General features: G+C 65.5%; 46 protein-coding genes (1 of these 46 running past the window's edge). 30 read left to right on the top strand and 16 right to left on the bottom strand.

Annotated elements, in window-relative coordinates; genetic code table 11:
- Both metH and GTZ97_RS07120 read right to left on the bottom strand, forming a co-directional pair.
- Nucleotides 1-2,719, bottom strand: partial view of a methionine synthase gene (metH, locus tag GTZ97_RS07115; protein WP_161649900.1) — the 5' portion only. Its footprint begins 77 nt before the window's first position; only the first 2,719 of its 2,796 coding nucleotides appear in the window; the start codon lies at nt 2,717-2,719; its stop codon lies beyond the left edge, outside the window.
- Between the two features lie 141 nt (nt 2,720-2,860).
- The gene (locus GTZ97_RS07120) at nt 2,861-3,094 is read right to left on the bottom strand and encodes an HP1242/YdcH family protein (RefSeq protein ID WP_161649901.1); all 234 of its coding nucleotides are present in this window, start codon (nt 3,092-3,094) and stop codon (nt 2,861-2,863) included.
- Nucleotides 3,095-3,304: 210 nt separating this feature from the next.
- On the opposite strand from GTZ97_RS07120, the gene recA reads away from it, so the two are divergent.
- The 14 genes from recA to GTZ97_RS07190 all read left to right on the top strand — a co-directional run bounded on the left by recA (nt 3,305) and on the right by GTZ97_RS07190 (nt 20,104).
- The gene (recA, locus tag GTZ97_RS07125) at nt 3,305-4,369 is read left to right on the top strand and encodes a recombinase RecA (protein ID WP_161649902.1); all 1,065 of its coding nucleotides are present in this window, start codon (nt 3,305-3,307) and stop codon (nt 4,367-4,369) included.
- Nucleotides 4,370-4,390: 21 nt separating this feature from the next.
- Nucleotides 4,391-4,852, top strand: a complete 462-nt coding sequence (recX, locus tag GTZ97_RS07130) for a recombination regulator RecX (protein ID WP_161649903.1) — start codon at nt 4,391-4,393, stop codon at nt 4,850-4,852.
- A gap of 132 nt (nt 4,853-4,984) precedes the next feature.
- A complete protein-coding gene (gene sucC, locus GTZ97_RS07135) occupies nt 4,985-6,145 on the top strand; it encodes an ADP-forming succinate--CoA ligase subunit beta (RefSeq protein WP_161649904.1) in 1,161 nt (386 codons plus the stop codon).
- Between the two features lie 20 nt (nt 6,146-6,165).
- Nucleotides 6,166-7,059 (top strand): succinate--CoA ligase subunit alpha, encoded by an 894-nt coding sequence (gene sucD / locus GTZ97_RS07140; RefSeq protein ID WP_161649905.1) that lies wholly within the window; start codon nt 6,166-6,168, stop codon nt 7,057-7,059.
- 100 nt (nt 7,060-7,159) lie between these two features.
- Entirely contained in the window at nt 7,160-8,620 is a 1,461-nt protein-coding gene (locus GTZ97_RS07145; RefSeq protein WP_236651070.1) for a serine/threonine-protein kinase, read from the top strand.
- Nucleotides 8,621-8,632: 12 nt separating this feature from the next.
- The gene (locus GTZ97_RS07150) at nt 8,633-9,427 is read left to right on the top strand and encodes a Stp1/IreP family PP2C-type Ser/Thr phosphatase (protein WP_161649906.1); all 795 of its coding nucleotides are present in this window, start codon (nt 8,633-8,635) and stop codon (nt 9,425-9,427) included.
- 40 nt (nt 9,428-9,467) lie between these two features.
- Nucleotides 9,468-10,190 carry an FHA domain-containing protein gene (locus GTZ97_RS07155; protein WP_161649907.1) on the top strand — a complete coding sequence of 241 codons (723 nt, stop codon included), beginning with the start codon at nt 9,468-9,470 and terminating at the stop codon, nt 10,188-10,190.
- A gap of 53 nt (nt 10,191-10,243) precedes the next feature.
- Entirely contained in the window at nt 10,244-11,059 is an 816-nt protein-coding gene (locus tag GTZ97_RS07160) for an MBL fold metallo-hydrolase (protein ID WP_161649908.1), read from the top strand.
- Nucleotides 11,060-11,306: 247 nt separating this feature from the next.
- Nucleotides 11,307-11,759 carry a pilin gene (locus tag GTZ97_RS16875; RefSeq protein WP_330863570.1) on the top strand — a complete coding sequence of 151 codons (453 nt, stop codon included), beginning with the start codon at nt 11,307-11,309 and terminating at the stop codon, nt 11,757-11,759.
- A gap of 5 nt (nt 11,760-11,764) precedes the next feature.
- The gene (locus GTZ97_RS07170; protein ID WP_161649909.1) at nt 11,765-13,615 is read left to right on the top strand and encodes a tetratricopeptide repeat protein; all 1,851 of its coding nucleotides are present in this window, start codon (nt 11,765-11,767) and stop codon (nt 13,613-13,615) included.
- A gap of 4 nt (nt 13,616-13,619) precedes the next feature.
- On the top strand, nt 13,620-15,002 hold the full coding sequence (locus tag GTZ97_RS07175; protein WP_161649910.1) for an O-antigen ligase family protein: 1,383 nt from the start codon (nt 13,620-13,622) through the stop codon (nt 15,000-15,002).
- A gap of 91 nt (nt 15,003-15,093) precedes the next feature.
- Entirely contained in the window at nt 15,094-17,139 is a 2,046-nt protein-coding gene (tkt, locus tag GTZ97_RS07180) for a transketolase (protein ID WP_161649911.1), read from the top strand.
- 51 nt (nt 17,140-17,190) lie between these two features.
- Nucleotides 17,191-18,192: a type I glyceraldehyde-3-phosphate dehydrogenase gene (gene gap, locus GTZ97_RS07185; RefSeq protein WP_161649912.1), complete on the top strand. Its 1,002-nt coding sequence runs from the start codon at nt 17,191-17,193 to the stop codon at nt 18,190-18,192.
- Between the two features lie 94 nt (nt 18,193-18,286).
- Nucleotides 18,287-20,104, top strand: coding sequence for a S8 family serine peptidase (locus tag GTZ97_RS07190; RefSeq protein WP_161649913.1), 1,818 nt, complete (start codon nt 18,287-18,289; stop codon nt 20,102-20,104).
- Here GTZ97_RS07190 and GTZ97_RS07195 read toward each other — a convergent pair.
- Genes GTZ97_RS07195 through GTZ97_RS07205 form a run of 3 tightly spaced genes read right to left on the bottom strand, consistent with a single transcriptional unit; the run spans nt 20,085 to nt 22,180 of the window.
- Nucleotides 20,085-20,756: a hypothetical protein gene (locus tag GTZ97_RS07195; protein WP_161649914.1), complete on the bottom strand. Its 672-nt coding sequence runs from the start codon at nt 20,754-20,756 to the stop codon at nt 20,085-20,087. The genes GTZ97_RS07190 and GTZ97_RS07195 overlap by 20 nt on opposite strands.
- 5 nt (nt 20,757-20,761) lie before the next feature.
- On the bottom strand, nt 20,762-21,658 hold the full coding sequence (locus GTZ97_RS07200) for a biotin--[acetyl-CoA-carboxylase] ligase (protein WP_236651071.1): 897 nt from the start codon (nt 21,656-21,658) through the stop codon (nt 20,762-20,764).
- Between the two features lie 3 nt (nt 21,659-21,661).
- The gene (locus GTZ97_RS07205) at nt 21,662-22,180 is read right to left on the bottom strand and encodes an SET domain-containing protein (protein ID WP_161649915.1); all 519 of its coding nucleotides are present in this window, start codon (nt 22,178-22,180) and stop codon (nt 21,662-21,664) included.
- Nucleotides 22,181-22,291: 111 nt separating this feature from the next.
- Here GTZ97_RS07205 and GTZ97_RS07210 point away from each other — a divergent pair, with 111 nt between their 5' ends.
- From GTZ97_RS07210 to GTZ97_RS07235, 6 genes are all read left to right on the top strand, one after another.
- Nucleotides 22,292-24,934: a DNA topoisomerase III gene (locus tag GTZ97_RS07210; RefSeq protein WP_161649916.1), complete on the top strand. Its 2,643-nt coding sequence runs from the start codon at nt 22,292-22,294 to the stop codon at nt 24,932-24,934.
- Between the two features lie 31 nt (nt 24,935-24,965).
- On the top strand, nt 24,966-25,994 hold the full coding sequence (msrP, locus tag GTZ97_RS07215; RefSeq protein ID WP_161649917.1) for a protein-methionine-sulfoxide reductase catalytic subunit MsrP: 1,029 nt from the start codon (nt 24,966-24,968) through the stop codon (nt 25,992-25,994).
- A 12-nt stretch (nt 25,995-26,006) separates the two neighbouring features.
- Entirely contained in the window at nt 26,007-26,648 is a 642-nt protein-coding gene (gene msrQ, locus GTZ97_RS07220; protein ID WP_161649918.1) for a protein-methionine-sulfoxide reductase heme-binding subunit MsrQ, read from the top strand.
- A 165-nt stretch (nt 26,649-26,813) separates the two neighbouring features.
- Nucleotides 26,814-28,124 (top strand): pectin acetylesterase-family hydrolase, encoded by a 1,311-nt coding sequence (locus GTZ97_RS07225; RefSeq protein WP_161649919.1) that lies wholly within the window; start codon nt 26,814-26,816, stop codon nt 28,122-28,124.
- 138 nt (nt 28,125-28,262) lie between these two features.
- Nucleotides 28,263-29,267 carry an AraC family transcriptional regulator gene (locus GTZ97_RS07230; protein ID WP_161649920.1) on the top strand — a complete coding sequence of 335 codons (1,005 nt, stop codon included), beginning with the start codon at nt 28,263-28,265 and terminating at the stop codon, nt 29,265-29,267.
- A gap of 41 nt (nt 29,268-29,308) precedes the next feature.
- Nucleotides 29,309-30,274: an AEC family transporter gene (locus GTZ97_RS07235; RefSeq protein ID WP_161649921.1), complete on the top strand. Its 966-nt coding sequence runs from the start codon at nt 29,309-29,311 to the stop codon at nt 30,272-30,274.
- Here the strand turns inward: GTZ97_RS07235 and uvrA are convergent.
- Nucleotides 30,271-36,174 carry an excinuclease ABC subunit UvrA gene (gene uvrA / locus GTZ97_RS07240; RefSeq protein WP_161649922.1) on the bottom strand — a complete coding sequence of 1,968 codons (5,904 nt, stop codon included), beginning with the start codon at nt 36,172-36,174 and terminating at the stop codon, nt 30,271-30,273. The genes GTZ97_RS07235 and uvrA overlap by 4 nt on opposite strands.
- Nucleotides 36,175-36,240: 66 nt before the next feature.
- On the opposite strand from uvrA, the gene GTZ97_RS16470 reads away from it, so the two are divergent.
- Both GTZ97_RS16470 and GTZ97_RS07250 read left to right on the top strand, forming a co-directional pair.
- The gene (locus tag GTZ97_RS16470) at nt 36,241-36,822 is read left to right on the top strand and encodes a hypothetical protein (protein WP_201748197.1); all 582 of its coding nucleotides are present in this window, start codon (nt 36,241-36,243) and stop codon (nt 36,820-36,822) included.
- A 211-nt stretch (nt 36,823-37,033) separates the two neighbouring features.
- On the top strand, nt 37,034-38,965 hold the full coding sequence (locus GTZ97_RS07250; protein WP_161649923.1) for a methyl-accepting chemotaxis protein: 1,932 nt from the start codon (nt 37,034-37,036) through the stop codon (nt 38,963-38,965).
- Between the two features lie 55 nt (nt 38,966-39,020).
- Here GTZ97_RS07250 and GTZ97_RS07255 read toward each other — a convergent pair whose 3' ends face one another.
- The 4 genes from GTZ97_RS07255 to GTZ97_RS07270 all read right to left on the bottom strand — a co-directional run bounded on the left by GTZ97_RS07255 (nt 39,021) and on the right by GTZ97_RS07270 (nt 41,954).
- Entirely contained in the window at nt 39,021-39,443 is a 423-nt protein-coding gene (locus GTZ97_RS07255; protein ID WP_161649924.1) for a universal stress protein, read from the bottom strand.
- 68 nt (nt 39,444-39,511) lie between these two features.
- Nucleotides 39,512-40,375 (bottom strand): metallophosphoesterase, encoded by an 864-nt coding sequence (locus tag GTZ97_RS07260; protein WP_161649925.1) that lies wholly within the window; start codon nt 40,373-40,375, stop codon nt 39,512-39,514.
- A gap of 14 nt (nt 40,376-40,389) precedes the next feature.
- On the bottom strand, nt 40,390-41,109 hold the full coding sequence (locus tag GTZ97_RS07265; protein ID WP_161649926.1) for a UPF0149 family protein: 720 nt from the start codon (nt 41,107-41,109) through the stop codon (nt 40,390-40,392).
- A 107-nt stretch (nt 41,110-41,216) separates the two neighbouring features.
- The gene (locus tag GTZ97_RS07270) at nt 41,217-41,954 is read right to left on the bottom strand and encodes a glutathione S-transferase family protein (RefSeq protein WP_161649927.1); all 738 of its coding nucleotides are present in this window, start codon (nt 41,952-41,954) and stop codon (nt 41,217-41,219) included.
- A gap of 131 nt (nt 41,955-42,085) precedes the next feature.
- Here GTZ97_RS07270 and GTZ97_RS07275 point away from each other — a divergent pair, with 131 nt between their 5' ends.
- Nucleotides 42,086-43,336 (top strand): polyhydroxyalkanoate depolymerase, encoded by a 1,251-nt coding sequence (locus GTZ97_RS07275; protein ID WP_161649928.1) that lies wholly within the window; start codon nt 42,086-42,088, stop codon nt 43,334-43,336.
- A 71-nt stretch (nt 43,337-43,407) separates the two neighbouring features.
- Here the strand turns inward: GTZ97_RS07275 and GTZ97_RS07280 are convergent, their stop codons facing one another.
- The 4 genes from GTZ97_RS07280 to GTZ97_RS07295 form a co-directional block, all read right to left on the bottom strand.
- Nucleotides 43,408-45,303 carry a propionate--CoA ligase gene (locus GTZ97_RS07280; protein WP_161649929.1) on the bottom strand — a complete coding sequence of 632 codons (1,896 nt, stop codon included), beginning with the start codon at nt 45,301-45,303 and terminating at the stop codon, nt 43,408-43,410.
- A 131-nt stretch (nt 45,304-45,434) separates the two neighbouring features.
- Nucleotides 45,435-45,617, bottom strand: coding sequence for a hypothetical protein (locus tag GTZ97_RS07285; RefSeq protein ID WP_161649930.1), 183 nt, complete (start codon nt 45,615-45,617; stop codon nt 45,435-45,437).
- Between the two features lie 7 nt (nt 45,618-45,624).
- The gene (gene lpxC / locus GTZ97_RS07290; RefSeq protein ID WP_161649931.1) at nt 45,625-46,560 is read right to left on the bottom strand and encodes a UDP-3-O-acyl-N-acetylglucosamine deacetylase; all 936 of its coding nucleotides are present in this window, start codon (nt 46,558-46,560) and stop codon (nt 45,625-45,627) included.
- A 62-nt stretch (nt 46,561-46,622) separates the two neighbouring features.
- Nucleotides 46,623-47,822, bottom strand: coding sequence for a class I SAM-dependent methyltransferase (locus GTZ97_RS07295; protein ID WP_161649932.1), 1,200 nt, complete (start codon nt 47,820-47,822; stop codon nt 46,623-46,625).
- Nucleotides 47,823-47,848: 26 nt separating this feature from the next.
- Between GTZ97_RS07295 and GTZ97_RS07300 the strand changes: the two genes are divergently transcribed.
- The 7 genes from GTZ97_RS07300 (at nt 47,849) to glmS (ending at nt 55,231) form a co-directional block, all read left to right on the top strand.
- Nucleotides 47,849-48,646 carry an SDR family oxidoreductase gene (locus GTZ97_RS07300; protein WP_161649933.1) on the top strand — a complete coding sequence of 266 codons (798 nt, stop codon included), beginning with the start codon at nt 47,849-47,851 and terminating at the stop codon, nt 48,644-48,646.
- A 13-nt stretch (nt 48,647-48,659) separates the two neighbouring features.
- Nucleotides 48,660-49,031 (top strand): dihydroneopterin aldolase, encoded by a 372-nt coding sequence (locus GTZ97_RS07305; RefSeq protein ID WP_161649934.1) that lies wholly within the window; start codon nt 48,660-48,662, stop codon nt 49,029-49,031.
- A gap of 317 nt (nt 49,032-49,348) precedes the next feature.
- Entirely contained in the window at nt 49,349-50,323 is a 975-nt protein-coding gene (ttcA, locus tag GTZ97_RS07310; protein WP_161649935.1) for a tRNA 2-thiocytidine(32) synthetase TtcA, read from the top strand.
- A gap of 1 nt (nt 50,324) precedes the next feature.
- Complete coding sequence (locus GTZ97_RS07315; RefSeq protein WP_161649936.1) at nt 50,325-50,927, top strand: DUF4136 domain-containing protein; 603 nt, start codon at nt 50,325-50,327, stop codon at nt 50,925-50,927.
- 9 nt (nt 50,928-50,936) lie between these two features.
- A complete protein-coding gene (glmU, locus tag GTZ97_RS07320; RefSeq protein WP_161649937.1) occupies nt 50,937-52,331 on the top strand; it encodes a bifunctional UDP-N-acetylglucosamine diphosphorylase/glucosamine-1-phosphate N-acetyltransferase GlmU in 1,395 nt (464 codons plus the stop codon).
- Nucleotides 52,332-52,435: 104 nt separating this feature from the next.
- Nucleotides 52,436-53,314 carry a J domain-containing protein gene (locus GTZ97_RS16475; RefSeq protein ID WP_201748198.1) on the top strand — a complete coding sequence of 293 codons (879 nt, stop codon included), beginning with the start codon at nt 52,436-52,438 and terminating at the stop codon, nt 53,312-53,314.
- A gap of 48 nt (nt 53,315-53,362) precedes the next feature.
- Nucleotides 53,363-55,231, top strand: coding sequence for a glutamine--fructose-6-phosphate transaminase (isomerizing) (gene glmS / locus GTZ97_RS07330; RefSeq protein ID WP_161649938.1), 1,869 nt, complete (start codon nt 53,363-53,365; stop codon nt 55,229-55,231).
- 117 nt (nt 55,232-55,348) lie between these two features.
- On the opposite strand, the gene GTZ97_RS07335 is transcribed toward glmS, so the two are convergent.
- Together GTZ97_RS07335 and GTZ97_RS07340 are read right to left on the bottom strand one after the other, a co-directional pair.
- Nucleotides 55,349-57,244, bottom strand: coding sequence for an AAA family ATPase (locus GTZ97_RS07335; protein ID WP_161649939.1), 1,896 nt, complete (start codon nt 57,242-57,244; stop codon nt 55,349-55,351).
- Nucleotides 57,237-57,419: a hypothetical protein gene (locus GTZ97_RS07340; protein WP_236651072.1), complete on the bottom strand. Its 183-nt coding sequence runs from the start codon at nt 57,417-57,419 to the stop codon at nt 57,237-57,239. The genes GTZ97_RS07335 and GTZ97_RS07340 overlap by 8 nt, the downstream gene beginning before the upstream one ends.
- Nucleotides 57,420-57,671: the final 252 nt, after the last annotated feature.

Consider the following 57,671-nt stretch of genomic DNA (forward strand, 5'->3'; position numbering starts at 1 on the left):
CCCCACCGATTTTGCCGACGTTGAAGTAGGCCGCCTCGGGGTGTGAGAGATAGAAGCCGCTGACGCTGGCCGCTGGCATCATGGCCAGGCTCTCGGTCAGATGCATGTGGATCTCATGCGCGTCCAGCACCCTGAACATGTCGCGCTTGACCGTGTGGTCGGGGCACGCCGGGTAGCCGGGCGCCGGACGGATACCGCGGTACTGCTCCTTGATGAGCTGCGTGTTGTCCAGGGCCTCGCCATGGGCGTAACCCCAGAACTCCTTGCGCACGCGCTCATGCATGCGCTCGGCGAAGGCCTCTGCCAGGCGATCGGCCAGGGCCTTGAGCATGATGGCCGAGTAGTCGTCATGGTGGGCCATGAACTCGGCTTCCTTCTTCTCGATGTTCAGGCCGGCGGTCACGGCGAACATGCCGACGTAATCGGGCTTGGTCCCCTTGGGAGCCACGAAGTCTGCCAATGAGCGGTTGGGGCGCTTGACCCCATCCACCACCGGGCGTTCGGTCTGCATGCGCAGCGGGTGCCAGCGCATCAGTTCGCCGGTGCGCGCTTCGTCGGTATACAGCACGATGGCGTCGTCATCCACCGTGTTGGCGGGGTACAGGCCGATCACGCCGTGCGCTGTCAACCAGCGGCCTTCGATGATCTTCTTGAGCATGGCCTGTGCGTCGGCATAGACCTTTCGGGCCTGCTCCCCCACCACCGCGTCGTCCAGGATGGCCGGGAAGGGGCCATGCAGATCCCAGGTCTGGAAGAAGGGCGTCCAGTCGATGTAGGCGGCCAGTTCGCCCAGATCGTAGTTCTTGAACACGCGGCGGCCGATGAACTTCGGTGCTTCGGGCGTGTGGCCGTCAAAATCGACCATTGCCTTGTTGGCGCGGGCCTCGGCCAGGGACACCATGGGCGTCGCCTTCTTGTTGGCGTGAAGCTGGCGCACCTTCTCGTAATCGGCGTTCAACTCGGCGATGTAGGCCGCCTGACGTTCTTCACTCAGCAGGTCAGAGCACACCCCCACTGCGCGTGAGGCGTCGGGCACGTACACCACCGGGCCTGAGTAGTTGGGCGCGATCTTCACGGCCGTGTGCACGCGCGAGCAGGTGGCGCCGCCAATCAGCAACGGCGTCTGGCGCTCACGGAAGTACGGGTCGCGCTCCATCTCGGCCGCCACGTACTGCATCTCTTCCAGACTCGGTGTGATCAGGCCTGAGAGGCCGATGATGTCGGCGCCCACTTCCTTGGCTTTGTCGAGGATGTCCTTACACGGGACCATCACGCCCATGTTGACCACCTCGAAGTTGTTGCACTGCAGGACCACCGTGACGATGTTCTTGCCGATGTCGTGCACATCGCCCTTGACCGTGGCGATCACGATCTTGCCCTTGGCCTTGACGTCGCCGCCGGCCAGCTCCAGCTGGCGCTTTTCTTCTTCGATGTAGGGCACCAGGTGGGCCACGGCCTGCTTCATGACGCGGGCGCTCTTGACCACCTGCGGCAGGAACATCTTGCCCGCACCGAAGAGGTCGCCCACGGTGTTCATGCCGGCCATCAGCGGGCCTTCGATCACGTGAAGCGGCCGGCCGCCGCCGGCCTTGATCTTCTGATAGCACTCCTCGGTGTCCACCGTGATGAACTCGGTGATGCCGTGGATCAAGGCGTGGCTCAGGCGGTCTTCCACCGACGCGGGCGCGTCGGCCGTACCGCGCCAGGCCAGCTTGGCCGTGTCGTCTTTGGCTGCGCCCTTGACCTGTTCGGCAATGCCCAGCAGGCGTTCGGTGGGCGTCAGCGAGGTGTCTTCGCCGTCCTTGTAGACGGGCTTGCGGTTGAGCACCACGTCTTCCACCAGTTCACGCAGGTGCGCATCGAGCTGGTCGTACACGCCGACCATGCCGGCGTTGACGATGCCCATGTCCATGCCCGCCTGGATGGCGTGGTACAGGAACACAGTGTGGATGGCCTCGCGCACCGGCTCGTTGCCGCGGAAGCTGAACGACACATTCGACACGCCGCCCGAGACCTTGGCACCCGGCAGGTTCTGCTTGATCCAACGTGTGGCCTCGATGAAATCGACGGCGTAGTTGTCGTGCTCTTCAATGCCGGTGGCAATGGCGAAGATGTTCGGGTCGAAGATGATGTCTTCGGGTGGAAAGCCCACCTCATCGACCAGCATGCGGTAGGCGCGCTCGCAGATCTCGATCTTGCGCTGATAGGTGTCGGCCTGGCCCACCTCGTCAAACGCCATCACCACGGTGGCGGCGCCATAGCGCCTGATCAGCGTGGCCTGGCGCTTGAACTCGTCGACGCCTTCCTTCAGCGAGATCGAGTTGACGATGCCCTTGCCCTGGATGCACTTCAGGCCTGCCTCGATCACCTCCCACTTCGAGGAGTCGATCATGATGGGCACGCGGGCGATCTCCGGCTCGCCTGCGATCAGGTTCAGGAAGCGCACCATGGCGGCCTTGCTGTCGAGCATGGCCTCGTCCATGTTGATGTCGATGACCTGGGCGCCGTTTTCCACCTGCTGGCGGGCCACCGACAGGGCGTCTTCAAACCGCCCCTCCAGAATCATCCGCGCAAACGCCTTCGAGCCCGTGACGTTGGTCCGCTCGCCCACGTTGACGAACAGCGTGCCCTGTCCGATGAGCACCGGCTCCAGGCCGGACAGGCGCATGGGCGGGACGGAGGGTTGTGGGGTGTGCTGAGCGGAGGCGGGGGACGTCATCTCGCCATTTTAAGTGGCCGCCTCTGCGCAGTCGAAAAGGAAAAGGGCCCGGCGCTTGTGGCGCGGGGCCCCGAGGCGCGGACGCCTTGCCCCGATCCGGGGCGAGTGCCGCAATGCCTTGCTCGGTGTGCTGAGGCCGGGTCAAGCCTTCAGCATGGCGTACAGCTCATCCTTCAAAGCCACACGGCGGAGCTTCTTTTGCTCCAATTCGGCCGAGGAGCTGTGCTCAATGCCGTTCTCGAGGCGAACCACCTCCTTGTCCACCTCTTCGTATTCACGCTCTAGCTTGACGAAATGGGCGCTGGACAACTTCAGTTCGTGGATCTTGTCGCGCAGTTCGGGGAAATCTTTGATCAGCGGATGGTGTTCTTGCATGAGCTCCTCTCAGGTTCGGGCCGTATCGCCGTTGAAACCATCTTCGCGCCGGTCAGCCTCACGGGTCTTGCGGCAAATCAATTTCGACGGCGATACCGTGTGGCGATGTCACCCCACAGAGGGAATCACAGGGTACTGTACAAACATCCAGCTTTTGTCATAATGGCGTCCAGTTTCAACGAACCCAACGCCGACATTCCGGAGCCACGCATGGACGCCAACGCCAAATCCGCCCTCAGTACCGAAAAAGCCAAGGCCCTGCAGGCCGCGCTGGCGCAGATCGAAAAGCAGTTCGGCAAGGGCTCGATCATGCGCCTCGGTGAAGGCGAGGTCGCGGAAGACATCCAGGTCGTGTCCACCGGTTCGCTGGGGCTGGACATTGCGCTGGGCGTCGGCGGTCTGCCCCGCGGTCGCGTGATCGAAATCTACGGTCCCGAATCCTCCGGCAAGACCACGCTGACCCTGCAGGTGGTGGCCGAGATGCAGAAGCTGAGCGGCGTGTGTGCTTTCATCGACGCAGAACACGCGCTCGACGTGCAGTACGCCCAGAAGCTGGGCGTCAACCTGCACGACCTGCTGATTTCCCAACCCGACACCGGTGAACAGGCGCTTGAGATCGTGGATGCCCTGGTGCGTTCCGGCTCGGTCGACCTGATCATCGTCGACTCGGTGGCCGCGCTGACCCCCAAAGCCGAACTCGAAGGCGAGATGGGTGACGCCCTGCCTGGCCTGCAGGCCCGCCTGATGAGCCAGGCGCTGCGCAAGCTGACCGCCACCATCAAGAAGACCAACTGCACCGTCATCTTCATCAACCAGATCCGCATGAAGATCGGTGTGATGTTCGGCTCGCCTGAGACCACCACCGGTGGCAATGCGCTGAAGTTCTACGCCTCGGTGCGCCTGGATATTCGCCGCACCGGCTCGATCAAGAAGGGCGATGACGTCATCGGCAACGAGACCAAGGTCAAGGTGGTCAAGAACAAGGTGTCGCCCCCGTTCAAGACGGCCGAGTTCGACATCCTGTACGGCGAAGGCATCAGTCGCGAAGGCGAGATCATCGATCTGGGCGTCAACGCCAAGATCGTCGACAAGTCGGGGGCCTGGTATGCCTACAACGGCGAGAAGATCGGCCAGGGTAAGGACAACGCGCGTGAGTTCCTGCGCGAGAACCCCGATCTGGCCCACGAGATCGAGAACAAGATCCGTGAATCACTTGGTATCACCTTGCTGCCGGCTGTTGTGGGCGGTGGCGCGGCGGCCGACGCCGACGAGTGAGGTGCTGGAGGGCTTTGAGGCGTGGCCCAGCTGTCCCTGAAAGGGCGCGCCCTCAAATACCTGGCGGCGCGCGAGCATTCCCGGGTGGAGTTGCGCCGCAAATTGGGCCCCCATGCCGAGTCGGCCGAGCAGGTCGACGCCCTGCTCGACGAACTGGAGTCGCTGGGCTTTCTGTCTGCCCAGCGCTTTGCCGATTCGGTTGTCCACCGCAAGGCTGCGCGCTTTGGCGCGGCACGGGTTCAAGCCGAGCTGGCGCAACACCGCTTGCCTGACGACATCGCCCGTGAGGCCATTCAGGCCTTGCGGGATACCGAATTCGCGCGGGCGCACGCCGTGTGGCTTCGGCGCTTCGGCGAGCCGGCGTCCGAGCCGACAGAGCGCGTACGCCAGAGCCGGTTTCTTGCGGGGCGCGGGTTTTCCCCAGAAGTGATCCGCCGCGTGGTGCGCGGTGACGGATTGCGTGACGAATCGGCCTCGTCGTAGGGGCCCGGCAGTGCTATGCTGCATGACGCAGCGCAACAAGCGACCCTTGTTGTCCGATGCGCCCGGCGCAGCCCGATCGGCCGCGTCGCGCTTTGTCATGTTCGATGAGAACGCTCACACTGCGAGACCCCAATGAAGATCCACGAGTACCAAGGCAAAGAGATCCTGAGCCGATTCGGTGTGCCGGTCCCAAGAGGAATCCCGGCATTTTCTGTAGACGAAGCTGTCGCGGCAGCTGAGAAGCTCGGCGGCCCCGTCTGGGTCGTCAAGGCCCAGATCCACGCCGGTGGCCGTGGCAAGGGCGGCGGCGTCAAGGTGGCCAAGAGCCTGGAAGACGTCAAGCGTCTGGCCGGCGACATCCTGGGCATGCAGCTCAAGACCCACCAGACCGGGCCCGAGGGCCAGAAGGTCAACCGCCTCTACATCGAAGATGGCGCAGACATCCAGAAGGAATACTACGTGTCCGTGGTCACCGACCGCGGCACCCAGAAGGTCGCCCTGATCGCGTCCAGCGAAGGCGGAATGGACATCGAGGAAGTCGCCCACAGCACGCCCGAGAAGATCATCAAGGTCTTCATTGATCCGCTGACCGGCCTGACGGATGCCCAGGCCAAGGAAGTCGCCGACGGCATCGGCATGCCAGCTGACTCCACTGCCCAGACCGTCGACATCCTCAAGAAGCTCTACCAGTGCTACATGGAGACCGATGCCTCCCTGGTCGAGATCAACCCCCTGAACCGAGACTCCAAGGGCAACGTCGTCGCCCTGGACGCCAAGTTCAACTTCGACAGCAACGCGCTGTTCCGCCACCCTGAAATCGTGGCATTGCGTGACCTTGACGAAGAAGACCCAGCCGAGGTCGAGGCCTCGAAGTTCGACCTCGCCTACATCCAGCTCGACGGCAACATCGGCTGCCTGGTCAACGGTGCCGGCCTGGCCATGGCCACCATGGACACCATCAAGCTGTTCGGCGGCGAGCCGGCCAACTTCCTGGACGTGGGCGGTGGCGCGACTGCCGAGAAGGTCACCGAGGCCTTCAAGATCATGCTGAAGAACCCGGACGTCAAGGGCATCCTGGTCAACATCTTCGGCGGCATCATGAAGTGCGACACCATCGCCGATGGCGTCATCACGGCCTGCAAGGCGGTGAACCTCAACGTGCCGCTGGTGGTGCGCATGAAGGGCACCAACGAAGACCTGGGCAAGAAGATGCTGGCGGATTCCGGTCTGCCCATCATCAGCGTGGACACGATGGCCGAAGCGGCCACCAAGATCGTTGCCGCCGTCAAGTAATCGCCTGGGAAAGTACCATCATGAGCATCCTCATCAACAAGGACACCAAGGTCATTACCCAGGGCATCACGGGCAAGACCGGTCAGTTCCACACCCTCGGTTGCCAGGCGTATGCCAATGGCAAGAACGCGTTCGTCGCTGGCGTGAACCCGAAGAAGGCGGGCGAGAAGTTCTCCGACATCCCCATTTTTGCTTCCGTCAAGGACGCCGCCAAGGAAACGGGCGCCACTGTCTCCGTCATCTATGTGCCGCCAGCCGGCGCCGCTGACGCCATCTGGGAAGCCGTCGAGGCTGACCTCGACCTGGTCATTGCCATCACCGAAGGCATCCCCGTGCGCGACATGCTGATGGTGCGCAACAAGATGAAGGCCAAGGAAGCCGCTGGGGGCAAGAAGACCCTGCTGCTGGGCCCCAACTGCCCGGGCCTCATCACGCCTGAAGAAATCAAGATCGGCATCATGCCCGGCCACATCCATCGCAAGGGCCGCATCGGCGTGGTCAGCCGCTCTGGCACGCTGACCTATGAAGCCGTGGCGCAACTCACCGAACTCGGCCTGGGCCAGTCCAGCGCCGTGGGCATTGGTGGCGACCCGATCAACGGCCTCAAGCACATCGACGTCATGAAGATGTTCAACGACGACCCGGAGACGGATGCCGTCATCATGATTGGCGAGATTGGTGGCCCCGATGAGGCCGAAGCCGCGCAGTGGTGCAAGGCCAACATGAAGAAGCCCATCGTCGGCTTCATCGCCGGTGTCACCGCGCCCCCGGGCAAGCGCATGGGCCACGCGGGCGCACTCATCTCCGGCGGCGCCGACACGGCAGACGCCAAACTCGCCATCATGGAAGAGTGTGGTTTCAAGGTCACCCGTAACCCCTCGGAAATGGGCAAGCTGCTCAAAGCCCTGCTGTGATGCGGGACGAAAAGTAACAGCCTGTTTCTAGGCGCATTTCCGAAGTGCGCGTTCACAGTCAGCCCCTACACTCAGGGGCTGATTTGCTTTTAAATCGGACATGCCTGCTTACCTGGTCCTGTCGCTGATCGTGCTGCTGATGGCTGCCGGCCTGGTCCTGTGGTGGGCGCGCCGGCCTGTCCCGCGCCCGCCCGTGGCGCGCAGCACCAGTTTCCGGACCTCCTTCGGGGGTGACAACCCCGATACCGTGCCCATGGACCGCGGGGATGACGAGGAGGACAACGGCCCGGCCACGGTGTTGTCCTATATGGATGTGCCGCAGAACAGCCGTCCCGCCACGACAGCCTCCCGTCCCATGCCCCTGTCAGAGCCGCCAGCGTTATCGGGAGACGATCCCGGATGGCAGCGTATCCGCCAGGCGCTCTCGAGCCTGGGTGACGGGCCTGTGGACCGAGCCTGGGACACGCTGAACGGTTTTCTGCCGGAGCCGGCCCAGCGCGAGGTGGCGCTCGATACCCTGGAGCGCATTGCCATGGCCTTCGAGCGCGAGCAGCGCTACGACCGTGCCCGGGATGTATACGAACACATGGCCGACATCGACCCGGAATGGCGCCAGGTCAAACTGCGCCTGATGCGCGCCCGCGGTCTCGCGCAGGCTGCCACGGTCAACACCTGGGGCACGGTGCCGCCGCGGCCCATGCCCCAGGTCACCATGGGTCAGCTCGGCAAGTATGTGCTGGTCAAGCAGATCGGGCGTGGCGCCATGGGGGCGGTGTACCTGGGGCATGACCCGGCCACCGACCAGCACGTCGCGCTCAAGACCATGGCGCTGGCTCAAGAGTTTTCTGGTGATGACCTGGCCGATGCGCGTGCCCGCTTTCTGCGTGAAGCCGAGATGGCCGGGCGGCTGCAACATCCAGACATCGTCAGCATCCTCGATGCGGGTGAGACCGGCGGTCTGGCCTACATTGCCATGGAGTTGGTCGAGGGCATCGATCTTTCCCGGCATGCGCACCCGAGTAACCTGCTGCCGTTGAGCCGGCTGCTGCCCATCATGGCCCGTGTGGCCGACGCCCTGGCGTACGCGCACACGCGAGGCGTCACCCACCGCGACATCAAGCCGGCGAACATCATGGTCGACTTCTCCGGCGGCGGGGTCAAGGTCATGGATTTTGGCGTGGCCCGGGTGGCCGATGCCGCCCGCACGCGCACGGGCGTGGTGCTCGGCACGCCCACCTTCATGTCGCCCGAGCAGTTGTCCGGCCAGCCGATTGACGGGCGCAGCGACCTGTACTCCCTGGGCGTCACCCTGTTTCTGCTGCTCACCGGGCAACTGCCTTACCGCAGCGACAACATGGCCGTGCTCATGCGTGCCATTGGCCAGGACACGCCGCCCAATGTGTGCACCTTGCGCGCCGATCTGCCGCCCGCGCTGGGCGACATCGTGGCACTGGCGCTGCAGAAGCACCCCAACACCCGCTACCAGGATGGGCGCCACATGGCCGAAGACCTGCGCGGCGTGGCGCAGGCTCTTCAGGAACTGGATATCCCGGTCGGGTGAGACAATCCACAGATGGACTTTGAGTTCTACAGCCAGACCGACACCGGTCGCGTGCGTAACAACAACGAAGACTCCGTGGCCCTCGATGAGGAACACGGGGTGGCGGTGCTCGCCGATGGCATGGGCGGCTACGCTGCGGGTGAAGTGGCCAGCGGCATGGCTTGCGATTTCATCCGCGCGGAGCTCGGGCGCTGGCTGGGTGAAGCCGGCGGGATGGCCACCGACAGCGATGTGCGGCGCGCCATGGACATTTGCGTCGACAACGCCAACCGGGCCATTTTCGGTGCCGCCCATTCCAACCCCACCTATGCGGGCATGGGCACCACGCTGGTGGTGGGCGTGTTTCGTTCGGGACGTCTGCTGCTGGGGCACATCGGCGACTCACGGGGTTACCGCTGGCGTCAGGGGGTGTTGCAGCAACTCACGAAAGACCATTCGTTACTGCAGGAACAGATTGATGCTGGCATCCTGACGCCCGAGCAAGCGCAGTACTCCGCCAACAAGAATCTGGTGACGCGCGCCCTGGGCGTGGAAGACCTCGTGCTGCTGGAAAGCCACCAGCACGACATCCATTCCGGCGACGTTTACCTCATGTGTTCCGACGGTCTGTCCGACATGCTGTCCGATCCGGAAATCGCCGGCATCATCGCCGCCTATCCCAGCCTGCCCGAGATGGGCGCGGCGCTGGTGCAGGCTGCCAATGAGGCCGGTGGCCGAGATAACATTGCAGTCGTGCTGGTGCGGGCGCAGGGAGAAGCCGAACCGGCGCCCAGATCCTGGTGGCCATTCAAACGCCTGGGCGGCTGACTACAACACAACTAACCGAGCCAATTCCAAGAGGTTCCGCATGGGAAAACTGGTCGTCTCACTCGATGGGGTCGTCATCAAGGAAGTGCAGGTCACGAAGGACCGCACGTCCCTCGGTCGACGGCCATATAACGACATCGTGATCGACAACCTGGCGGTCAGTGGAGAACACGCAGTCCTGCAGATGGTGGGTAACGACCTTTTCATCGAGGATCTCAACAGCACCAACGGCACCTACATCAACGGCAAGGCCGTCAAGAAGCAGCTGCTGCAGCACAACGACACGATCGAGATCGGTAAGTACAAGGTCAAGTACCTGGTCGACGACGCGCCCGATTACGAGAAGACCATGATCATGCGTCCGGGCGCGTCGGGCATGGGCATGCCTGGTGCTGCCGGAATGAGCACCTCGCCCAAGCCCGCTGCCACGCCGCCGGCCAGCGGCTTCGGCGCGACCTTGGGTGGCAACCTCAACACCAACTTCGGCGGCTTGGGCAGCCAGTCTGCCGCCTCGATCAAGGTGCTCAACGGTGCTGCAGCCGGCCGCGAGGTCATGCTCACCAAAGTGGTCACCACGGTGGGCAAGCCTGGCGTGCAGGTGGCCTCGATCACCAAGCGCCCCGGCGGCTACGTGTTCGCCCACGTGGAGGGCGCCTCGCGCCCCATGGTCAACGGCCAGGCCGTGGCGGGCGAGCCCGTTCAGCTCAAGAGCGGCGACGTGATCGAGCTGGCCGGCACGCAGATGCAGTTCGTCCAGGCCTGATGGCCCAGGTGTCAGGCTGAGCCCTTGCGGCGCGCGCAGCAAAGGAGGCCCCGGTGATCCGAGTGCTTGGATGTTCCGGGTCGATCGCGGCCCGATGCCACACCACGGCCTTTCTGCTGGATGACGACATCCTGATCGATGCTGGTAGCGGCGTGGGCGAATTGCGGCTCGACGAGCTCGCGCGCATCGACCACATCCTGATCAGCCACAGCCACCTCGACCACATCCTCAGCATTCCGCTGCTGGCTGACAGCGTCATCAAACTGCGCATGGGTGGCGCCGGCCCGCAGGCCCTGCGGCCCATCCACGTGCATGCGCTGCCTGAGACCATCGAGGCCATGCGGGCGCACATCTTCAACGGCGTCATCTGGCCAGATTTCACCCGACTGCCCAGCGCGGCCCATCCGGTGCTGGTGCTGCACGAGATCGAGGTTGGACAGGTGTTGCGCTTTCCGGCGCGCGGCCAGCAGGACGACCGCCTCGTCCACGTGCTGCCAGCGGCGCATACGGTGCCGGCGGTGGGGTATGCCGTGGACACGCCACAAGGCTGGTGGGTGTTCACCGGCGACACCGGCCCCAACCCCGCGCTGTGGCAGGCACTGAACGGCCAGCGCATCGCGCAGCTCGTGATCGAGACCGCCTTCGGCAACGAAGAAGCCCATCTGGCCCACATCAGCGGCCACCTCGCGCCACAGACCCTGGCCCAGGAACTCGCCCAGCTCGATGGCGAGGTGAGCGTCTACATTACTCACCCCAAGCCAGGCGAGGTGCCTGCCGTGCTGTCGCAGATCCGCGCGCTGGACAGCCGCCACCAGATCGAGCCTCTGCGCGAGGGGCAGCGGTTTCATGTGCCGGCTGAGCCGATCTGACTCAGTCCGGGCCGGCTGACAGAATTGGTCGGCCTGCCACTCGGGTGACAAGTTTTGTCAGGTGTTTGGTCGCAAGTCTGACGGGAACGGTCTGTCGATGCGGCCCGATTGCTGGAAAACGTGAACGAAAGCACGGTTTTTTTGTCCGTCTAGACTGGCACGCCGCCTGCACCATCTTTCGCGCAAGGCCCGGATGACCCGGGCTGACCTTCCGCAGCAACAGGCCGTGAGCCTTGAGGAGTTGAAGATGATGAAGCAAGTGCAAAAGGGTTTCACCCTGATCGAACTGATGATCGTCGTGGCGATCATCGGCATTCTGGCGGCTGTGGCGCTGCCGGCTTACCAGGACTACACCATCCGTGCTCGCGTCACGGAAGGTCTGTCATTGGCTGCATCCGCCAAGACTACCGTGTCTGAGAATGCCGCCGCAGGTGTGAGCCCGCTGGATCTGGGTTGGACTTCTCCTAACACTACTGCCAACGTGTCCAGCGTTGGTGTGAACGCCTCGACCGGCGTGATCACCATTACCTACACTTCGACCGCTGGTGCAAACGCTTCTGGCAGCACGCTCACACTGTCTCCGACCACCACCGGCGGCTCTGCGCTGACAGCCGGCCAGCCTGCAACGGGTAGCATCAACTGGGTGTGCCGGGGTAGCCTGCAAGACAAGTATCGTCCTGCATCGTGTCGCGGTTCCTGATTCACATGCAGCACATGCAAGGGGCGCTTGAGCGCCCTTTTTTCGTTCGAGCACTCATCCCCTTGGGTGCGCTGCTTTTGATAGCTGTTTTGCTTCTGGCCTACAGCGACGTGCGTTTGAATGGCTATGCGTGGGACGATTGGGAGATCGTCAACCGTGCCGCCGGGATGCCGGGGCAGGGTGTCGTTGACATAGTGCTGAGCCCACTATTGCCTGGCGCCCCCTATTTCCGGCCGCTGGCCATGGCGACTTTTGTGGCCGAGATGCGTGTGACGGAGCCACGGCCCGCTGTGTCTCATTGGATCAGTGTGTCCATTCACGCTACCAATGTTGTTGTGCTCTATTCCATCCTAATTGTCTTGGCCAGACGGCTGGGATCGAGGATCAATGTGCTTTCGGTTGGCTGGTGTATCGCGGCAACTGCTTTATACGCCCTTCATCCTGCATTGATTGAGTCCGTGGCATGGGCCTCGGCGCGTTTTGATTTGCTGGCAACCCTGTTGTCCCTCTTGTATATATGGGTGGGGTTGGTTGTTGCGGGTTTGGTGCGCATTCCACTGATGTTCTTTATATTCCTTGCTGCGTTGATGTGCAAAGAGGTGGTGGTGGGGGTCCCGTTGTTTTTCGCGCTGATGCAGTTTTGGCTGAAGGGTGATGGGGGCGGCACGTTCAATGCTTTCGTGAGGCAGATGCGGGAAGGTATTTTAATCTGTCTGGTCGGCGTTGGTTTGTATTTTTATGCAAAAGGCTACCTCATTGACCGGGCAGTTTTTACAGATCAATTCGTGTCTTCCCATTGGTCCGGATGGAAAAGGCTGTCGCTGGTTGGTGAGACGATCGTTCAGTATTTGATGTTGGTCTTTCTGCCATTTTCTTCCATTGGTCCGCATCATCCAATTCCGTGGGAAAACTTGAGCGGACCGCGCCCTTTTGTTATGGCGGTGGGCGTCGCTGCCGTATTCGTCTCGTTGTTGGCTTTCGTTGTGCGCGGGCACGGTTTATTGATCGCTGGTTTCGTGCTCATCATGCTGCCTGTGCTCAACGTGCTCCCGCTGAGTGTGGCGGGTAGTATTGCCGCAGACCGGTATTTGACGTTGCCGCTCGCCGCGCTTGTTATTCTGTCCATGTGTTACGCTGGGCGCCGTCTGACCAATATGAAGTATCTGCCGCGGCCATGGTGGTTGCTTGTTCCCGTCGGGGTAAGCTTCGTGTGCATCATGAATGTGATGGTTACGGTGCCGTTATGGAAAAATGACTTGACCCTTTGGGCTTGGGCGGCTGAAAAGCACCTTGACCAGCCTTATGTTAGAAAGAATCATGTGTCATCGCTGATCGCCTACGGAATGCCAGATAAGGCAGAGGCGGTATTGGCGAAACCCATGACGTTGCCGGTGGATAGGCCTGATATCCGCTTGCAGGAGGGTTTGCTGAAGGCTCAGATGCACCTCAAGAGAGGCGAGTGGTTGCAGTCACTGGACGCGCTTGATGGTGTTGAAACGCTCACAGAGGTTTTCTGGCGCAAGGCGACGGCAGCTGGGGATGACCCTGCCGACATGTGGTTGCCGTCAGACAGCCCGGTCGCCAACTCTGACGAGATCCGGGTGTTTTTGACAAGAACTGAGGCTCTGCTGGCGCTGAGGCGTTTTGAAGAGGCCAAGGTCGAAGCCCAGAAGGCGCTGTTCATCAACCGGCGTAGCCATACTGCCCGAGCGCTGAAGTCGTTTGCGCTCTACGGGCTGAGGGACGTAGAGAACGCGGAGCGTGAGTACAAGTTGGCGTTGGAAAGCATGCTGCCTCAGCAGCGCGAGGTGGCCGAGCTTGCGAAGCAGAACCTCTTGAAGCGACTCGACAACTGAGCTCATGCCAATTGCCTTCGCTGCGATTTTGTGTGGCCTCGCCAGCCTGACCTTCTGGTCTTTCGGCAGCCAGCTGGATTGGTATGACCTTCAACGGGTCGGTCAGATCTTTTTGTGCGCGATGGCGGCGGCTTACTGGGCGGTGTGCAAGCCGCCGGTTCCGCTTCTTTCCGCTGGTGTTTGGCGTGTGCTGGCCATCGTGGGTTTACTGGGCCTGACATCGGCCACGTTGGCCAAGCAACCTGCATGGGCGTTCACGGAGGTGGCGCTATGGGCGGGCAATCTGTGCTTCGCGTTGTTCGTGGCCGCGCTTGTTCGCGCGCGTCCCGTACACGCGCAGTGCATCTTTGGCCGCGCGGTTTCGTGGTTTGCCGCGATGTTGTTGTTTCGTGTCCTGCTCTTTTATGTGCTGGGTGTCATGAACCGAGAGCAGTTGGATCCCAGTCTCATTAGCATGGGGTTTTCTCACCCGCGTTTCTTCGGGCAGGTTTGCACGCTGCTGATACCCCTTCTTGGCATCGTCGCCATCTTGCAGGTCGTTTCGCGGCGTCGGAGATATGCAGCTTGGTGCCTGACTGTCGGGTTGTGGGCGGCCGTCATGGCCTCCGGAACACGTGGCAGCGCCGCCGCTTTGGTACTCGGCATCGCCTTGGTGCTCCCTCTGGGCCATGTGTGGAGAGCGTGGGCGGGGTTCCAGTTGCGGGCTGCAGTGATAGGTGCGCTGCTCTATCTGTTGTTGTTCAAGGGTGTGGCGTATCTCCTCGATTTGCCTGCAGCGGACGACGAAACGGATATGTTGCGTGGAGGTCTGACTGGGCGGATGCAGTTGTGGCTCGACGCGCTTGGAATGGCGTTGGCCAACCCTTTGCTGGGGGCGGGGCCCATGCACTTTGCTGATCAGGTAAATCGCCTCGGAAGCCATCCGCATCAAGCGGTTTTGCAAGTGGCGGCCGAGTGGGGGATACCTGCTGCCGCCCTTGTGTTGCTTCTGCTCTCACGCGGACTTGTTGCAGCGATCCGGCGGACCAACGTGGAGGCCGATCGCTCATCGATCACCGCTTTGAGAGTGTCGTTGATCGCTGCGCTGTTGTGCGCAGGCATCCAGTCTTTGGTGGACGGTGTGCTGGTGGTGCCCTACACGCAGCTGTGGCTGGCCACCGTGACTGGCTGTCTGTTGGGATCGATGCCGCGCGAGCACGCTGTGCCGACGTACAGCAGGGCCTGGATCAAGTTCCAGGCTGTGTGCTTTCTGGTTGCTGCAGCCTGGCTCGTTGCAGTGGCGATCCGCGACGTGCCTGCGCTGCAGGAGCGCTCAGACGCTTTTCTCGAAAAACACGGGGACCGCTTGCGTCCGCGCTTCTGGCTTCAGGGCGTGATCGCCGCGTAGCGATGCTGCATGAGGTTGCCCCACCGCGCATGTTGCTCGGGTAACCGGCCAAGTTAGAATCTAGGGTTACTCCCGCTCGTAGCCGACCACCATGTCCCACCCCACCAAGAACATCACCGCCATGGCCAACGCCATCCGTGCGCTGGCCATGGACGCCGTCCAGCAAGCCAATTCCGGTCACCCCGGGGCGCCGATGGGGATGGCCGACATGGCGGTGGCCCTCTGGAGCCGCCACCTGCGTCACCATCCGGCGCAGCCGAACTGGTTCGACCGCGATCGCTTCGTGCTGTCCAACGGTCACGCGTCGATGCTGATCTACGCCCTGCTGCACCTGACGGGCTACGACCTGCCGATCGAGGAGGTCAAGGCCTTCCGGCAGATGCACAGCAAGACCCCCGGTCACCCCGAGGTGGGCATCACTCCGGGCGTCGAGACCACGACGGGCCCCCTGGGGCAGGGGATCACCAACGCGGTGGGCTTCGCGCTGGCCGAGAAGCTGCTGGCGGCCGAGTTCAACCGCCCCGGCCACGACATCGTCAACCACCATACCTATGTCTTCCTGGGCGATGGCTGCCTGATGGAAGGCATCAGCCACGAGGCGGTCGCCCTGGCTGGCGCCTGGAAGCTCAACAAGCTGATTGCGCTGTACGACGACAACGGCATCTCGATCGACGGGCAGGTCACCCCCTGGTTCATCGACAACACGCCTCAGCGTTTCCAGGCCTCCGGCTGGAACGTCATCGGCCCGGTGGATGGTCATGATGTGGACGCCGTGGACGGCGCCATCTCCAAAGCCAAGCTGAGCGCTGACAAGCCCACGCTGATCGTCTGCAAGACCCACATCGGCAAGGGCTCGCCCAACCGCGCCAACACGGCCAAGGCCCATGGCGAGCCGCTGGGTGGGGACGAGATCAAGCTGACGCGCGACGCGATCGGCTGGGCGCACGAGGCCTTCGTGATCCCCGACGAGGTGTATGGCGATTGGGATGCCAAGGCCGATGGCGAGCTGTTGGTCAACGACTGGAACCAGCGCTTCGAGGCCTACAAGGCCTTGTTCCCGGCCGAGGCCGCTGAGTTCGAGCGCCGCATGAAGGGCGACCTGCCAGCCAACTTCGCCGAGGTGGCCGTGCAGGCTGTTTCGTCGGCGCATGACAAGGCCGAGACCGTGGCCAGCCGCAAGGCCAGCCAGATCGCGCTGGAGTTCTTCACCGCCGCGTTGCCCGAGATGCTGGGCGGCTCGGCTGACCTCACCGGCTCGAACCTGACCAACACCAAGAGCACCCCCGCCTTCCGCGTGGGCGACGATGGCAAGGTCGTCACCACCGACGGCAAGCCCGGTCGCCACATCAACTACGGTGTGCGCGAGTTCGGCATGGCCGCCATCATGAATGGCGTGGCCCTGCACGGTGGCTACATCCCCTACGCTGGCACCTTCCTGACCTTCTCCGACTACAGCCGCAACGCCATCCGCATGGCCGCGCTGATGAAGCAGCGCGTGATCCACGTGTTCACGCACGACTCCATCGGCCTGGGCGAAGACGGCCCGACCCACCAATCCATCGAGCATGCGGCCAGCCTGCGGCTGATCCCCGGCCTGGATGTCTGGCGCCCGGCCGACACGGCCGAAACCGCCGTGGCCTGGACCATGGCCCTGGCCAACAAGCATCGCCCCACCGCACTGCTGCTGTCGCGCCAGAACCTGCCGTACGCGCCCAAGACCGATGCCGATGTGATGACGCAGGGCGCCTACGTGCTGGCCGAACCCGAAGAGGTCGGGCTCAAGAAGAAGCCCGTGGCCGTGATCATTGCCACCGGATCTGAAGTGCAACTGGCGCTGCACGCCCAGCAGAAGCTGGCCGAGATGAAGGTGCCGGTGCGTGTGGTCTCGATGCCCTCGACCACCGTGTTCGACCGCCAGGACGTGGCCTACAAGAAGGCCGTGCTGCCGCCCAAGCTGCCCCGCGTGGCCGTCGAGGCCGGTGTGACCGACTTCTGGTGGAAGTACGGTGTGGACGCCGTGGTTGGCATCGACACCTACGGCGAATCCGCTCCCGCGGGCGTGCTGTTCAAGCATTTTGGCTTTACCCCCGAGAACGTGGTGGCCACCGTGCTCAAGGTGCTCAAGAACCGCGCTTAAAGTTTCACCCTTTCCGTTTCCCATCCATCCTTCACGAGAGGTCTTCCCATCATGGCGATCAAGATCGGTATCAACGGCTTCGGCCGCATCGGCCGCATGGTGTTCCGTGCCGCAGTCCAGAATTTTGCCAACGACATCGAAATCGTCGGCATCAACGACCTGCTGGAGCCCGACTACCTGGCTTACATGCTGAAGTACGACAGCGTGCACGGTCGCTTCAAGGGCGATGTGGCTGTGGACGGCAACAATCTGATCGTCAACGGCAAGAAGATCCGCCTGACCGCCGTGAAAAACCCGGCTGAACTGAAGTGGGACGAAGTCGGCGCCGATGTCGTGATCGAGTCCACCGGCCTGTTCCTGACCAAGGAAACCGCCGAAGCCCACATCAAGGCGGGCGCCAAGAAGGTGATCATGTCGGCCCCCTCGAAGGACGACACCCCGATGTTCGTCTACGGCGTGAACGACAAGACCTACGCCGGCCAGACCATCATCTCCAACGCCTCGTGCACCACCAACTGCCTGGCCCCCGTTGCCAAGGTGCTGAACGACACCTGGGGCATCAAGCGCGGCCTGATGACCACCGTGCACGCCGCCACCGCCACGCAAAAGACCGTGGACGGCCCGTCGAACAAGGACTGGCGCGGTGGCCGCGGCATCCTCGAGAACATCATCCCCTCGAGCACGGGCGCGGCCAAGGCCGTGGGCGTGGTGATCCCCGAACTGAACAAGAAGCTGACCGGCATGGCCTTCCGCGTGCCCACCTCTGACGTGTCGGTGGTGGACCTGACGGTCGAGCTGAACAAGGAAGCCACGTACGAAGAGATCTGTGCCGCCATGAAGGCCGCCTCCGAAGGCGCCATGAAGGGCGTGCTGGGTTACACCGAAGACAAGGTCGTGGCCACCGACTTCCGCGGCGAGCCCTGCACCTCGGTGTTCGACGCCGAAGCGGGTATCGCCCTGGACAAGACCTTCGTGAAGGTCGTGTCCTGGTATGACAACGAGTGGGGCTACTCGAACAAGTGCCTGGAAATGGCCCGCGTGATCGCCAAGTAATAGCCTGGTGATCTGGCCTTGTCCAGCGTAGGGGCTCCTTCGGGAGCCCTTTTTTGTTACAACGCCGACAAAGCCTGGCCCGATAATGCGCCGGATGACATCGAAGTTGAGGGTTTGGGGCATGCGAAAGCGCGCAATGGCCAGGTGGACGACCGGCCTGCTGGGCGGACTGGCGATCCTGGGGGCCCAGGCGCAAACAACGGCGTCCGGTGTTGCTGACGCGTCTCCCCAGCTGGCACGCGGCTGGATCGTCAAGCTCAAGGACAGCAAGCCACAGCCTGTGATTCGGCTGGCGGCCGCCGCGGTGCCCTCGGACGGGGCGGTGAGCCAGCGCAACCGGCTGTGGCAGGCTGCCCTTCGGCAGCGTGTGGGCATGACAGCGCATCGACCCACCGCCTTTGGTGCGCAGGTCATGCATGCAGGCCGGTTGATGTCCATTCAGGAAGCGGAGGCCGAAGCGCTACGGCTGCGTCAGGACCCTGACGTTGAGTGGGTGGCGGTGAATGCAATTGAGCGTCTGGCATCGACCACGCCAGTGCTGCCGGTCATGGATCCCAGTTATGGCGCTCAGACCTGGCTTGGCGCGCGGGCCAGCACCCGGTCAGGTGTGGCGGACTTTCCCGCGGCGTGGCAGATGGTTCAGAGCCCGCGCGCTACCGTGCCGGTGAACGTGGCGGTGCTGGACACGGGCATTTTGTATCCGGGGGACGAGTTGACTAGCCGTATCCTGCCCGGATACGACTTCATTGCCGAAGTGGCCTATGCGCGCGATGGCACGGGGCGCGACGACAACCCTCGGGACGAGGGCGACTGGATGGATGACGCTACCCGTGCGGCAGATCCCCTTCTGATCCCGTCGACGTGTGAGAACGCGCCCAGCTCATGGCACGGAACTGCCATCGCGTCGATGCTGGTGGCCAACACGAACAATGGTGCGTTCGGCGCAGGCATGTTAGCGCCGTTCCCGGATGTGAAGGTGCTGCCTGTCCGTGTGGGAGGCGTGTGTGGAGCAGACCGTGCCGACATCATCGACGGGATGCTGTGGGCCGCAGGTATCGACTTTCAAGGTAGCCCTCCACGTAACCCTGTGGCCAATCGGGCCAAGGTGATCACGCTCAGTTTCGGCGGTGATTCCGCGTGCACAGAAAGCTCAGGTTACCCGCGCGTCATCCGCCAGTTGCAGGATGCCGGGGTTCTACTCGTGGCGTCGGCTGGCAATGGTGACAGTGGTGGAAGGGGCTTGGCGACCCCGACGATTCCGGCGAACTGCCCCGGCGTGCTGGCTGTGACTGCATTGAACGAGCGGGGTTCCAAGGCGACCTACGCCAACTTTGTCAGAACGGGAGACGGACGTTGGGGCCTGGCTGTTGCTGCCGGCGACGTCGGCACCAACGGAGCGGCCTTGGACGGCGGTGTCCTCACGGTGCTCAACGCGAGTGACACGTCGCCGTCCAGCACGTTCCAGATGGGGGCCGTTTATGGGACGAGCTTCGCGGCCCCTCAGGTGGCCGCTGTGGCGGCCATGATCTGGTCGCTTGACCCCAGTCTGAATCTCCAGCAAGTGCTCTCGATTCTCGTTCGGTCTGCGCTCCCGTGGGCCGACGTTGATGCCGATCTCGGCGGTTCAGGGCTTCCGCAATGTTCGACGTCGCCCGTCCAGCGCGGTGCGTGTCGCTGCACGGAGTTCACGTGTGGATCGGGTGTATTGGACGCCAGCATGGCGGTCGCCGCTGCGCTGAACGCAAGCTCGGAGTTGCGCGAGCCCTTGAGCAATCCTGCCAGGGGGAGCGGTGGCGGCGGCGGTGGCAGCATCTCCCTCGCTTGGGCCGCCGCGCTGCTTGCGTTGGTGGCGTGGCAGGCCTGGGCAGTTCGCTGCCAGACGGCTGTGAGCCTCAGAACCGGCAGGCGGTGAAGGTTTGCCCTCGAGGCAGATCCAGGCCAGACAGTGCGAGCTGGGCCTTGCTGTCGGCTTCAGCAACACGCATCAGTCGGCGCTCTATGGCCGTGCGCAGTTGAACGACGCGCGCGGTGCGGATGCCGCGCTGGCGGAACTGGGTCAGCGCAGCCTGGGCGGCCGCTTCTTGTTCATGGCGGCCCAGACTGATGCCGGGTGACAGACTGGCGGGGCTGCGAAGCACTTCGAATTGCACGTCGGCCATGCGGCGCAATTCGTCCTGTTTGCGGTCGAGCAGTTCTTCGCTGGTGAACGGGCCCATGTAGACCGCCCACTGGGCCGGGCTGGCGCGCGTGACGGTGGCCCAGGCCAGGGTGGGCAGCGCCGCGCGCACGCGGCGCTCGACCTCGGCAAACTCGTCGTCGTTGAAGGGGCCTGCCTCGATGCAGATGGCAGCGGCTTGGTCGGTTCGGTCCGCGGGCTCGGATGGGGCCGTGGCTGCCGCCTCCAGCGCTGCGATGGGATGGCGCGGCAACACGACCACCCTCTCAGCCTCGACTTCACCCCGGGGTGATGGGGCGACCGCCGCGTCGCCGCCCAGCCAGCCTTGCATCCAGGCAAAGAAGGCCAGGTTGGCCACTAGCAGCAGCAAGACCAGAAGACGCAGCATGTCGCTCAGTGAACAGGATGGGGGGCAGGGCGCACGCTGACCTCACCGGTCTGCCAGCGCTGCAACCCAGCGGGAGTATGCACGAGCAAGGCGCCGTCGCTGTCGACGCCCTGGCACAGGCCGGTGGCGAGGGCGGGCTGCGGTGCGCCGCCAGCGGTGCCGAGGCCGGCCGTCAACTGCACCGTGCGACCTTGCAACACGTCGCGGCGCGCGTAGGCGGCCTGCCATGGCGCGAAGCCGGTGTTGACGAACTGGCGCACACGTGCCAGCAACGCGGGCACCACCCAGGCCCATACCGCGCCCACAGTGAGCGCGCGCTGTGTAGCCTGGGGCAGGCAGGCCGCCTCGGGCATCGGCGGCGGGGGCAGCACGTTGAGGCCCAGGCCGATCACCACCCAGCGCTCGGTGGGCGAGAGCCCGGGGGCAGGGCAGGCTTCGATCAGGATGCCACCCAGCTTGCGCTCGCCCAGCCACAGGTCGTTGGGCCATTTGAGGCCGATTGGCTGCATGTTGGGCGCCGTCGCGTCGGTCTGCGCGCCCTGCAGCCCGGCGTCGAGCGCTTCGGCCACAGCCAGGCCCACGGCCAGCGACAAGGCTGTGCCGCCGCCGGGGATGCGGTCCAGATCCACCACCAACCCGACCGAACAGGTCAGCGTGGCTCCGGGTTGGGCCTGCCAGTTGCGGCCCATTCGTCCCCGGCCGGCGGTCTGGGTCACGGCCGTCAATATCGACGGATGGCAGGTGCCTTGGCGGCCTTGCTGGACCAGACGGGTGTTGGTCGAGTCGACCTCCGGCAGCACTTCGACGGTCAGACCTGGCCAGTCGGCCTCGCACCGCATCCAGATGCGCTCGGCCGCGCCATGAAGGTCGGCCATCACGGCCGCCAGGTCGGTCGCTGTCATGGTTCAGCGGCGGCGGGTGGCCAGCATGGTGCCACGGCAGTCGGGCGTGCCGCACCAGCAGGCATACTCTTTCTTGAGCTTGGGCGTGATGCGCTCGTCGATCACCAGGCCGTAGTCGAAGAACAGCTCTTCGCCAGGCGCGATGTCGCGCAGCGCCCGCAGAAAGACTCGAAAACCTTGTTGCTCGGCTTCCAGATTGGGTGAGCACGAGTGGTTGATCCACTTGGCCGAGTTGCCTTCGTGCTTGCCATCGATCACGTGGCCGTCGTCCAGGTGGAAATAAAAGGTATGGTTGGGTTGGGCCGGATCATGGGGATGGCGCTCCAGCGCTTCTTCCCAGGTGATGATCTCGCCTTTGTATTCGAGCACCATTTCGCCCGCCGTGATGGGCTGGATGGCGAAGACGCCTTTGCCATGCACACCCGAGCGGCGCACCTGCGTGCGGCGGCCACCGGGCGCATTGCTGGCGCGGCTGGCGGCAGTGCGGGCGGCCGGGTGGGGTTTTTTCGTGGCTTGCGTCATCGGCCAGATTCGGTAAATTGAAATTGTGGGCGCGCGCGTGCCCGCGTGTACACGTGTGTGTGCAGGCGCGCGCGAGAAGCCCGATTGTATGGATCAAAGAACACAACACGCATGAGCAAAGCGCTGGTCATCGCCGAAAAACCCTCTGTGGCCCAGGACATCGTCCGGGCCCTCACGCCGGTGGACGGCAAGTTCGAGAAGCACGATGAGTACTTCGAATCGGAGCACTACGTCGTCAGCTCGGCCGTCGGCCACCTGGTCGAGATCAAGGCCCCGGACGAATTCGATGTGAAGCGCGGCAAGTGGAGCTTCGCCAACTTGCCCGTCATCCCGCCGCATTTCGACCTCAACCCGATCGACAAGAGCAAAGGCCGGCTCAACGCCCTGGTCAAGCTCATCAAGCGCAAGGACGTCGACACCCTGATCAACGCGTGTGACGCGGGGCGCGAGGGTGAGCTCATCTTCCGCCTGATCGTGCAGTACGCGGCCGACAGCACGGCCACGACGCGCGCCAAGGGCTTGGGCAAGGACGTCAAGCGTCTGTGGCTGCAGAGCATGACGCCGGCGGCCATCCGCGACGGCTTCGAGCAACTGCGTTCTGATGAGCAGATGACGCCGCTGGCTTCGGCGGCACGTTGCCGCTCCGAAGCCGACTGGCTGGTGGGCATCAACGGCACGCGCGCCATGACGGCGTTCAACTCGCGCGATGGCGGGTTCTTTTTGACCACCGTGGGCCGGGTCCAGACGCCGACGCTGTCCATCGTGGTCGAGCGCGAAGAAAAGATCCGCAAGCACGTGTTCCGTGATTACTGGGAGGTGCGTGGCACCTTCGGTGCACAGGCCGGCTCGTATGAAGGCAAGTGGTTCGATCCGAACTTCAAGAAGGACAAGAACGCCGCGGAAGGCTCGGCCGAGGCCGAGTTCAAGGCCGACCGCGTCTGGTCCGCCGCCGAGGCCCAGGCCATCGCCGACGCCGTGCGAGGCAAGCAGGGCACCGTCACCGAAGAATCCAAGCCCAGCACACAGGCCAGCCCGCTGCTGTACGACCTGACCACGCTGCAGCGCGAGGCCAACTCGCGCTTCGGCTTCAGCGCCAAGACGACTCTGGGCCTGGCGCAGGCCCTGTACGAAAAGCACAAGGTCCTTACCTACCCCCGGACCGACTCGCGCGCGCTGCCCGAGGACTACATCGGCGTGGTCAAGCAGACCATGGAGATGATTGCTGACGACGACTTGCCCGGGCCGCTGCGCGAGCTGTCGCAGCACGCGCGCAAGGCGGTCAACGACGGCTACGTCAAGCCCACCAAGCGTGTCTTCGACAACACCAAGGTGTCGGATCACTTCGCCATCATCCCGACGCTGCAGGCGCCGCGCAGCCTGACCGAGGCCGAGGCCAAGCTCTACGACATGGTGGTCAAGCGCTTCATCGCGGTGTTCTACCCCTCGGCCGAGTTCCAGGTCACCACGCGCATCACCAAGGTGGCTGCCGCGGGCAAGGAGCACTGCTTCCAGACCAACGGCAAGGTGCTGGTCAAGCCGGGCTGGCTGGCTGTGTATGGCAAGGAAGCCGCCGAAGAGGGCGATGACGCGCATCTGGTGCCCGTGCAACCGAACGAGGCTGTGGCCAACGAAGACATCGCCGTCTCGGCGCACAAGACCAAGCCGCCCGCGCGCTACACCGAAGCCACGCTGCTGAGCGCCATGGAAGGCGCGGGCAAGCTCATTGACGACGAAGAGCTCAAGGCCGCGATGCAGGAGAAGGGCCTGGGCACGCCGGCCACGCGTGCGGCCATCATCGAAGGCCTGCTGACCGAGAAGTACATGCTGCGCGAAGGCCGTGAGCTCATCCCCACGGCCAAGGCCTTCCAGCTGGTGACGCTGTTGCGCGGCCTGGGCGTGGAAGAGCTGACCAAGCCCGAGCTGACGGGCAACTGGGAGCACAAGCTGGCCGAGATGGAAAAGGGCCGCCTGAGCCGCGAGGCTTTCATGAGCGAGATCGCCGCCATGACGCAGCGCGTGGTGCAGAAGGCCAAAGAGTACGACCGAGACACCATTCCGGGCGACTACGCGACCCTGAAGACCCCCTGCCCGAACTGCGGCGGCGTGGTCAAGGAGAACTACCGCCGCTTCACTTGCACGGGCGCCGATGGGCAGGGCGAGGGCTGCGGCTTCAGCATGGGCAAGATCCCGGCCGGGCGCAGCTTCGAGCTCGACGAGGTCGAGACGCTGCTGAGCACGCACAAGCTGGGCCCGCTGGAGGGCTTCCGTTCGAAGGCAGGCTGGCCTTTCACGGCCGAGCTCAAGATGGTCAAGGACCCCGAGACGAACAACTGGAAGATGGAGTTCGACTTCGGCGAAGACGCCAAGAAGGAAGAAGAATCCGGCGAGCCGGTGGACTTCAGCAACGCCACCACGCTGGGCGCCTGCCCGAAGTGCGGCGGCAGCGTGTATGAGCACGGCACCAACTACGTGTGCGAGCACACGCTGGGCGGGGGCAAGGCCAAGTGCGATTTCAAGAGCGGCAAGGTCATCCTGCAGCAGCCCATCACGCCGGAGCAGTTTGGCAAGCTGCTGGAGACGGGCAAGACCGATCTGCTGGAGAATTTCGTGTCCAACAAGACGCGGCGTAAGTTCAAGGCCTTCCTGAGTTGGGACGCCAAGGCCGGCAAGGTGGGCTTCGAGTTCGAGCCGCGCGCGCCCAAGGCGCCTGCCAAGAAGGCTGCGCGCAAGGTGGCGGCCAAGAACAGCACCTGATTGAGCCGAGACATCGCGCCAGGAGTCCCCCATGAGCTTCATCCGCACCTCGCGCCACCTGCTGCACCCGGACAGCGGCTGCACGCTGCCTGAGCACGAGGTCACGCCGCAGGCGGTGTACCTCGAGCGCCGGCGGTTCGTGGAGGGCCTGGCCGGTGCGGGCGCCCTCGTGGGAGCGGGTGGCCTGGTCGGCGCGCCTGCGTGGGCCCAAGGTCAGCCTGCGGCCGTCAAAGGGCCGGGCAAACTGCCTGCGCTGGCTGCGCAGCGCACGGCCTTGGCCGGCGGGGTGGTGACGGACAAGCTCACGCCTTATCAGGACGTGACCACCTACAACAACTTCTACGAATTCGGCACCGACAAGTCGGATCCGGCCGAGCGGGCCCACACTCTCAAGTCGCGACCCTGGACGCTGGTGATCGATGGCGAGGTCAACAAGCCCCAGCGCCTCGGCCTGGATGACCTGTTGAAGCTCGCGCCCATGGAGGAGCGCATCTACCGACTTCGCTGTGTCGAGGGCTGGTCGATGGTCATCCCGTGGGTAGGCTACAGCCTGTCACACCTGATCCGACGGGCCGAGCCGACCGGCAAGGCGCGGTATGTCGAGTTCGTCACCCTGGCTGATCCCAAGCAGATGCCCGGGTTGAGGTCGCCGGTGCTGGACTGGCCGTATGTGGAGGGCCTGCGACTGAATGAGGCGATGCACCCGCTGACGCTGATGGCCTTTGGCCTGTATGGCGAGATCCTGCCCAACCAGAATGGCGCGCCGCTGCGCCTGGTCGTGCCGTGGAAGTACGGCTTCAAGAGCGCCAAGTCGATTGTTCGCATCCGTCTGCTCGACAAGCCCAATACCCCGAGCTGGGTCAAAGCGGCGCCACAGGAATACGGTTATTTTTCAAACGTGAACCCGAAGGTGGACCATCCTCGCTGGAGCCAGGCGACCGAGCGCCGCATTGGCGAAGGGGGCCTGTTCACGCCCCGCCGGCCGACCTTGATGTTCAATGGCTATGAGGCCCAGGTCGGTCAGTTGTACGCAGGGATGGACCTGAAGCGTCATTTTTGAGCCCTGATCCCGATGTCGACCGCTGTTCAAAGCCGGCTCAACGCCTGGCTGTTGCACCCCTGGGCCAAGCCCGCATGCTGGGTGCTGTGTGCCATCCCCGCGCTCGCCCTGCTGGCGGCGGCGTTCGGAGACGCGCTGGGCGCCAATCCTGCCGAGCGTCTGATCCGCGAGACCGGCGAGTGGGCTTTGCGCTTTCTGTGGCTGACCTTGTTGATCTCGCCGTTGCGAGAACTGGCCGGGCTGCCCGGCGTATTGCGGCTGCGCCGGCCCCTGGGCGTCACGGCGTTTGTCTATGCCGCGCTGCATTTTCTGGCCTACGCATGGCTGGACAAGGGGCTGATCCTGCCGGACATCTTCGCCGATGTCTTCAAGCGCAACTTCATTCTCGTGGGCATGCTGGCGTTGTTGTTGATGCTGCCATTGGCGCTGACCTCGTTCAACGCGGCCATCCGCGCACTGGGTGGGCGGCGCTGGCAGATGCTGCACAAGCTCGTCTACGCGGTGGCGCTGCTGGGCCTGCTGCACTTCTACTGGAAAAAATCGGCCAAGAACGATGTGGACGAGGTCATGGTGTATGCCGTGCTGCTGGCGCTGCTGCTTGGCTGGCGCGTGATGCGGCGCGGCGGCATCCTGGCGGCGCTCAGGGTGCATTGAACGACGGCCTCGTGTTATCCCGGGGGTGATGTCGGCGCCGCGCTTGCGCGCTTTCCCGGGGGTGGGGCGCGCTGGCAAATGAATGGCCGGCGTGGCGAATCAAGGGGTAGGGCGGGCTGCCTAGCATCAGGGCAGTTCCATACACGCACCCTCCAGGAGCCTCCCATGACCGTCCGTCCCCGTCTGAGCGCGTTGGCGCTCATGGCCATGCTGCCGCTGGCCTCGCATGCAGCTTATTTCCAGTGGGAAGCCGTTGATCTGCCCGCCAGCACCGGCGCGGCCTGCGGCGATGGCTCGCCTTATCGCTTCTTCGTCAACCGCACGCCCTTCAGCAGCAAGACCGTCGTGGTCTTTGAAGGCGGCGGCGCCTGTTGGGATCAGAACGCCTGCGCGGGCAAGAGCGACGGTCCGCTGGGCATTGCCATTCTGTCGGCGTCGAACCCGAATGGCATCCCCAAGGACTACATGACCAATGTGTTCAACGTCCTCAATGGGGGGATGTCGGGCCTGGCGCTGGGCGGTCTGATCACCCCGTTCTCGATGCGCCTGCATCCGCTGCAGCGCGTGCAGACCCAGAACTGGAACATCGTCTACGCACCTTACTGCACGGGCGACGTGCACACCGGGAACAAGATCACGGCCTACACCGACGCCGACCCGGCCAAGCCCCGCGTGCAGTACCACAAGGGCAGCATCAATGGCTATGCCATGGCCCAGTGGCTGGGCGCCAACATGAAGCGCCCCGATCACCTGCTGGTCACCGGCTTCTCGGCCGGCGGCGCCGGCTCGACGGCCAATTACGGCTGGATCCGCCTGGCCATGAACCCCAAGAAGTCGGCCCTGCTGGCCGATTCGGGCCCGCTGTTCCAGGTCAACCGCACGGACAGCCCGACGGTCTCGCCCTCGGTCAAGCTGCACAACAAGATCCGCGACGTCTGGGGGCTGGACGGCGCCGATGGTCTGGTGACCAAGCTGCTGACGATGTACCCCGATGCCGGCACGGCCGAAAACCTCGGCTCGCTGACCACCGGCCTGGCCAAGATCTTCCCTCGGGACCGCATGAACTTCAGCGTCTTCCAGCAGGACGCCATTTATTCGGCCTTCTCGTACACGCCCTTCTACCCGGAGATCGCGGCCGCCGAGTCGGGTGTGCCGCGTGACACACTGCTCAACCAGAAGTGGGCGCCCGAGGTGAGCAAGTGGGTCAATGCGATGAAGCCGTATCCCAACGTGGGCTACTACGTGCCGTACTACCGCGATTTCCTGAAGTCGCACACGCTCACCACACTGACCTTCTCGGGTACCGCCATCAAGGAGGCCAACATCGACAACCTGAACGTTGTGTTGGACAACCTGCTCGATGGCTCGGGCACCCCGATTCGTGCGTTTGAAACCCAACGCAATCTGCAGAACACCAAGGTCCCGGGCACGCTGGATTCGTTCCTGGCCTCGGTGTACAAGGCCCTCGGCTTGTAAGCGAGCGGCTCTCTCTCCTCCTCGTGTTTGGGCGCCGCACCCTCGGGTGTGGCGCTTTTTTGTCGGGAAAGCCTGAGCGTGGCGCAGCGCAGCCTCGCGCTATGCTGTGGGCCGTGTACCAGAGGACATTGAACGGAGATGCACATCTCGCCCATGCACCTGAAGATCCTGGCCTACACCCTGGAGGTGGAAGGCCATGGTGCGTCGGCCGTGCTGCAGCGTTGCGGCTACCGGGTGCTGGATGACATCGACGAAGAGGGCGATTGGGTGCCCTTGGCGCGATTCGACGAGATGATGGCCGCCGCGCTGGAACACACGGGCGACCCGGCCTTCGCGCTGGTGGCGGGCAAGAGCCTGGCGCTGATGCGCTACGGGCACATGGTGCCGCTGGTGCTGTCTGCCCCCACCCTGCGCGCCGTGATTCAGGATCTGGATCGGTATGCCGCGCTGGTGCAGGACCGCTCCGAGCTGCAACTGGAAGACGCGCCACCGCATGCGCGCATCCATGTGCAGCCGCTGGTATCCGGGGGCGCCAGCGGGCACTTCCGGGCGGAGTTTGCCGTCACCAGCGCCATCCAGATGCTGCGTTTCGCCGGGGCCGATTCGGTCGACATCCTGCGGATTGACCTCGGGCTGCCCGAGCCTTCCGGCCTGCGCGCGCGCTACGAAGCCGCGCTGGGCAACCGCCTGCACTTCGGACAGGCCGAGTGGGGCGTTGTGTTCAATCGGGCATTGCTGGATCGGCCCTTGCCGGCGCACGATCCGGTGGCCTATTCTGCGGCGCGCACGCGGGCCGAGGCGGCCTTGCAGGCCGTGCAGAGTCGCTCGGACGTGGCCGAGCGCGTGCGCCAGTGGCTGGTGGCCGAGTTCCCCCGTGTGGCGGCCATTGGTGAGGCCGCCCGCCACGTCGGCGTGTCAGAGCGCACGCTGCGGCGCCAGCTCTCGGCGCTGGGCACGTCTTACATGGAACTGGTGCAACAGAGCCAGCGGCTCATGGCCGAACAGTTGCTAGCCGAGCGGCGCCTGTCGATCAAGCAGGTGGCCGATGAGCTCGGGTTTGCGTCGGTGAGCACCTTCCACCGGGCTTTTCGGCGCTGGACGGGCCATACGCCGGCCACCTGGCAGGCCGATCAAGGCGCCTGAGCCCGGGCGGCTTGGGCGCGTCTGGCCGACAATCTCGGCCCATGTGGGCCCTGATCCAACAGTTTCTGCCGTTTTTCCTGCTGGTCGCCCTGGGCTGGGCGGCCACGCGCCGTGGGCTGGTGCCGGTCGATGGCATTGCCGCGCTCAACGTCTTCGTGCTGTATTTCGGCCTGCCCGCGATGCTGTTCAGGCTGGGGTTGGGCGGCGCGCTGTTGCAGCCGGGCCTGTCGGGGCTGGTGCTGGCTTATGCGCTGGCCGGCGGGGTTGTGCTCGCGCTGGGCTTCAGGTGGGCGGCTAGGCAAAGGCTCGGCCGCATGGATGCCGGCATGGCGGCGCTTGTGACGGCTTTCCCGAACACCGGCTTCCTGGGGCTTCCGCTGCTCACTGGCTTGCTGGGCCCACAGGCAGCCGGGCCCGTGGCGGCCACCATTGCGGTCGACGTGCTGCTCTTCAGCACCTTCTGTCTGGCCTGGGGGCATGCCGGCGTGGGGCGGTGGGCGCTGTGGCCGCCGCTCGGGGGGGCGCTGCGCAATCCCTTGCTGCTGTCCATGGGGGCGGGCATGGTTTTCCAAGCGTGCGATTGGACCTTGCCGGGGCCGCTGGATGCCACGGTGATGCTGCTTGGGCAGGCTGCTTCGCCTGCCGCGCTGTTCACGCTGGGTGCCATCCTGGCGCGCGCTGGCGTGCGCGCGCGCATGACGCATCACGTGGGGGCAGCGACTGGTTTCGCCCTGGCCTGGCCAGTCGGCGTCAAGTTGCTGGTGCATCCGGTCTTGGTCTGGGGCGCCGGCCTGGCATTGCAGGCCCTGGGGCTGCCGGTGTCCGACGCAGGGCTGTTGGCGCTGACCCTCGCGGCCGCCCTGCCTGCGGCCAGTAATGTGTCCATGCTGGCCGAGCGCGTGGGTGCCGACACACAGGTCGTGGCCCGCATCATCCTGTGGACCACCGCGCTGGCGCTGTTGAGCCTCAGTGTGTGGGCGCCGTTGCTGGGCTTGAGCGTCGGTTAGTTGCGTGTCGGTGCGTGGCGCGCCAGCACCGGCGCCAGCGCCACGCCCGTGTGCGTCCCCTTGGCCACGAGCTTCTCAGGCGCGCCTTCGGCCACCACCTTGCCGCCGCCTGCGCCCCCTTCCGGCCCCATGTCGATGACCCAGTCGGCCTCGGCGATAAGGTCCAGATCGTGCTCGATGACGACGACGCTGTGGCCGCCGTCGACCAGGCGGTGCAGCACGCGGATCAGCCGCTCGACGTCGGCCATGTGCAGGCCCACGGTCGGCTCGTCCAGCACATACAGGGTATGGGGCGCCTTCTGCCCACGCCGTCCGATGTCGTCGCGCACCTTGCTCAACTCGGTCACCAGCTTGATGCGCTGCGCCTCGCCGCCCGACAGCGTCGGCGAGGGCTGGCCCAGTGTCAGGTAACCCAGTCCGACGTCCTGCAGCAGTTGCAGCGGGTGGGCAATAGAGGGCATCGAGGCGAAGAACTCGACGGCTTCGTCCACCTCCATCTTGAGCACGTCGCCAATGTGTTTGCCGCGCCAGGTGGCGGCCAGCGTCTCGCGGTTGAAGCGCATGCCGTTGCAGGCGTCGCAGTGCACCTTCACATCCGGCAGGAAGGCCATCTCGATGGTGCGGATGCCCTGGCCTTCGCATTCGGGACAGCGGCCCTCGCCGGTGTTGAAGCTGAAACGGCCCGCACCCCAACCGCGCGCGCGGGCTTCGAGCGCGTCGGCGAACAGCTTGCGGATGGTGTCCCAGAAGCCAATGTAGGTGGCTGGGCAGGAGCGCGGCGTCTTGCCGATGGGTGTCTGGTCGACTTCGAGCACGCGGTCGATGGCCCCCCAGCCGTCCAGGCCGTCGCAGCCGAGCCAGGCCGGTTTGGTGCTGCCGCGCTCCTTGAACGGGATGGCCACAGCGGTTTGCACGTTGGCCAGCAGCACGTCGCGCGCGAGCGTCGACTTGCCGGAGCCCGACACGCCGGTGACGGCGACCAGCCGTTGCAGCGGCACCTTGATGTTCACGCCCTGCAGGTTATGCAGCCGTGCGCCCTTGAGCTGCAGCTGCGGCGTCGTCTTGTCGACGGGGCGGCGGCCGATCGGCGCGCCGGTGTCGTCCACGCGCAGCGGGTGCACCATGGGCGCGCGCAGGCAGCGGCCGGTGACCGAATCGGCGCTGGCCATCACGTCGGCCACTGTGCCCTCGGCCACGACCGTGCCGCCGCGCACCCCCGCGCCGGGGCCGATGTCGATGACGTGTTCGGCGCGGCGGATGGTGTCTTCGTCGTGCTCCACCACCACCAGCGTGTTGCCGGACTGGCCCAGCGTATGCAACGCATCCAGCAGCAACTGGTTGTCGCGCGGGTGCAGGCCGATGGTGGGCTCATCGAGCACGTAGCACACGCCCTGTAGGTTGCTGCCGAGCTGCGCGGCCAGCCGGATGCGCTGGGCCTCGCCACCCGACAGGGTGGGTGCAGCCCGGTCGAGGCTGAGGTAGCCCAGGCCCACCTGTTCCATGAAGGCCAGGCGCGACTTGATCTCGCTGACGATGTCGCGTGCGATCGTGGCCTCACGGCCATCCAGCTTGAGCTTTTCGCTCCACTTGCGGGCGTCCTTGACCGCCAGGGCGGAGACCTGTGCGATCGAGTGCCCACGCAGCAGCACGGCCTGTGCGACGGGGTTGAGCCGTGCGCCGTGGCAGGTGCCGCAAGCCTGCTCGTCCACATCCTCGACGTCGGGCTCGGCGAATGTCTGCTCGCGCCCCTTGTTGTCGTCGGCCGCCTGCGAATCGTCCAGCGCCTTGCGCTGGTCACGCGTGAGTGCCAGGCCCGTGCCCACGCAATCGGGACACCAGCCATGCTTGCTGTTGTAGCTGAACAGGCGCGGGTCGAGCTCGGGGAAGCTCGTGCCGCAGCTCGGGCAGGCGCGCTGGGTCGAGAACACCTTGACGCGGCCCATGTGCAGGGTGGACTTGCCGGTGGCCAGGGCGTCGGCCAGACCTTCGAGCCCTGTGATGAGGTGGACCACACCCTTGCCGTGTTCGAGGGCCGAGGCCAGCAGCTCGCGCAGGCGGGATTCGTTGTCGGGCGACACGACCACGTCGCCGACAGGCAGCTCGATGGTGTGTTCGCGGTAGCGGTCGAGCTTCGGGCCCTTGGCGGTGCCCCAGCCCGCCACGGCCAGGAACTCGCCGTCCACCCGCAGGTAGTCGAAGCCCCGCGCCGACGCCCACTTGGCCAGCTCGGTGTAGACGCCCTTGCGGTTGACCACCAGCGGCGCCATCAGGCCGATGTGCTGGCCGCGGTACTCGCGCAACCACTGCGCGGCGATCGCCTCGGGCGTTTGTGGCAGCACGGGGATGGGGTGGCCTTCGCCGTCCCGACAGTGCGGGCAGTGCTGCACGCCGAGCTTCACATACAACAGGCGCAGGAAGTGGTGGACCTCGGTGGTGGTGCCCACGGTGGACTTGCGCCCGCCACGCGACAGCCGCTGCTCGATGGCCACCGTGGGCGGGATGCCGTACACCGCGTCGACCTCGGGCCGGCCGGCGGGCTGCACCAGCGAGCGCGCATAGGCATTGAGCGATTCGAGGTAGCGGCGTTGGCCCTCGTTGAACAGGATGTCGAAGGCCAGCGTCGATTTGCCCGAGCCCGATACGCCGGTGATCACGTTGAACTTGCCACGCGGGATGTGCACGGTCATGCCCTTGAGGTTGTTCTCGTGGGCGTTGATGACCTCAATGGCATGGGCGCCGGGGGCGTGTGCAGCGGCGTCACGGCGTTGCTTGCGGCGTTGGGCAATGAGCGACTGAAGCGGGCGACCGCTTTCTTCTGCTCGCACCACGGTGGCCTCGGTGGCCTCTTCCAGGCCCAGCGCCTGTTCATACTCGCGCAGGGCCAGCGCCGTGTGCGTGGCGCCATGCCGGAGGTCCTCTGGCGCGCCCTGGGCGACGATCTGGCCGCCTGCGTCGCCGCCTTCGGGGCCGAGTTCGATCAACCAGTCGCAGGCCCGGACCACATCGAGGTTGTGCTCGATCAGGATGATGCTGTTGCCGGCGTCGAGCAGCTTGGCGAACGCCCGCATCAGCTTGGCGATGTCGTCGAAGTGCAGGCCGGTGGTGGGCTCGTCGAACAGGAAGAGCGTGCCCTTGCGCGCGGTGCGCTGGCCGCTTTTGGCCATCTGCGTGGCGGCTTCGACCAGGTGCCCCGCGAGCTTCAGGCGCTGCGCTTCGCCACCTGACAAGGTGGGCACCGGCTGGCCCAGCTTCACGTAATCCAGTCCCACGTCGGAGAGCGGTTGCAGCGCGCGCACCACGTCCACATCCTGCGCAAACAGCTTGATGGCTTCCGCGACCGTGAGCTCCAGCACGTCCGAGATGCTGAGCTTGCGGTTGCCACGCTCGATCACCACCTCGCGCACCTCGGCGCGGAAGCGCGTGCCGTCGCAATCGGGGCAACGCAGGTACACGTCGCTCAAGAACTGCATCTCGACGTGCTCGAAGCCCGAGCCGCCGCAGGTCGGGCAGCGCCCGTTGCCCGCGTTGAAGCTGAAGGTGCCGGCCGTGTAGCCGCGCTCGCGCGACAGCGGCGTCACCGCGAACAGCGTGCGCACGGCATCAAACGCGCCCACATAGCTGGCCGGGTTCGAGCGCGCCGTCTTGCCGATGGGCGACTGGTCGACAAAGCTGACCGCGCTCAGCCAGTCGGCGCCCAGCAGCTCGTCGTGCTCACCCGGGCTCTCGGTGGCCTCGCCGAAGTGACGCAACAGGGCGGGGTGCAGGATGTCCTGGATCAGGGTCGATTTGCCTGAGCCGCTCACGCCCGTGACACCCACCAGGCGCTGGAGCGGAAAGGCCACGTCCAGGTTCTTCAGATTGTGCTCGCGCGCGCCTTGCAGAATCAGCTTGGGGGTGCTCTCTGCGACAGGGCGGCGCTGCCCGATGCCGATGCGGCGTCGCGCGCCCAGGTAGGCGCCGGTCAGCGTCTCGGCCTGCTTGAGTTCGTCGGGCGTGCCATCGAACACGATGCGTCCGCCTTGCGAGCCGGGGCCGGGGCCCATGTCGATGACGCGGTCGGCAGCCAGCATCACGGCCGGGTCGTGCTCGACCACCACCAGCGTGTTGCCCGCGTCGACCAGGCGCTGCATGGCCAGGTTGATGCGGTCCATGTCGCGCGGGTGCAGGCCGATGGAGGGTTCATCCAGCACGAACAGCGTGTTGACCAACGAGGTGCCCAGGGCGGTGGTCAGGTTGATGCGCTGCACCTCGCCGCCCGAGAGCGTACGGCTCTGGCGATCAAGCGTGAGGTAGCCCAGACCCACATCGACCAGGTACTTCAGCCGCGTGCGGATCTCATCCAGCAGCAGTTGCAGGGCCTCCTGGTCGCCCTGCTTGGGCAGGCTGACGAAGCTGAAGAAGCGCTGCAGCTGCGAGATGGGCAACAGCATCAAGTCATGCAGGTTCAGGCCCGGCAACGCCGCAAAGGCCTCGGCATCCAGCGCGACCCCCTTGGGCTTGAAGCGCCGCGTGGGGGCCAGCACCGCATCGGCATCGGCCTGCGAGCCCAGGCGCCACAGCAGCGACTCGGTTTGCAGCCGCGCGCCTTCGCAGTCGGGACAGGGCGTGTAGCTGCGGTACTTTGACAAGAGCACACGGATGTGCATCTTGTAGGCCTTGCTCTCCAGGTATTCGAAGAAGCGGCGAATGCCGTACCACTGCTTGTTCCAGTTGCCTTTCCAGTCGGGATCGCCTTCGAGCACCCAGTGCTTTTGATCGGCCGTCAGTTGCGACCAGGGCGTGTCGCGCGGAATGGCCGCGTCGCCCGCGTACTTGATCAGATCGGCCTGGCACTCGGCCCAGGCGGGTGTCTGCAAGGGCTTGATGGCGCCGCCGCGCAGCGTTTTCTTGGCATCGGGGATGACCAGACCCCAGTCCACGCCGATCACGCGGCCAAAGCCCCGGCAGGTGGGGCAGGCGCCCGCAGCCGAGTTGAACGAGAACATGCCCGGCGTGGGCGTGCTGTAGCGGCGGTGACTCTCGGGGCAATGCAGGCCGCTGGAGAAACGCCAGAGTTCGGGCTCGCCGTCGTCCGGGCTCAGCGCGTAGACGGTGATGTGGCCATTGCCGCGTTTGAAGGCGACCTCCAACGCCTCCATCACGCGCGGGCGGTCGAGGTCGGCACCGGTGGCGTCGGCGCCCACACGGAAGCGGTCCACCACCACATCGAGCACCAGGCGCTCGTCGTCGCCCAGGTCCGTGCCGACGGCATGGGCGGCCTTCTTGGTGGTCTTCTTGGCGGCGACTTTCTTCGCGGCTTTCTTGGCCACAGGTGCCGCACCGGCATCCACGGCCACCTTCACCACCCGCTGCGCCTGGATGCGCGAAAAGCCGCTCGCCGAGAGCCACTCTTCCATCTGTTCGGGTGAGGTGTTGGCGGGCAACTCCGCGCCAAACGTGACGACCAGGCGCCGACCACCTTGCGTGGCCACGCAGCGGCGCAGCAGCTCTTCGAAGACCGACTGCGGCGTGTCCTCTCGCACCGGCAGGCCGGTGCTCTGATCGAACAACTGCGCGGCGCGTGCGAACAACAGTTTGAGGTGGTCGTTGAGTTCCGTCATCGTCCCGACCGTCGAGCGCGAGGTGCGCACCGGGTTGGTCTGGTCAATGGCAATGGCCGGCGGCACGCCTTCCACGCGGTCCACCGCCGGGCGGTCCATGCGGTCCAGGAACTGGCGGGCGTAGGCGCTGAAGGTCTCCACATACCGGCGCTGGCCCTCGGCGTAGAGGGTGTCGAACACCAGCGACGACTTGCCCGAGCCGCTGGGCCCCGTCACCACGGTCAGCTCCCCGGTGCGGATGTCCAGGTCGAGGTTCTTCAGGTTGTGCTGGCGGGCGCCGCGGATGCGGATGTCGGACATGGTCGGCCTTGTGGGAGACAGAACGGGGCGGTGACCCCGAAGCCCGAACATTCTAGGGACCCCGCGGTGACCCTGTTTGCAGCCCACCTGTTCGAGGGCGGGGTCGCTCGCGACAAGCGCGATTCATGTCAGGATGGCGTCTGGACGGCGGGGGAGGGCTCGGTCGTCCAGCATCTGTTTGACGACATCGACATGAACAAGCGCGTTGTGATCCTGGTGGTGGCACCCGTGGTGGTGCTGGCTGTGCTGGCGGCTTATCTGACGGCCGCATGGAGCTGGAGTTATTCGTCCGGCGAGCGGGCCGGGTGGGTGCAGAAATTCTCCAAAAAAGGCTGGATCTGCAAGACCTGGGAGGGCGAACTGGCCCTGGTCTCGATGCCAGGCGCCCCGCTGGAGAAATTCACCTTCACCGTCGTGGATGACGCCGTCGCCGAAAGCATCAACCGTGTCGTAGGCCGCCGGGTGGCGCTGCATTACGAGCAGAAGGTAGGCCTGCCGACCTCCTGCTTCGGCGACACCCGCTACTACGTCACCAAGGTGACGGTGGCCGATGACATTTCCTTGTCGCCCGGCGTGGTCATCCACCCGAACCAGGGCGTTCCGCCCGCGCCTGCCTCGTCTCCCTCTGCACCGATCGACCGGCCTTGATTCGGGGTAATCGGTCACGCTGCAGCGTGCCGATGCCCCTCAAGCTGCGCCTCGGGTGGCCGATATCCCGGCCGCAATCGCCGCGCTGCACAACGGCGCGGTCATGCGGCACCCTGCGTCCGGTGATCCCCAGGACGCATGCGGTCACGCGGAACGACCCATGCAAACATGTGTTCCGTCACGCACGCCTGTGCGAGCCCGGAACTGATCGATGTCTGCCTGGATTGCCAATCTGCCCATTCGCCACAAGTTTCTCCTGCTGTGTCTGATTGCCCTCTTCATGGTGGCCACGCCGGTCGCCCTGGTGTTGCGTGCCATGGTGCACAACCTTCAGACCATCGAAGCCGAACGGCTCGGGCTGCCGCCCACGCGTGATGTGCTCACCGCGGTCAAGCTGTTGCAGGAGCACCGCGGCCTGTCGAACGCCTATCTGAACGGCGATGATTCCCGCCTCGCTGTGCTGCAGGCCCGTCGTCGCGACGTGACAGCTGCGCTCACGCATGCTGGCGAGAGCCTGACACCGCTTCGCGACCCGGGGCCTGGCCGAGCCCTGCAGGCGCTGGCTGCAGACTGGGAGACACTGGCGCAAGAGGTGGCTCAGGGCCAGCTGGCTGCGCCCTTGAGCGTTCAGCGGCACACCGAACTGGTCATGCGGGCCATCCACCTGGTCGAGGATGTGGCGGCCGTGAGCGGCCTGTCGCTCGACCCGGAAGCAGAAAGCTACTTCCTGATCCAGGCGCTGACGCGCGACATACCACGCCTGACCGAGCAACTCGGACTGGCCCGGGCGCGTGGCACGGCCATGCTGGTGCGTGAGGATTTTGCCCCTGAGCAGCGCCAGGCCCTTCGCGACCTGCGTCGCTGGGCGGTGACCTACGCGGACGATGCCAAACGCAATCTGGCGCGTGCGGCTGCACGCCGAGACCAGGGGGGCGATGTCTCTGAGCTTGACGCCAGGGTCCAGGCCGCGCAGTCGGCGGTGACGCGTGGCGTGGGCATCATCGATCACCTGCTCGATCCCAAGGTCGAACCGGACATGGCTTCCACAGCCTACTTTGATGCCCTGACCGAGGTCATCGCCGACCAGTTCGCGCTCAGCGAGGTGGCCATGAAGCGGCTGGGTGCGCTGCTCGACCAGCGGGCCCTCGCTCACCGCGCCGAACTGTCCGCGATGGGCGTCGTCGTGGCGCTGGCGCTCGCGCTCGGTGGCGCGGTGGCCGTTGTGGTGACCCGCACGACGACGCGGGCCATGCGCGACGCGATGCAGGCAGCGCAAGCTCTGGCCGAGGGCGACCTGACGGTGCACTTGCGCAGCAAAAGCCGTGATGAGGTGGGTCACATGGTGGATGCGCTGGGTCGGGCCGTGTACCAAATGCGCGGCACCATCGAAGGCATCAAGTCCGCCAGCGATTCGGTGGCGACGGCATCCAGCCAGATTGCGCAAGGCAACCTGGACCTCAGCGCCCGCACCGAGAGCCAGGCATCGTCCGTGCAGCAGACAGCCTCTTCCATGGAGCAGATGGCGGGCGCGGTCGATCAGAATGCCGGCACGGCGCGCGAGGCCAACGCGCTGGCCGATGCCGCGGCCCAGGACGCGGCGCGCAGTGGCGAGGCCTTCAGCCAGGTGCTGGCCAAGATGGCCGAGATCAAGCAGACGAGCGCGCGCATTGCTGAGATCAACGGCGTGATCGATGGCATCGCATTCCAGACCAATATTCTGGCGCTGAACGCGGCCGTGGAGGCGGCGCGAGCCGGTGAGCAGGGACGTGGTTTCGCCGTGGTGGCAGGCGAGGTGCGGACGCTGGCTCAGCGCAGCGCCCAGGCCGCACGCGAGATCAAAGGGCTGATCCACAGCAGCGTCGACAGCGTTGAGCAAGGCTACGAACTGGCCACGCACAGCAGCGCGTCGGTCGAACGCCTGATCGAGCAGGTGCAGCGCGTCAGTCAGCTGATGTCGGAAATCGCGGGTGCCAGCGTCGAGCAAAGCCATGGCATCGCGCAGGTCAACCAGGCGGTCACGATGCTGGACCAGACCACGCAACAGAACGCCGCGCTGGTCGAGGAGTCGAGCGCTGCTGCAGCCAGTCTGCATGACCAGGCTGCCCGGCTTCAATCCGCGGTGGGCCGGTTCCGCTTGGCGTGAGCGCCCCCGCGTGACATGGCAAGGGGCCACGCGAGGCCCCTTGCCTGGCGCTGCATCAGCGCACCAGCAACACGGGCGCCTTGCAGCGCGCCAGCACCTGGTTGGTCACAGAGCCCATCACCAGGTTCATCAGGTTGCCGTGTCCGTGTGAGCCCATGATGACCATGTCGAACTTGCCTTTGTCGGCCATCTTGGCAATCACATCGGGCGCATGACCCGTCTTGCCCACATAGGCGGTGGCCATGTCGTGCTTGGCCATGAACTTGCGGATGGGCTTGAAGACCGACTCGGCCGTGTCTTCGTAGTAGCTCTTGAGTTGGTCGGCCGGGAACATGGCCGCCGCATGGGGCGGAATCAGCGGCACCACCGTCAGCACGGTGAAATGGTGATCGCCCTTGACCCACTCGTCGTGCGTGGCCAGCCAGGCCAGCATGCGCTTGGTGTAGGGGCTGCCGTCAACGGGAAGCAGGATCTTCATCAGCGGTTCCTTCGTCAGGTAGATGAGCCAGTGTACGCAGCCGGCGGGGCTGGGTGCTTGATCAAGGTTCAGTAATGGCGTGCGGGCCGGCGAGGCACCTCCACGACCATGCATTCCTGGTACGCCTCCTGCTCGCCCTTGACCGCATAGCCTCGCGGGTTGGAGACGATGCGGCACTCCCAGGGTCGGGCCTGCTCGATGCCGCGCACGATGTGGTCGTTCGGGCAGTGCAGGTGACCATGAATCCACAGGTCGGCCAGGTGCAGCAGGTCGTCCAGCCCGTTGCAAAAACCCGCCGTGCCGGGGTTGAGACCATACCGCGGGTCATTGCTGTGCAATGTGGGCGCGAAGTGCGTGACGACCACCGTCGGGCCGTGGTGCGGCGTTTCCAGCGCGCGGCGCAGCCAGCGCTGGCAGTCGCGCGCCAGCGGCTGAATGTCTTCAGCCAGCATATGCTGCCCATTGCGCAAGGTGCTGTTCTTGCGGAGGTAGAAGTTGGCTGCGCGCAGCGCCTTGTCGAGCGCCGCCACCCGTTTGGCAGGTTGGGCTTCGCGGTCGGCCAGCGATTCGAAATCGCTCCACAGCGTGGTGCCCACGAACCGCACGTCCTCGATGACCACCGCTTCGCGCTCGAGCCAGATCAGGCCCAGCCGGGCGCAGACTTCGCGCAGGCGCTGATCGACCTCGTCGTATTCCAGCCCGTCGTACTCATGGTTGCCTGGCACGAAGACCACATGCTGCCATGGCGCACCCTTCAGCGGTGAGAAGCGGCCCAGGCCGAAGTCCTTGTCGCCGCGCAGCGCCAGAAGAGAACCTGGCTGATAGGAGCCGATGTCGCCTGCCAAAACCAGCACATCGGCGTCCGTGGCGGCCAGCGGGGTGAAATCCGGATACCGCTCCAGGTGCAGATCGGAAACCAGTTGCACGCGCATGGGCGAACGCGGGGTCAGTTGGCCCCGTGGCAGTGCTTGTACTTGCGGCCGCTGCCGCAGGGGCAAGGGTCGTTGCGGCCGACCTTGGGTTGCTCGCGCACCACGGTCTCGACCTTCAGACGCTCGGCGGTGCCGATCTGCGTAAGGTCGACCACATCGAACACCAGGGCCTCAATGGCCTCGTCCAGGTTCTTGAGCGGGTGTTCCTCGTTGAGTGCCTTGGTCATGGCCTGCTGGGTTTCGTCCTGCTCGGGCAGGTGGCGCCAGATCGAATCGAGCAGATCCGGCACCCCCGGCAGCGCGGCGTCTTCCAGTTGCGGGAAGTTGGCCAGCGCCCACTCGAAACCAGCCGCCCAGTAGCCCACGCCCTGCATGGCTTCGTCGCCTTCGACGGGCTTGCCGTCGTCATCCTCGATCATGGGCACGATCGGGTCGAACCAGCCGTCTTCCAGGATGCCGCGCTGGATTTCGTTCTTGCGTCGCGTGATCAGCTCGATCAGGCGGTTGTGCTGCTCCTCGGTCCAGCCCGGGATGCCAGGCTTGGGCGCCCCTTCGGTGCCGAAGATCGGTCCGAGCCAGTCCTCCTCCGGGATCTCCACCGGCTGCACCAGCACGCCCGCCAGATAGCCGTCCAGGATCACGGCATCCACCGTCTCGTATGGTGCAGGCACGGCGGCCAGCAGCATGTCGATTTCGTGGATTTCTTCGTCGCTCAGGGCGGTCTTGGGGTTCATGGTGTGGAGGCGAGCCGCAAAACCCCCATTGTGCCGTTATTGCATGACCACGGAGCGCGGCGGTGGCTCCTTCGCGCGCGCCGCGATGGTGCGTGCCCCAAATCGGGTCAGAACTCCACGTCGAGTTCGTCGATGTCGATGGGTTCGGCCTTGGCTGCCTTGATCCACGCCTTCATCTCGGGCTGGCCCAGCATCCGCTCGCAGTAGGCCTGGCAAACCGGATCAAGCTTGACGTCGTAGGTGGCAAAGCGGGTGCAGACCGGGGCGTACATGGCGTCGGCCATGGTGCGTCGCGCACCAAACAGGTAAGGGCCGCCATAGGTTGCCAGACAGTCATGCCAGATGGCGACGATGCGGTCGATGTCGGCCTGCGCGCGCGACCACACCTTGAATCCCGGGAAGTGGCTGCGCAGGTTCATCGGCAGGGCCGATCGCAGCGCAGAGAAGCCCGAGTGCATTTCGCCGCAGATGGCACGGCAGTGCGCGCGGGCCTTCACGTCTGCTGGCAACAGCCCCGCTTCGGGGCACACCTCGTGCAGGTATTCGCCAATGGCCAGTGTGTCCCACACGCGGATGCCGTTGTGGGTGAGGCAGGGCACCAGGATGGACGACGACAGCAACAGGATTTCCGCCCGCGTGGACGGGTCGTCGGGTGGCAGCACATGTTCCTCGAAATCCAGCCCGGCAAACCGCGCCAGCAACCAGCCGCGCAGCGACCATGAGGAGTAGTTCTTGCTCGTGATGGTCAACGTGGCGCCGGCCTGCGCGGCGCTGGGCTTGCCGGCGTGCGTGGCGGCAGGCGCCTTAGGGGCGGGGCGTGCGGGCGCCTTGGCGGTTTCGGCCATCGGGTCTCCTCGGTATGGGGCGGGCGCGCAGCGGCGCACAGCGGGGGGCCGTGCAAACTGCGTGCCACCCCGCGAGGCCGAAGATGGCTCGCAACTTGCTGAGACAGCGTGACCACTCCACAAGGACGCGCATGCTGTACGCAAGCTATCAGGCCCAACACACTCTGCTGGAACCGTGGCGCGAACTGGCGCAGGGCACCGCAGACTGGTTGCACCGGCTGTTGCCGGATGGGCCCGCAGAGAGCGGGCTCGACGAGTGGCTGGCCGGTGGGGTGCTCGCCCGCTCGGCCGCAGCGGCCAGCGAGGTGTTCGCCCGCCTGCGCACCACCCACCAGCGCCCGCCGTACCGGATTGAGTCGGTCGTCAGCCAGGGGCAGACGTATGCCGTCAGCGAAGAGGCGGTGCTGCGTACGCCGTTCGGCACGCTGCTGCGCTTCCGCAAGGAGGGCGCGCCCGAGCAGCCGCGCGTTCTGCTGGTGGCGCCCATGTCGGGTCATTTCGCCACCTTGTTGCGCGACACCGTGCGCACGCTGCTGCAGGACCACGATGTCTACATCACCGACTGGCACAACGCCCGCGATGTGCCCGTGCGCCATGGTGCGTTCGGGCTGGACGATTACATCGGCCACCTGATCCGCTTTCTCGACCAGATGGGCCCGGGCGCCCATCTGATGGCGATCTGCCAGCCCTGCGTGCCGGCGCTGGCCGCCGTGGCCTTGATGGCCCAGGATGCGCATCCTGCCCAGCCTCGCAGCCTCACCTTGATGGCCGGCCCGATCGATTGCCGCATCAACCCCACCCGCGTCAATGAGCTGGCCACGGAGCGTCCCTTGAGCTGGTTCGAAGAGAACATGATCCACACCGTGCCCTGGCCCCAGCGTGGCATGGGGCGCAAGGTCTACCCAGGCTTCGTGCAGCTCACCGCCTTCATGAGCATGAACCAGGAGCGCCATGCGCAGGCCTTCCGCGACCTGTACCACGCGATTGCCGAAGGCGACCACGACCGCGTGGCCCACACCAAGGCCTTCTACGAAGAGTACTTTGCCGTGGCCGACCTGCCGGCCGAGTTCTACCTCGAGACCGTGGGCAAGGTGTTCCAGCGCTACGAGTTGGCCACCGGGGCGCTGACCTGGAATGGCACACCGGTGGAGCCGGCTGCCATCCGGCGCACCGCGCTGCTGACGGTCGAAGGCGAGCGAGACGACATCTGTTCGCTGGGCCAGACGGTGGCAGCGCACGATCTGTGCACCAGTGTGCGCCCCTACTGGCGCCAGCACCACATCCAGACCGGCGTGGGCCATTACGGCGTGTTCAACGGCCGCCGGTGGCAAAACGAGATCTATCCGCGGGTGCGCGACCTCGTTCACCAGACCAGCCGCTGAAACGTGCCGGTAACGGGCCGCTATGGCCCGTCGTGGCCCGTTGTGGCCCGTTGTGGCCCGTTGTGGCTCGCTCAGCGCGCCACGGCCTCCTGCAGTTGCTGCAGCGCGGCCGGGTCTTCGATGGTGGTCAGGTCGCCTGTGGCGCGGCCTTCGCACACGGCCTGGATGGCCCGGCGCAGCAGCTTGCCCGAGCGCGTCTTCGGCAACACGTTGACGAAATGCACACGCGCCGGGCGGGCCACCGCGCCCAACTGCCCATCGACCGTGCGCATGATCTCGGCCTCGAGCGCCGCGCGGCCGGCGTCGTCAGCCACGCGTTGCGGATCCTTGACCACCACGAAGGCGCGCGCCACCTGGCCCTTGACCTCGTCGGCCACACCCACCACGGCCACCTCGGCGACGGCCGGGTGGCTGCTCACGGCCTCTTCAATCTCGCGCGTGCCCAGGCGGTGGCCGGCCACATTGATGACGTCGTCCGTGCGGCCCAGGATGAAGTAATAGCCGTCTTCGTCGCGAATGCCCCAGTCGAAGGTGTTGTACACCGGCTGGTTCGGGAAGGTCGACCAATAGGTCTGCACGAAGCGCCGGTCGTCGCCCCAGACGGTCTGCAGGCAGCCGGGCGGCAGGGGCCCGTCGATCGTCAGCACGCCCTTCTGGTTGGCGCCGGTCAGCGGCTCGCCCGTCTGGTCGTCGCGCAGCGTCACCTTGTAGCCCGGCATCGGCACACCCGGCGAGCCCAGGCGTGGCGCCTGATGCGGGTCCACCCCGCGTGCCAGGCTCAGAATGGGCCAGCCCGTCTCGGTCTGCCAGTAGTTGTCGATGATGGGCTTGCCGATGGCCTCACCGATCCAGCGCGCGGTGGGCTCGTCCAGCGGCTCGCCGGCCAGAAACAGGTGCTTGAGGCTGGAGAGGTCATGCCGCTTGAGGCAATCCGGATCCTGCTTCTTGAGCACCCGGATGGCGGTGGGCGCCGAGAACATCACGTTGGCGCGGTGGCGCTCGACGATGGACCACCACACGGCCGCATCCGGCCGGACGGGCAGGCCCTCGTAGACGATGGTGGTCATGCCGGCCAGCAAGGGCCCGTAGACGATGTAGCTGTGGCCCACGACCCAGCCGATGTCGCTGGTGCAGAAGAAGGTCTCGCCGGGCTGGCCGCAGTAAATCAAGTCCATCGACATGGCCAGCGCCACGGCGTAGCCGCCCGTGTCGCGCTGCACACCCTTGGGCTTGCCGGTCGTGCCACTGGTGTAGAGCGTGTAGCTCGGGTGTTCGGATGCAACCCACTCGCATGGCACCTGGGCGTCCATCACCTCGCGGCGCAGCGTGTGGAAGTCGTGGTCGCGGCCGGCCTGCAGCGGCGCGGGCGCAAGCCCACGGTCGACCACCACCACGTGTGGCACAGCATGCTGCGCCTGCTTCAGCGCCTCGTCGAGCAGCGGTTTGTAGGCAATGACCTTGCCGCCGCGCGAGCCGGCATCGGCCGTGAACACGACGGTGGGCTGCGCATCGTCGATGCGGCTGGCCAGCGCGTGGCTGGCAAAGCCTCCGAACACGACCGAGTGAATGGCCCCCAGACGCACCGTGGCCAGCATGGCCACCACCGCCTCGGGGATCATCGGCATGTAAATCAGCACCCGGTCGCCCTTGCGCACGCCCATGGCCTGCAGGATGGCGGCCGTGCGCTGCACCTCGACATACAGCTGACCGTAGCTCAGCGACCGCTCCTGCCCGGTCTCGGTGGAGATGTAGACCAGTGCGGGCTGATCGGGTCGCTGAGGCACGTGGCGGTCGACCGCGTTGTGGCAGAGGTTGGTCAGCCCGCCGGCGAACCAGCGGGCAAACGGCGGCTGGCTGTGGTCGCATACCTGCTCGAAGGGCTGGTGCCAGTCGATGCGGGCGGCTTGCTCGCGCCAGAACGCTTCCGGCTCGTCGATCGAGCGCCGGTACAGAGCGTCGTAATCCATGCAGAGGGCTCCCTGGCGCCTGCGCGCCTTGTGTCTTGTATGGGACCCATGCTAGGGGGGATCACCCCCCTTGAACACGGGGGAAGCCCGGGAATGTCAGGATGCCGACGTTTTGAACCCGCTTGGCGGCCTCACACCAGCGCGGCGCGGCGCAAGACCCAGATGGCCGCAAATGCCATCAGCAGCACCAGGCCCCATTTCACCGGCACCATGGCCCGCTGGCGCCACACCGGCTGGCCGGTGAGCGTGTACAGCGCCATGCACACCAGGAAGGCGAGCAGGATCAGGAAGCCGGCTGTGCGCAACAACAACATGGCGAGGTCACCACGCCGGGGCCAGTTCGGCCATACCGCGCGGTGCCTGCCGCTCGTCTTCGAACGAGGCGATCTCGTACGCGTCGGGCTGGGCCAGCAAGGCGCGCAGCAACTGGTTGTTCAGTGCGTGGCCGGATTTGTAGGCCGTGTAGGCGGCCAGCAGCGGGTGGCCCACGACGTACAGGTCGCCGATGGCATCCAGGATCTTGTGCTTGACGAACTCGTCGTCATAGCGCAGCCCGTCGGCGTTGAGCACGCGGTAGTCGTCCACCACGATGGCGTTGTCCATGCTGGCGCCCAGACCCAGGCCGCGTGAGCGCATCATCTCCACGTCTTTCGTGAAGCCAAAGGTGCGCGCGCGGGCGATGTCGCGCTTGTACTGGCCGCTGCCGAAGTCGAACTCGACACGCTGGCCCGTCTGGTCCACTGCCGGGTGGTCGAAATCGATCTCGAAGGCCAGTTTGTAGCCGTGATAGGGCTCCAGCCGGGCCCACTTCAGCGTGCGGCCTTCGCCCTCGCGCACCTCGATCGGCTTGAGCACGCGGATGAACTTCTTGGGCGCCTTCTGCAACTCGATGCCGGCGCTTTGCAGCAGGTACACAAACGCGGCCGACGAGCCATCGAGGATGGGGACCTCTTCGGCGGTGATGTCGACGTAGACGTTGTCCAGCCCCAGGCCGGCGCAGGCCGACATCAGGTGCTCGATCGTGTTGACCTTGGGCGCTCCAGGGTCGCCGCCGGGTGAGATGGTCGTGGCCATGCGCGTGTCGCACACCGAGCCCGGGTTGACCGGGATGTCGACCGGTTGTGCCAGATCCACCCGGCGGAACACGATCCCGGTGTCCGGCGGCGCCGGTCGCAGCGTGAGTTCGACGCGCTGGCCACTGTGCAGGCCCACGCCCACGGCCCGGGTCAGCGACTTGAGGGTGCGTTGTTGCAGCATGGGAGGGATTATCCCAGCGAAGCCCGGCGCGTGCACGGCGGGCACGCTATGGCCGTCATAGCCTAGAGCGTGTGCGTCCGGTCGCCATGTGCGAACCCGATGGCGTCAAACCACGGCCCTTTCACGAAGCCGATCACCTTGAACAGCTCGCCCATTTCGTGCTCGGCCACGAGCATCTGCAGGGCGTTACGCGCCTTCAGATCAGCTGCGGTGCTGGCATCACCTGTGCGCGCCAGCGCCTCGCCCAGGCCGCAGTTCATCAGAAAGCGCCCCTGGCTGGTGTAGCCCAGCACCTCCCAGCCGCCCTCCTGTCCGGCCAGCGCAATGCCGGTGAAGTTGACGTGGGCGGTGATGTCCTTCTCGCCGACCTGGCTCAGCGGATCCGGGTCGCTGCGGTGGGCGTGGTGGCACATCAACGTCCCGCCGGTGCGCTGGGGCAGGTAGTACTCGGCTTCCGGAAAGCCGTAGTCCACGAAAAAAGCCGCGCCGCGTGTCATCAGCTGCGCCAGCGTGGTCACGAAGGCTTCGGCCTGGCCGTGGGTCTCGGTCACCGTGCCGGGGGCGAACGCCTCGTCGCTGTGCTCGGTCGGGGGGCGCACGCCAGCCGGGGCGGGCCGGTCGGCCCATACAAAGGTCGGCGTCTCGGCTTGCGCATCAGCGGCCGTGGCGTCGGCCAGCGCCACGCCGCGCTCCTGCCAGACCTCGCCGTTCCAGGCCAGCAGGTGCACCGGCATGGCGTCCAGCACCTCGTTGCCCACGATCACGCCTTCCAGCGTGTCGGGCAGGCTGTCGGCCCAAACCACCTTGTGAACCAGTTCAGGGTGGCGCTTGAGCAGGCGCTGGTGCTGGCGGTCGCGCAGCGTGCCTGACAGGTCGACGATGGTGTAGCGCTGGATGCGGTCGCCCAGCTCACCCAACAGCTGCTCGGCCAGCGCGCCGCTGCCGGCGCCGAACTCCCAGATCTCGTCGGTGCCGGTGGCGTCCAGCGCCTGCGCCACCTGGCGGGCCAGCACCTCGCCGAACAATGGCGTCAGTTCCGGGGCGGTGACGAAGTCGCTGCCATCCTGCGGCATCTGCCCCAGCACGCGGCGACCGCCGCTGTAGTAGCCCAGCCCAGGTGCGTACAGCGCCAGTTCCATGAAGCGCTCAAAGCGCATCCAGCCACCGCGTTCGCGGATCTCGTGGGCAATCAGCAGTGCCAACGGATGGGCGGAGACTGGTGCGGCCACTACACTCGGGCCAGTTGTGCTTGGGCGTTGCATGCCCCATTGTAGAAAGCCTGATTGCCATGTCGGAACACGCTGACTCTCCTGCCGGTCATCCTGTTGTGCTGGTCACTGGCGCGGCCAGGCGCCTGGGGCGTGACATCGCGCTGGCGCTGGCGCGCCAGGGATGGGATGTCGCGGTGCATTGCCGCCATTCGCGGGCCGAGGCCGACGAGACGGCTGCCGACATCCGGGCGCTCGGGCGCCGCGCGGCCGTGCTGCCCGCCGATCTGGGCGACGAGGCCGCTGCCCGCGCCCTGGTGCCGCAGGCGGTGCAGGCGCTCGGCCGGCTCGATGCCGTGGTCAACAGCGCCTCGACCTTCGAGTACGACTCGGCAGCCACTTTCAGCTACGCCATGCTCGAGAAGCACCTGCGCGCCAACACCGCGCCGGCCATCGTGCTGGCCCAGGCTCTGGTTGAACATCTTGCGCAGCGTGAGGCGCAGACCACCCGCGTGTGCGAGGGCGCCGTGGTCAACCTGCTTGATCAAAAACTGTGGAACCCCAACCCTGACTTCCTGAGCTACACGCTGTCGAAGGCGGCCCTGGAATCGGCGACCACCTTGCTGGCGCTGGCGCTGGCGCCCCGTGTACGGGTGGTGGGTGTGGCCCCCGGCCTGACGCTGACGAGCGACTGGCTCAAGGGCGAGGCGTTCGAACAGGCCCACAAGTTGTCGCCATTGCGGCGGTCATCGTCCCCACAGGATGTGGCCGCCACGGTGGCCTTTGCGCTGCACAACCGCTCGATCACCGGCACGACGCTGCTGGTGGATGGCGGGCAGCATCTGCAGCGCTTCGAGCGCGATTTTTCGATGATGTGAGAGGCCCTGCGCCATGTCCCTGACCAAAGGCAACCAGACCCTGACCCTGACCGGCCTGCGCTTCAACGCCAGCCTGGGCGTGCTCGACCACGAGATCGACGCACCCCAGCCCATCATGGTCGATGCCGAACTGAACATGGGCAGCCAGCCGCTGCTGCCGCACGACGACGAGATCCTCAATGTGCTCGACTACCGCAAGGTGCGCAGCATCATCATCGAGGAGTGCACGTCCGAGCATGTCAACCTGCTGGAGACGCTGATCGGCAAGCTCTGCAAGCGCCTGATGGACTTGCCGGGGGTGCTGGGGGTGCGGGTCAAGATCGCCAAGCTGGAGATTTTTGACGACTGCGAGGTGGCGATTCGGATGGAAACGGGGCAGTGGTGAGCTTTGTGCAGGACGTTTGGCGTGGGTAGCCAACGACGCTCATGTCCTCCGCCCCGGCTTTGCCGGGGCTCCCCCTTTACTTCGCTCTGTTGGCTACCCACGCCAAACGTCTTGCGGCGCTCTGGCAGCCCTCGCCCCACCGCGCGGTGGGAGGAACAGGGGCTCGGGGTGCAGGGCGTAGCGAAGTAAAGGAGGAGGGCGGGCGCAGCCCGTCCGGGGGACATGAGCGCAGCCCTGTATCCCGAGTCCCTGTTCCGTTTTTCGCCTCCCAATCACCCCGTTGCCCGTTTTGCCAGTAGATCGGCGAAAATCTCGGGATGAACGACGCCGTAGCTCCCCACATCCTCTCCTCGCCTGACGAAGAGGCCAAGGCGAAAAAGCACGCCTTCGAGATGAACAAGCTCAGCAAGCGCCTGCACCGCGAGGTGGGACAGGCCATTGCCGACTACAACATGATCGAAGACGGCGACAAGGTCATGGTCTGCATGTCGGGCGGCAAGGACAGCTACGGGATGCTCGACATCCTGATGAACCTGCAGAAGCGCGCACCGATCCGCTTCGAACTGGTCGCCGTCAACCTCGATCAGAAACAGCCCGGTTTCCCCGAGCATGTGCTGCCCGAGTACCTGACCCAGGTCGGCGTGCCCTTTCGCATCGAAGAGCAGGACACCTACAGCGTGGTCAAACGCGTGGTGCCCGAGGGCAAGACCACCTGCTCGCTGTGCTCGCGGCTGCGACGCGGCATCCTTTACCGTGTCGCCACCGAACTGGGCTGCACCAAGATCGCGCTGGGCCACCACCGCGACGACATCCTGCAGACCATGTTCATGAACATGTTCTTTGGCTCCAAGCTCAAGGGCATGCCGCCCAAGCTCGTGACCGACAACGGCGAGCACGTGGTCATCCGGCCCATGGCCTACTGCCGTGAAAAAGATCTGGCCACCTACGCCGAACACCGCCAGTTCCCGATCATCCCGTGCAACCTGTGCGGCAGCCAGGAAGGGCTGCAGCGCCAGCAGATGCGCGAGATGATCAACGACTGGGATGCCCGCTTCCCGGGTCGGGTCGACAACCTGTTCACGGCGCTGGCCAACATCGTGCCTTCGCACCTGATGGACCGCAGCCTGTACCCGTTCGAGACGATCAAGGCCACTGGCACGCCGGTGAAGGGCGGCGACATCGCCTTTGATGAAGACGAGGACGACTGTGGCTCGCATGAGGCCCCGCGCGACGGGTTGCCCGCGCAGGCCACCATCTCGCTGGATGCGCTCAAGCGCAAGAAAGAGGCCTGACATGTGGATGCGCCGCCTGTTCCTGCTGACCGTGGTGCTGGCCCTGAGTGGCTGCGCCAGTCTCAACCAGTTCAGCAGTCAGGTGAGCACGCATGGCAGCTGGCCGCAAGGGCGCGCCCCGGGCAGCTACGCCTTCGAGCGCCTGCCCTCGCAGGCCGCCCAGCCTGCGCTGCAGGATCAGTTGGAAGCGGCCGCGCGCCCGGCCCTGCAGGCCGCCGGCTTCACCGAAGCGCCCGATGCGAAACAGGCCTCGGTCGTGGTGCAACTGGCCGCGCAAGTGCAGGTCGAGCCCCGGCCGCCGCTGGACAATTTCTGGTACCCCTATGGCCGATGGGGCTGGGGTGGCTTCTGGGGGCCTGGCCGCAGCGGCATGGCGCTCAGCCTGCACATGGAGCCGCCTTACGTGCAGATGTCCGTCAGCCTGTTGATCCGCGACCGTCAGACCCACGACGTGCTGTACGAGACCCGCGCCCGACATGACCGGCTCGGGGCGGTGGACGCCCGTCTGTACCCGCTGCTGTTCGAGGCCGCGCTCAAAGACTTTCCACAGGTGGCGGTCAGCCCGCGCACCGTCACACTCACGATTCCACCGCAGTCCCGCTGAGCAGTTTTCATGACCCTTTCCATCGTCATCATGGCCGCGGGCAAAGGCACCCGCATGAAGTCGTCGCGGCCCAAGGTGCTGCATGCGCTGGCCGGCCGGCCCATGCTGGCGCATGTCGTTGACACGACCGCCACGCTGGCGGCCACGCAGCAGATCGTCATCACCGGCCATGGTGCCGAGCAGGTCGAGGCCACGATGCGGGTCGCCTGCGCCGAAGCGCCGCTGCAGTTCGTACGCCAGGAGCCGCAGCTTGGTACGGGCCACGCCGTGCAGCAGGCCGTGCCGGTGCTGCCCGATGAGGGCATCACGCTCATCCTCAACGGCGACACCCCGCTGATCGCGGCACGCACGGCCCGGGCGCTGATCGAGGCGTGTGCCGGTGAGCGGCTGGCCTTGCTCACCATGTCGCTGGACGATCCGACCGGTTATGGCCGCATCGTCCGCGACGGCTGGGGCGAGCAGGTATTGGCCATCGTCGAGCACAAGGACGCCACCGAGGCCCAGCGCGCGCTCAACGAGGTCTATACCGGCGTCATGGCCGCGCCCACGCGCCTGCTCAAGGGCTGGTTGGCTCGCCTGACCAACGACAACGCCCAGCGCGAGTACTACCTCACCGACGTGGTGGCCATGGCCTGCCGCGACAAGGTGCCCGTGGTGGCGGCCCACCCGCAAAGCGAAGTTGAGGTGCTCGGGGTCAACAGCCCTGCGCAGCTGGCCGAGCTGGAGCGGCGCTACCAGCGCGTTCAGGCCGAGCGCCTGATGGAGCAGGGCGTGCGCCTGGCCGACCCGGCACGCTTCGACCTGCGCGGCCGCCTGCACTGCGGGCAGGACGTCGACATCGATGTCAACTGCGTGTTCGAAGGCGATGTGCAGTTGGGCGACAACGTGCGCATCGGCGCCCACTGTGTCGTTCGCAACGCGGTGATCGAGGCCGGCGCCGTCATTCACCCCTTCACGCACATCGACGGCGACAAGGATGGCGTCACCGTGGGTGAGGGCGCGCTGATCGGGCCCTTCGCCCGCCTGCGCCCGGGTGCCCGCCTGGGCCCCGAGGTGCACATCGGCAACTTCGTCGAGGTCAAGAACAGCACGCTGGCGCGCGGCGCCAAGGCCAACCACCTGGCCTACCTGGGCGACGCCACCGTGGGCGAGCGGGTCAACTATGGCGCGGGCGCCATCACGGCCAACTACGACGGCGCCAACAAACACCGCACCGTGATCGGCAACGATGTGCACGTGGGCAGCAACTGCGTGCTGATTGCGCCCATCACGCTGGGTGACGGCGCGACCATCGGCGGCGGCAGCACCGTCAGCAAGGATGCGCCCGCCGGCCAACTCACCGTGGCGCGCGCCAAGCAGGTGTCGCTCAGCGGCTGGACACGGCCGCGCAAGACCCGCGACTGAGCGGGCGGATGAGTGGGATCCCGCTGGGACGACGGGTAGCCAGCCGGTAAGATTGACAGATTGAACGCCCCGGAGACGGGCTCTGTAACTGGAAGTTTCGTGCCGTGAACCATTACGAACGCCTGAAAGTGTCGCGCGATGCACCGCCCGAGGTCATTCGCGCCGCTTACCGGGCACTGGCCACCAAACTGCACCCCGATCGCGCGGGCGCAGACACGGGGCCGGATGACGACCAGCACGCCCAGATGGCGGCGCTGAACACGGCTTACGAAACGCTGATGGACGCCCGTGCGCGCCAAGCCTACGACCAGGCGCTGGACGTGGGCTCGAGCGCGTCAGCAGGGTGGTCTGCGGGGCGGACGGCCGGGCCGTCTTCGGCCGACCGAGAGCGTGCCGAACGCGCGGATCGCGCTGAACGCCCGGATCGCGCCCGTGGCAAGCGCAAGGAAACGGATGCCGACGAAGAGGCCAACGGCCCCAGCACCCGTGTCGACATGGATTGGCTCACCCCGCGTGCTGCCGAGGCGCGCACCCTCTGGCCCCCGAGCCCGCGCCTGGCCATGGCCGGCGGCGGCGTCGGTGCGCTGCTGGTCCTGGGGCTGGTGGGCTGGCTGTGGCAGATGTGGGGCCAGCACCAGATGGAGCGGGCGCTGTCGCATCAGTATGCGAGCCGCCCTGTGGCCGTGGAGGCCAACAACCCTCCGCCTGATCTGCTCACCCGCCAGGCCACCGGGATGACGCCCCCCGCGCCAGCGCGGCCCGTGCCGCCCGGCGGCCAGCCGCCGACGGTGGAAGAGCTTTCGCGCATGAGCGACGAAGAGCTGCTCAGCGCCTTGCCGGCCCTGGATGGCGCCATGCCCGTGGCCACAACCCGCATGCCCTCGCTCATCGTGCCGGGACGCGACCGCCCGCATCCGCTGGATGGCGGCGCGCCGCTGCGCTTGCGGGCCGATCAGGATCTGGTCGATCCGCTGGCGCCCTGACCCCGAACCCATAGACCTCTCTGACCCCCTGAAGCGGGAGACATCTGCATGTGTGGCATCGTTGGCGCCGTTGGTGCGCGTGACATCGTTCCCGTTCTCGTCGAAGGCCTCAAGCGCCTGGAGTACCGTGGCTATGACAGCTGCGGCGTGGCCGTGCTGCAAGACGGCGCGCTGCGCCGCTCGCGCAGCACCCAGCGCGTCGCCGAGCTCGACACCCAGGCCCGCACAGAGGGCATTGCCGCGCAGCTGGGCATCGCCCACACCCGCTGGGCCACGCATGGCGCCCCGGCCGTGCACAACGCCCACCCGCATTTCTCGCACGGCCCTGGCGCCGAGGCTGCCACCAGCCAGCCCGGCCGGGTGGCCCTGGTCCACAACGGCATCATCGAGAACCACGAAGAACTGCGCCGCGAGCTGCAGGCCCTGGGCTATGTGTTCTTGAGCCAGACCGATACCGAAGTCATCGCCCACCTGGTCGATCACCTGTATCAGGGTGACCTCGGCGAAGCCGTCAAGGCCGCCACCCGCCGGTTGACCGGCGCCTACGCGATCGCGGTGTTCCATCGCGACGAGCCTGCGCGCGTCGTGGGTGCCCGTCAGGGCTCGCCGCTGGTGCTGGGCGTGGGCGGCGCCGATGCGACCGAGCGTTTCCTGGCGTCCGACGCCATGGCGCTGGCGGGGGTCACCGACCAGTTCGTCTACCTGGAAGAAGGCGATGTGGTCGACCTGCGCCCGGGGCAGCACACGATCTGGGCCTGCGGCCAAGAGCGCGTGGCCGATGATGCCCGCCCGGTTCGCACTGTTCATGCGCACAGCGGCGCCGTGGAGCTGGGCCCCTATCGCCATTACATGCAAAAGGAAATCTTCGAGCAGCCGCGCGCCATCGCCGACACGCTCGAAGGTGTCGAAGCCATCACGCCGACGCTGTTTGGCGACGACGCGGCAGGCGTGTTCAGCCAGATCGACCGCGTGCTGATCCTGGCCTGCGGCACCAGCTATTACTCGGGCTCGACGGCCAAGTACTGGCTGGAGTCGATCGCCAAGATCCCCACCAATGTGGAGATCGCCAGCGAATACCGTTACCGCGACAGCGTGCCCGACCCGCGTACCCTGGTGGTCACCATCAGCCAGTCTGGCGAGACGGCCGACACGCTGGCCGCGCTCAAACACGCGCGCAGCCAGGGCATGACGCAAACGCTGACCATCTGCAACGTGGCCACCAGCGCCATGGTGCGCGAGTGCAAGCTCGCCTACGTGACCCGCGCGGGCGTGGAGATCGGCGTGGCCTCGACCAAAGCCTTCACCACCCAACTGGCCGGCCTCTTCCTGTTGACGCTGACGCTGGCCAAGCTGCGTGGCCACCTCAGCCCCGAAGACGAGGCTGAACACCTCAAGGACATGCGCCACCTGCCCGCCGCGCTGCAGGCCGTGCTGGCGCTCGAGCCCCAGCTGATGGCCTGGGCCGAGGCCTTCGCACGCAAGGACAACGCGCTGTTTCTGGGCCGGGGCCTGCACTACCCCATCGCGCTTGAGGGCGCGCTCAAGCTCAAAGAGATCAGCTACATCCACGCCGAGGCCTATCCGGCCGGCGAGCTCAAGCACGGCCCGCTGGCCCTGGTCACGGCCGAGATGCCGGTGGTCACCGTGGCGCCCAACGACACCCTGCTCGAGAAACTCAAGAGCAACATGCAGGAAGTGCGCGCCCGCGGTGGCGAGCTGTATGTCTGTGCCGACGGAGACACCCACATCCAGGCCGAGCCCGGCATCCACGTGATCCGCATGCCGGAGCACTATGGCGCGTTGTCGCCGATCCTGCACGTGGTGCCGCTGCAGCTACTGGCGTATCACACCGCCTGCGCGCGCGGGACGGACGTGGACAAGCCGCGGAACCTGGCGAAGAGTGTGACGGTGGAGTGAGGGGTTTGACGCCGCTCCTCTCATGGTTGAGATTCAACCGTTATAGAACGAGCCGAACCTCAGCGAGGGCCTGAGCAGGGGTGACATGGTTCAAGCTGCACGACCTGCATCACACGGTCATGCACTTAGCTGCAGAACCCCTCTTTGCCGGAATGCAGCCAGTCTTGCTGCATATGGATCCAGCGCATCCTCTGGGGCGCCCAAAGGTATCTTCACGACCTCGGCAAAGCGCGCTGGTGTGACCTGCCCATGTGTCAGGAGTTCGTCCACCAAAGCCAGCAAGACTCCACGATGCATGTCGAGCAACTTTGTTGCCCGATCGTGTTCAGCCTGCAACAGCGCTTCTATCGGCGCATTGCTCTCATCCACATCGGTGCAGAAGTTGTCTTCGCTGTTGACGGAGATATCGGTGCGGCAGATGCGCGAGCCGTGTCCGAGGTGGCGCAGCATGCGGGCTGCCGTTTCGGTGGCTTTGCGCAGATCGCTCTCGGCACCGCTTGAGCTCAACTCGGGCCCGAAGACCAGCAATTCTGCGGCTCGGCCGGCCAGGCTGGTGCAGATCGAGTCGAGCAGGTTGCGGCGTGACCACACCTTGCGAGATGTATAGGCGTTGTAGCCGCCTTCGAAGCTAGCCACATGGATCTTGATTTCTTGCGGGGCACGGCCAAAAAGCAAAGCGTGGATCAGTCCGTGTCCTGCCTCATGCACGGCGAGCAGCGCGCGGAAGTCTGGATTGTTGCGCTGGCGCAGCCGGTTGATCTCGAAGGGGGCCGCAATGGCTTGAGACTGTCCACGCCAATGGACGATCAGGCTTCGACTATCGGCCGTGAGGCCGACGGTATCGCCGGCAGCGGCACCACGTTCGAGCGCCCACAGCGTGGCCTTTGCGAGGCCAGTGCCAAGGATGGCGTGCAGTGAAGAGAACAACGGCCGGGTACCTTGGGCAGGAAAAACCGCATTGGCGTAGATCTGCTCGTGCACGCTGGCGTCCACATTGAAATGCAGACTGCAGCGCGTGGCCGTTTCAAGCGCGTAACGGGTGCAGACCTGTTTGATCAACTGCTCATACGCGCTGCGGCTGAGTGACGGGTAGACCACATGCTCGTTTCCCAGGCGAGCAACCTGTTCCGGCTTGAACCGTTGGTTGAGCGCCTGCTTGACGTCAATGACGCTCAGCTTGCTGGTCAAGCCATGGAAGGTATCGGCATCGCTGTCGCAGTCGTCCACGCTGGTGGCGATGTCCTCGTACATCTCGTCGAGGTTGCCGCAGACGAAGATCAGCAGTCGGCTGTAGTCGGTCTCCCAACGCTGCTGTCCTGTTTCGCGGAAGGCGCGAAGCCGCTCCTGGATCTGGTCGGGTGCCCACGCCATGATCTCCATGAGCGACTCATCAAGCTTGAGGTTGCGCCGCAGTTCCTGGGCTTCCCAACTGTTTAGTTTGAAGCGCCGCTTGGCGTCATCGGCCTCGGCCCGCTCGGCATCGTAGGCCGCCTCTGCGATGGAGGACTCGATATCGCCCAGCAAGGAAAGGGCCGGTGGCAGGCGGCCATCGGACAGCAAGGCCCAGACATCCTGGTAGCGTTCCACGCGCACTTCCGAGCGCTTGCTGTCGATGGTGCGGAAGCGCTGGAACTCATCGAGTGCCAGGATGCCGGGCTCGCCCTCTCGCACGCCGGATTGAGCCAGCATGCCCGAGATGCTCTGTGCGCTGCGGCAGCCCGCGCCATTGGAAAAGCCGTCCATCTGCACTTCGACGAAGCGGTCGTAGAAGCCGAGCAACTGCGCCAGACGGCGCACCAGCTGGGTCTTGCCGGTTCCCGTGAGGCCCCAGAGGCAGACGATGACGGGCCGCGTCACGAGTTCGGGCAGCACGTACCACGCGCGCACCGAGTCAATCACACGGTCGATCACGGCATCAATGCCGAACAGTTCGCTTTTGAGTTGGGCTGCAATCTCTTGCAGCGCTTGGCTTCGCTGCGCGAGCCGGTCTCGCAATGCTGGGGTGTCATTCATCCCAATCCTTTCGTCGCACCAGCGCTTGCAGCGCCACGCGGTCGGCGCGGCGTTGTGCGCCGCGGCTTTGGATATGCTGACCTGCGCCTCGCATGCCACGCTCGCCAAGTGCGCGCGCCACAGGGTCACGCGCACCAGGGCCCGCTTCGAGCACCAGCGTCATCGGTTGTTTCATGCGGCGCAGGGCCTTGATCCGGCCCTCTTGAAGGGCGCGGGAACGGAGTTGTGCACTCATTCGGTTTCCGAAAAGCAAAAGCCCCGGCTCAATGGCAGCGGGGCTTTGCTAGCCGCGCGGTCTGAGGCCGTATCTGTGAACAGACACGGTCCAGCCGGGGCTCGGGAACCGTGTTCAGTCGTTGGTCGATATGAACAAGGAGGACATAAGAGGGACTCCGTCAATGCGGGCGCTGTCGTGGGCGCCTTCAGC

Source organism: Aquabacterium fontiphilum, from assembly GCF_009909205.1.
Lineage (GTDB): Bacteria > Pseudomonadota > Gammaproteobacteria > Burkholderiales > Burkholderiaceae_C > Aquabacterium > Aquabacterium fontiphilum.

Coding starts and splice junctions, on each gene's coding strand:
- glmU (WP_161649937.1), top strand. CDS start 50,937: ATGACCCTTTCCATCGTCATCATGGCCGCGGGCAAAGGCACCCGCATG.
- GTZ97_RS16875 (WP_330863570.1), top strand. CDS start 11,307: ATGATGAAGCAAGTGCAAAAGGGTTTCACCCTGATCGAACTGATGATC.
- tkt (WP_161649911.1), top strand. CDS start 15,094: ATGTCCCACCCCACCAAGAACATCACCGCCATGGCCAACGCCATCCGT.
- GTZ97_RS07270 (WP_161649927.1), bottom strand. CDS start 41,954: ATGGCCGAAACCGCCAAGGCGCCCGCACGCCCCGCCCCTAAGGCGCCT.
- GTZ97_RS07315 (WP_161649936.1), top strand. CDS start 50,325: ATGTGGATGCGCCGCCTGTTCCTGCTGACCGTGGTGCTGGCCCTGAGT.
- recA (WP_161649902.1), top strand. CDS start 3,305: ATGGACGCCAACGCCAAATCCGCCCTCAGTACCGAAAAAGCCAAGGCC.
- GTZ97_RS07210 (WP_161649916.1), top strand. CDS start 22,292: ATGAGCAAAGCGCTGGTCATCGCCGAAAAACCCTCTGTGGCCCAGGAC.
- msrP (WP_161649917.1), top strand. CDS start 24,966: ATGAGCTTCATCCGCACCTCGCGCCACCTGCTGCACCCGGACAGCGGC.
- GTZ97_RS07295 (WP_161649932.1), bottom strand. CDS start 47,822: ATGCAACGCCCAAGCACAACTGGCCCGAGTGTAGTGGCCGCACCAGTC.
- ttcA (WP_161649935.1), top strand. CDS start 49,349: ATGAACGACGCCGTAGCTCCCCACATCCTCTCCTCGCCTGACGAAGAG.
- GTZ97_RS07250 (WP_161649923.1), top strand. CDS start 37,034: ATGTCTGCCTGGATTGCCAATCTGCCCATTCGCCACAAGTTTCTCCTG.
- GTZ97_RS07170 (WP_161649909.1), top strand. CDS start 11,765: ATGCAGCACATGCAAGGGGCGCTTGAGCGCCCTTTTTTCGTTCGAGCA.
- sucD (WP_161649905.1), top strand. CDS start 6,166: ATGAGCATCCTCATCAACAAGGACACCAAGGTCATTACCCAGGGCATC.
- GTZ97_RS07190 (WP_161649913.1), top strand. CDS start 18,287: ATGACATCGAAGTTGAGGGTTTGGGGCATGCGAAAGCGCGCAATGGCC.
- GTZ97_RS07225 (WP_161649919.1), top strand. CDS start 26,814: ATGACCGTCCGTCCCCGTCTGAGCGCGTTGGCGCTCATGGCCATGCTG.
- GTZ97_RS07205 (WP_161649915.1), bottom strand. CDS start 22,180: ATGACGCAAGCCACGAAAAAACCCCACCCGGCCGCCCGCACTGCCGCC.
- gap (WP_161649912.1), top strand. CDS start 17,191: ATGGCGATCAAGATCGGTATCAACGGCTTCGGCCGCATCGGCCGCATG.
- GTZ97_RS07195 (WP_161649914.1), bottom strand. CDS start 20,756: ATGCTGCGTCTTCTGGTCTTGCTGCTGCTAGTGGCCAACCTGGCCTTC.
- uvrA (WP_161649922.1), bottom strand. CDS start 36,174: ATGTCCGACATCCGCATCCGCGGCGCCCGCCAGCACAACCTGAAGAAC.
- msrQ (WP_161649918.1), top strand. CDS start 26,007: ATGTCGACCGCTGTTCAAAGCCGGCTCAACGCCTGGCTGTTGCACCCC.
- GTZ97_RS07175 (WP_161649910.1), top strand. CDS start 13,620: ATGCCAATTGCCTTCGCTGCGATTTTGTGTGGCCTCGCCAGCCTGACC.
- sucC (WP_161649904.1), top strand. CDS start 4,985: ATGAAGATCCACGAGTACCAAGGCAAAGAGATCCTGAGCCGATTCGGT.
- GTZ97_RS07340 (WP_236651072.1), bottom strand. CDS start 57,419: ATGAAACAACCGATGACGCTGGTGCTCGAAGCGGGCCCTGGTGCGCGT.
- GTZ97_RS07155 (WP_161649907.1), top strand. CDS start 9,468: ATGGGAAAACTGGTCGTCTCACTCGATGGGGTCGTCATCAAGGAAGTG.
- GTZ97_RS07305 (WP_161649934.1), top strand. CDS start 48,660: ATGTCCCTGACCAAAGGCAACCAGACCCTGACCCTGACCGGCCTGCGC.
- GTZ97_RS07120 (WP_161649901.1), bottom strand. CDS start 3,094: ATGCAAGAACACCATCCGCTGATCAAAGATTTCCCCGAACTGCGCGAC.
- GTZ97_RS07230 (WP_161649920.1), top strand. CDS start 28,263: ATGCACATCTCGCCCATGCACCTGAAGATCCTGGCCTACACCCTGGAG.
- GTZ97_RS07335 (WP_161649939.1), bottom strand. CDS start 57,244: ATGAATGACACCCCAGCATTGCGAGACCGGCTCGCGCAGCGAAGCCAA.
- GTZ97_RS07200 (WP_236651071.1), bottom strand. CDS start 21,658: ATGACAGCGACCGACCTGGCGGCCGTGATGGCCGACCTTCATGGCGCG.
- GTZ97_RS07255 (WP_161649924.1), bottom strand. CDS start 39,443: ATGAAGATCCTGCTTCCCGTTGACGGCAGCCCCTACACCAAGCGCATG.
- GTZ97_RS07280 (WP_161649929.1), bottom strand. CDS start 45,303: ATGGATTACGACGCTCTGTACCGGCGCTCGATCGACGAGCCGGAAGCG.
- GTZ97_RS07235 (WP_161649921.1), top strand. CDS start 29,309: ATGTGGGCCCTGATCCAACAGTTTCTGCCGTTTTTCCTGCTGGTCGCC.
- GTZ97_RS07285 (WP_161649930.1), bottom strand. CDS start 45,617: ATGTTGTTGTTGCGCACAGCCGGCTTCCTGATCCTGCTCGCCTTCCTG.
- GTZ97_RS07150 (WP_161649906.1), top strand. CDS start 8,633: ATGGACTTTGAGTTCTACAGCCAGACCGACACCGGTCGCGTGCGTAAC.
- GTZ97_RS07300 (WP_161649933.1), top strand. CDS start 47,849: ATGTCGGAACACGCTGACTCTCCTGCCGGTCATCCTGTTGTGCTGGTC.
- GTZ97_RS07265 (WP_161649926.1), bottom strand. CDS start 41,109: ATGAACCCCAAGACCGCCCTGAGCGACGAAGAAATCCACGAAATCGAC.
- glmS (WP_161649938.1), top strand. CDS start 53,363: ATGTGTGGCATCGTTGGCGCCGTTGGTGCGCGTGACATCGTTCCCGTT.
- GTZ97_RS07275 (WP_161649928.1), top strand. CDS start 42,086: ATGCTGTACGCAAGCTATCAGGCCCAACACACTCTGCTGGAACCGTGG.
- GTZ97_RS07260 (WP_161649925.1), bottom strand. CDS start 40,375: ATGCGCGTGCAACTGGTTTCCGATCTGCACCTGGAGCGGTATCCGGAT.
- lpxC (WP_161649931.1), bottom strand. CDS start 46,560: ATGCTGCAACAACGCACCCTCAAGTCGCTGACCCGGGCCGTGGGCGTG.
- GTZ97_RS07145 (WP_236651070.1), top strand. CDS start 7,160: ATGCCTGCTTACCTGGTCCTGTCGCTGATCGTGCTGCTGATGGCTGCC.